Consider the following 48704-nt stretch of genomic DNA (forward strand, 5'->3'; position numbering starts at 1 on the left):
CCAGCCAAATTTGGAGAGATTGAGCTGCAATTGGAATTGGCAAGAACCCCTCAAGAACAGCAGACAGGTCTGATGAATCGCAAATCCTTGCCTGAAAACCAGGGCATGCTGTTTATTTTTGAACAGGAAAAAACCCTGGGATTTTGGATGAAAAACACCCTGATTCCCTTGAGTATCGCCTTTCTCAACTCAAAACTTGAGATTGTCGATATTCAGGAAATGCAAGCATTGGACGAAACAACCCATATTTCCTTAAAACCAGCGCTTTATGCCCTCGAAATGAATCAAGCTTGGTTTAAAAAACACTCTATTCAAGTGGGAACAAAACTGACAGTTTCATTGCCAGAAGCCGCTTCCCAGCCTTGAGGGTGCAGCCCTCACAGATCAGAAATGAAATGCAAGGCTAAAATGACCAGAGGATATAGACAGGTCTGTCAATTATGAAAAATAACCGGGACAATTTAACTTCCCGATCTGCCAGGAAAAAACATACCCTTTTCCGGCAGACGTTGGTCATGCTGTGTGCATCGGGGTTTCTCAGTTTTCATCTTCCAGCTTTTGCACAACCCGCTGCTTCTGTCATTCAAAACCTGCAATACAATAACCGTGAACAAATTTTGGGATTTACCTCCACCAACCGGCCCTTGCCACAAATTCAATATTTGCCACGAGAATCGGGACGACGTGTCGTTATCGATTTGCCCGATGCGATTTTTCCCCAGGTGCGCGATGAAATCTCGCCCAAAATTCCTGGCGTAGAAAAAGTAAGGATCAGCCAATTCACGAATGATCCACCTGCAGTGCGCATGGTGCTGGATGTTGAAAAAGAAGTCGATGTTGCCATCCGAACTGAACCTTTGGGTCAGGGTTTCCAAACCTGGATACAACCCCATCAACAGGCTGGAACAGCTCAAAAAACTTTTCGAGTCAGCCCTCCCACGATTCAACTCGCTGCGATTCAATCCGTTGAATTGAAAAAACTCGAATTACGCAATAACAACCTCTATATGGAAGGAACTGGCCCCCTTTACCCTGAAATCCGCAAATTAGATGCAGAAGAAAAGCGATATGGCATCACCCTTTACAATGTACGCAGTCCGCTCAATGGCAAGCGTCCCGAACTCAACTCAGCACTGTTTAAGGATGTTCAAATTGCAAACAGCTCTGATCGCGTAGAAATTCAGTTTAAACTGACCCGCGACGATGTGGAAATCGTGCCATTCAGTGAAGACAATAACTGCACGATTCAATTTCTAGTACTCGCCTCCTCTAAAAACTTAGCCAAACTCGATGAAATCGAAATCATGGAAATGGATTCGACAGTGACGCGAATTCGCATTCACACGGATCGCCCCTTTGATTATCAGATTTATCCCCTTGAAAAGCCGCATCGCCTGGTGATTGATACGCTGGGAACCGTTTTAACCCAGCGGGAGGATACACGCCTGATTCGCTCCAGCGGGAATTTAGAACGAATCCGCATGGCACCCTTAAACCGTCAACAAAACTCAGATATTCGCTTTGTTTTTGATTTAAAAGGTGAAGTGGCCTATCAATACAGCACCCACGATCGCTATGTCGAAATCATTTTACAAGCCCGAGACCGGGATCGCCCCCCCCCGATAGATGAAGCCAGCCGACGTGCTTTTATTGTGATTGACGCTGGACACGGGGGCAATGATCCCGGTGCGATTGGCAAAGGGGGCATTCGAGAAAAAGAAGTGACCCTGGCTGTTTCAGATTATTTGAAACGCTACCTTGAAAACGATCAATTCAAGGTGATCTTAACCCGCGCCGAAGATTTAGAGATTCTTTTACAGCCCCGCGTCGATGTCGCAAACCTACGCAATTCCGATCTATTTATCAGCATTCATTGCAATTCAATGCCCCCCAACAATGAGCATATCAAAGGAATCGAAACCTATTACACCACCCCCCAAAGCAAAGAATTGGCAGATGTTTTGCATCAATATCTTGTCAAAGAATTGGGCGCTCCTGATCGCAGGGTACGCAAACGGGGACTTTTTGTCACCCGCAAAACCAAAATGCCCTCTGTCTTACTCGAAATTGGCTTTGTTTCAAACCCTGAAGAAGAAGCCCTCTTAAGCAGCAGTGCTTACCAACGCAGAGTCGCCAAGGCGATTCGAGATGGAATCTATGATTATTTAAGCAAACACAAGCCACAAAGAGCGGGCAACTTATAAGGGCTGCAGACTGCTTCAGTAAAGTAATCTTAAATCGTTTTAAGGGTCTCAAAATGCCTCAAAACAAAAGCCCGGCTCTGGCCGGGCTTTCAAATTTTGATTGTTTATTGATTCAGCAAAGGTTGCATTTTTTCTTCATGGCTGCCTTTCAAGGCACTCAGGGTCCCTCCGCCAACGAAGGTAATCGCTGAACCTGCAGCAAAGATAGGTGCAAAACTCATTCCGACCATTGCCCAACCCATTGCGTCTTCACCGTGGGTTACAGAAGCACCCACTACCGCAGCCCCTACAGCCAAACCCGCCAAAGCAAGAGTGCCTTTGGTTCCCCAGTTCCAGGCGCCTTCCATAAAGGTATTTTTTTCATTATCAACAGCTTTCACATCAGCCAGAACCGATCCTGACTCCGTATGCAATTGAACAAAAGGCATATCGCCTTTTTTCTGCAAAGCTTTCAAATCCAAACCATCACCTTGCAGGACATAATTTTTTCCATTGGCCTGAAAATAGACCTGATCCAGACCATCTTTTTTTCCAGCTTGATAGGCCTGTTCCAAAGCCACGCCCGGTTTTAATTCACGCAAGCTTCCGCCCAGGGACTTTCCATTGACTGTAACAACATTTAAATTCATGGTTCTCTACACCTTCTCTGATTTGATAAATTTTATATCGCCCAATATTTAGATTTCTGAATTATTTTAAGTATTTTTTGAATTAAAATTAACAATTACTTAAGCTTATTTCCCCCCTGCCCGCATAAACCCTTTTGCTGATGAAAGGGGATAAATCAAGCTATACTCAAAACAATTTGCGTTTCTGATCCTTCTTTCCGACACGCTCTTCTCTAGGGTCTTAGACAAAGAATGAGCAGGGATCTGGACATTTTTCAAAGATTAAGCTACTATTCCCATAAGACTTTCTAAAAGGTTCTGATCGATTCAAATTGTGAGATTCATCGATTCTGCTTCGACCGTTCATCCCGGCAAAACCCGCTTAAGTTTTTCTGGCCTGTATGTGTTCGTAAAACAGGCAATGAAGACCCTTCCATTTTGATCCCAGTCCCGCTAAAGTCCTTGAATTCATTGATGAAGGTATTTTAAGTTCATGAATATTTATGTTGGTAATCTGTCATTCCAGGCTGATGAAGAAAGCCTCTACCAGCTCTTCGCTGAATACGGCGAAGTCAAGAGCGCTCGCATCATCACCGATCGTGAAACGGGTCGTTCTAAAGGTTTTGCATTTGTAGAAATGCCCTCCGATGATGACGCCCGGAATGCCATCAGCGCCCTCAATGGAGCTGACTATCTGCGTCGTCCCCTGACCGTCAACGAAGCGCGTCCCCGTGAAGAGCGCGGCGGCGGCGGATTTGGTGGCGGCCATCGCCGTGGTGGCGATGGAGGTGGCTACCGTCGTTAAGCTTTAACGCTGAAGAAGCAGATATTCCCCGTTTTGGGTATGTTACCCAAAACGGGGCGTTCTTTTTGGAAGCGTTTGCTTCAAGCGTAACTTTCCGGTCGTAGCAGGCAACTCCTCCCGTCTGAGCTCAGAGATTCGTTATACTGATGACATGACTAGCCAAGAATTACTGAATACCCATCAAAAAGCCTTGCGAATCAACCTCGAACCTATTCGCTATGGTTCATTTGCTGAAATCGGAGCAGGCCAGGAAGTCGTTCGTTGGTTTTTTACGGTTGGCGGCGCGGCGGGGACAATTGCCAAAAGTATTTCTGCCTACGATATGAAAGTCAGTGATGCCATTTACGGACGCACCAAACGCTATGTCTGCCGCGAACGTCTTGAAAGCATGCTGGACTATGAACACAAACTCAATCTTGAGCGCTTACGGGACGAGCGCGGTGACAATACCGCTTTTTTCACCTTTGCAGATACCGTAGCTGCCCGCAGTTTTAAAGGCACAAACGAATGCCATGGCTGGATGGGGGTGCGTTACCAAGCCCATCCCCGTGATGAAGACAGCCAGATTATTCTGCATGTCCGCATGTTGGATAAGGAAAACACCCTGCAACAAGAAGCATTGGGAATCGTGGGCGTCAATTTACTCTATGGTGCATTTTTTTTGCATCACCGCCCAGATGACTTGATTCGTTCGCTGAAAGACAATCTCTCCCCTGGCCGAATCGTGATTGATATGATTGAATTTTCAGGGATAGAGTTCCGCAATGTAGACAATCGCTTGATGAGCTTACGACTTGTTCAGGAAGGCTTGGCCAATGCCGCCGTATTTGCAGCCGATGGTCAAGTCTTGCAACCCTCAGAATTCTTTTACAAAAAGCCCATTTTGATGGAGCGCGGAAGTTTTCGACCCGTACGCAAAGTTCATCTGGATCTCATGGAAGCAGCCTGGGATAAATTCAAACAAGAGCCGGGCGTAGAAACCGACAAGGTGATTCGGGTCATGGAAGTCACCATGCACCATTTAACAGCCTCAGGCGGCCTTGAACCCCGAGAATTCTTGGCCCGTGCCGATGCCCTCAATGCCTGCGGCTTTCATGTGCTGATATCCAATTATTTTGAATACTACCGTCTGGCGGCCTATCTTGCCCGTTTCAGCAAAAAGAGCATTGCCCTGGCCATGGGGATCCGCAGCTTACAAACCCTCTTCGACGAACAGTATTATACCCATCTCGAAGGGGGAATTCTGGAGTCTTTGGGCCGCCTGTTTAAAAATGATCTCAAACTGTATATTTATCCGGCCAAAGATCCTGATTCAGGTGCCGTGCTCACCTTGGATTCCCTTGAAATTGCTCCCGGTTTGGATAAATTATTTGGTTATTTGGTGGATAAGGGTTTGATTGTTTATCTGGATAATTATAACCCCGATTGTTTGACCGATTATTCGCGCAATTTATTGCACCAGATTGAAACCCATCAAAGCGGTTGGGAAGAAAAAGTGCCTGAGCAGGTCGTGAAATTGATCAAAGAGCGTCATTATTTTGGCTACCACCCACATGAGGACGAGGAAGATTAATGCTTGAAATCAATGACCTGACTGTAGAATTTGGCGATCGGGCCCTCTTTCAAAATGTCAGTTTGGTTTTTTACGATAAAAAGCGCTACGGTTTGGTGGGCGCCAATGGGGCAGGCAAGTCCACTTTTCTGCGTATTTTAACAGGACAAGAACACCATTACAGCGGTGAAATCACCTGGCCCAAAGATATTCGCGTCGGGGTTTTAAACCAGGACCATTTTGCCTTTGAAGATCAGACGATTCAAAATGTCGTGATTCAAGGTAAAAAAAATCTATGGGAAGCCCTGCAAACTCAGGATCAATTGTCGCAAAAATCTGATATGAGTTTGGAAGAAAGTGCTCTCTACGCAGAAGCTGAAGCTGTGATTCTGCGCGAAGGGGGCTATACCGCAGAGAGCGAAGCCGCCAAACTGCTGCTCGGTCTGGGTATTCCAGACAGCCACCATCGCCAACTTTTAAAAACGCTCTCGGGCGGCTATAAATTAAGGGTTCTGCTCGCACAATTGCTCTTCAGCCAACCTGAAATTCTTTTGCTGGACGAACCCACCAACCATCTGGACATCGATTCGATCAAATGGCTTGAAAGCTATTTAAATCAGTATCCTGGCCTCCTGATTGTGGTTTCACATGACAGAGGTTTCCTCAACGGTGTATCGACACAGATTGTTGATATCGATTATGGCACCCTGAGAATCTATACAGGCAATTATGATGCCTTTGAAGCCGCCAAAGCCCTCGAAAAAGAGCAAAAAGAAAAAGCCTTGGAATCTCAGGAAAAACGCAAAGAAGAATTGCAGGCCTTTGTCGATCGTTTCCGGGCCAAAGCAACCAAAGCTTCAGCGGCCCAATCTCGGGTGAAAATGATTGAAAAAATGGAAGCGATCGAGATTCAGCCCTCTTCCAGACGCTACCCAGCTTTTCGTTTTAGCCCCCATACGACCTCTGGCATTATTCCGCTCCAGGTCAAAGATTTAGGTAAATCCTATGCGGATAAGCAGGTCTTAAAAGATCTCTCCTTTGAAGTTGAAAGAGGGGATCGAATCGCCCTGATCGGCCCCAATGGAGTCGGCAAATCAACGCTTCTGAAAATTCTAATGCAGGAACTGGAAGCGGATCAAGGAAGTTTTCAATGGGGTCATGAGGTCTTGCCTGGCTATTTCCCCCAGGATTACCGCAGCCAACTTGAAAAGCAGATGAACGTCTTTGACTGGCTCTATCAGTATGATGCAACGGCAACCGTCAGTCAGATTCGCGGGCTCTTGGGACAGGCGCTCTTTTCAGGTGACAGTGTCAAGAACAAGCTTTCCACCTTAAGTGGAGGGGAAGCCACGCGCCTGATTTTTGCCCGCATGATGCTTTTGCCCTCAAATTTTCTGCTTCTGGATGAACCGACCAACCACTTGGATATGGAATCGATTGAATCTCTGACAGAAGCCTTGCGTGAATACAAAGGAACATTGCTGGTTGTAAGCCACAATCGTTATTTTGTCTCTGAAGTGGCTACCCGAATTTTGGAACTCAGACCCGAAGGGTTTACAGACTTTAAAGGCAGTTATTCAGAGTATCTGGAAAAAGCGGGTACGGATCATCTCAACCGCGACCTCTCCCTACAACAGCGCACGGTTCTCTCACAACAAACTCAAAAAGTGGAAATTCGCAATGACAATGCTCAGAATTATGAAGCCCGAAAGCAACAACAGCGCAGAATAAAACAGCTTGAAAAGCGCATTCCTGAACTTGAAGAACTCTGCCTATCATTAGAAAATAAAATTCAAGCCAGTGATTTGGCGCTGGCAGAGGCCTATGGTTCTGGGTCAGAAGCAGAGCAAGCACTTTGTCTGCAAGAGAAACAGAAACTCGAAGAAAAAATGACAGCCACAATGCAAGAGTGGGAAGAAGCTGAAGAAGAACTGGTAAACCTTCAGTCTTCAGAGTGAAGATTGGAAACATTAAAAAGAGAGTATAATGAGTGGCATGTCTGAGAACAAAATCCTTTCAGCGTTTATTCAGAAGCTTCAGGAAAAAACGGCCCGAATCGGCATCATCGGTCTGGGGTATGTAGGATTGCCCCTTTTAGAAGCCTTTTCACGCAAAGGCTTTGCTGTGACTGGGGTAGATATCAACCCCGAACGCATTCAGCAACTACAACGAGCAGAATCGTATATTCAGGATATTCCCAACCCAATGCTCGCACAGGTCTGTGCCCAAGCAAGTACGCTTTTCACCACTGATTTCTCAAGTTTAAGTGCTTGCGATGCGATTATTATTTGTGTTCCCACCCCCTTGCGCAAGAGCAAAGAACCCGATATCTCCTATATCCTCTCAGCAGCTGAAAAAATCGCAGAATTCCTCCACCCTGGCCATTTGGTCATTCTCGAAAGCACCACCTATCCAGGGACCACAGATGAAATTCTCTTGCCCCTGTTTCAAGCCAAAGGCCTCGATATTGGCAAGGATTTTATGCTGGCTTTTTCCCCCGAAAGAATTGATCCTGGCAATCAAAGTTTTCAGGTATCAGATATACCCAAAGTTGTGGGCGGGGTTACGCAAGCCTGCACGACTGCAGCTGAAAAACTTTACCATCAGGTGATGGAGAAAGTACATATTGTCTCCTCGGCGCGTGTCGCTGAGACGTCTAAAATTCTTGAAAATACATTTCGCAGCGTTAATATTGCCTTGGTCAATGAGTTTGCAGGCATTTGCCGAACCTTGGGCGTCGATATCTGGGAAGTCATCGATGCCGCCGCCACCAAACCTTTTGGCTTTATGAAATTTTTGCCCGGCCCAGGCATCGGGGGGCACTGTATTCCACTGGATCCCCACTATCTGATTTGGAAATCACGGTTACACGGCTATGAACCCCGCTTTATGGCCCTGGCTGAGCAAATCAATTCAGGCATGCCCCGAGAGGTTTTGCAATTGATTGTGGAAGCGCTGAATGGGATCAAGAAATCCCTGAACGGCAGTAAAATTTTAATTTTAGGGGTCGCCTATAAACCTGATATCGACGATGTCAGAGAATCTCCTGCCCTAGAACTGATTCAATTGCTTTGGAGCAAAGGTGCCCAGGTCGCGTATTACGACCCCTTTGTATCTGAGCTTCAAATTGAAAAGCAAAGATTAAATTCAATCGAGATTTCAGAGGGTTTGTTAAAGACTTTTGATTGTGGCGTGGTCATCACACATCACAGCAAAGGAGTTGATTATTCACAGTTTTGCAAAGAAATTCCACTTTGGGTAGATACCCGCAATGCCCTGCGTGAATGTCAAACTGAAAACACTCACATTCTCTGGCTTTAAGGCATGAAAATTCTCTGGGGCCCCGATTTCAGAGAGCCTTTGGATTTAAGCTTTTCTGAAGTACTCAAAGCCCAGGGTTCAAAATTTGACTACGATCCTGAGCATATACCACCAGGAGAGTTCCTACCGGCTTGGGAACGTCTGATTCATCGAGACCACTCTCCTCCCGACTGGTTTTTTGTTTTGAATCCTTTAAAGCGTTTGGCTCCGCCTCAAATCGGCAAGATCTCGCTGCCGGTTTTGGCAGTCTGTGATTTTTCAGGCCAGATGCATCCCCCATTTTTAGCAAAATGCCTCGCAGATTACGATGCCTTGCTTGCTGTAAACCCTCAGACCCAGGCCCAACTCAAAGCAGCGGGATTGAAGCCCTTAGATACGCTTTGGATGGGAATTTTACCCAGAATGCATAAGCCCCTGACCTCTCCTCAAGTCTTGTTTCCCTTGCTCTATTACGCTCAAAATGGGCATTCACCCCTGCTCTCTGAATTAGAAGCCTTGGATCTGCCCATAAAACCCCACTATTTTATCGCAACACACCCCGCAATCCTGCCCTTTTACTTCAAACACAGTCGCTATGTCATCTTGGATGACCCCTTTTTGAATACGCGCCATCTTGAAGCGCTGGCCAGTGGTGCCATTCTGCTCTGCCCTGAAACAAATACTGAAATTCAAAATTTTCTGGTTCCAGACCAGGACTTTATCTGTTTTAATCCTCAAAATCTGAGCCAAAAGCTATTAAGGCTTGAAGAGAACCCAGAACTTCGCCTTCAATTGCAGACTCAGGCCCGTGAACGCCTAAAAGAATATGATTATTTTCTAATTTGGAATAAACTCAAAACTGAGCTCCATTCAATCCAACCTCAAAACAAGGTAGCTGAACGCTTCAATGCACTCGCTCAAAATTCGAATCAAGCGCTCATTTCAGAAATTTACTGCACCAGTCTGGCTGAGAACCCAATTGGACTCAATCTTATGCCTGAGCTCGTCAAAAAAGCCCCCACCCCAGTGCAAGAAGCTCTTTGCCATATTCTGATCAACACCTATATTCAAGTTGCGCTTCATCCCCTCAGCAGTGGAAATTCCAAAGTTTATTTTGAATTGGCTCAGAATTACCTTGCCAGCCTGCCTGAGAGCCCGCAAAAAAACAGGCAATTGCTTTATTTAGCTTGGAAACAGAACAATCCGGCTCAAACTTTAGAATGGCTCAAGAAATCAAGAGAACTGCCGCTTGAAGATGCTGAAGTATTGTCCCTGCCTTTGGCCCTTTTCAACGATTCTCTTTACAAGGAACTTCAAAACTGGTGGAGCCCCCAGCATGCTTTAGAACTTGTTTGCGCCCAGATAGAGCTCAGTTGTTTGGAAAGTCTGCAGGCTTGGGAAAGTTTACTTGAACGATCCGAATTTTGGATAGTGCGCGCTCCTTTGGCGCTTTTTCACCGGGCCAAAATGAATGCTCTCAGTGCCTTGAATCAAAACAATAAAGTTTTGGAAGCCTTTGAACAGGCACTTCAGGACTGCCCGCTCGAAGTGGGTCTTTGGGTTCAATACGCTGCCTTTTTGGGCGCAAGCCACCCAGAACAGGCCTTCAAAATACTTTCACAGGGGCGTGAAATCAACCTCAGAATGCCCCTCTTTCTTGAAAATATTGAGGTATTTCATGCCCTCGAAAGAATGATCTGGAAAGCCCATCCGGCCCTCAAGCAGGAATCTTCACGTTCTTATTACATCCTCTGGGAAGGGGCCGTTCAAGCCCATCACAGCCTGGCACGCATCAATCGCTATCTCATTTCTGAACTTGAAAAAAAGCCAGAATTATACTTGACCCTTTTGCCGATTCATCCGCCTGAATTTTTTGAAGCCCATCCGCCTGGCGACCGCTCAAACCATCTCCAGGAACCGGATCTCGTCATCAGTCACCGCTGGCCCCCCCGTCTTCAAGCCCCGCAACAGGGCAAGTGGATCAATATTCTGCCTTGGGAGCACGGTGTTTTGCCCAGCGAATGGATTCACACCCTCAATACCCAAATGGATCAGGTATGGGTTCCCTCTCAATTCGTCGCCACAAGCTTTGTGCATTCTGGCGTCAATGCTGAACGTATCCGGGTGATACCCAATGGCACCCAACCCGAAATCTATTGCCCCGAAGGCCCGATTTGGAAACTTGAAACAGAAAAAACACTGAAATTTTTATTCATCGGCGGCATGATCCCCCGCAAAGGAGTAGATATCCTGCTAAAAGCTTATGCCAAGGCCTTTTCACGCAAAGATGATGTGGCCTTGGTGATCAAAAGTTTTGGCGACCAGGGTGTTTACTCCTCAGGCTCAATGGCTGAAGAGCTGCGCTATTTTCAAGAAAACCCTGAAGCCCCCGAACTGATCTTCATCAATCGCTCTGATCTCAGCGAGGCTGAGCTGGCCTCGCTTTATCGTGCCTGCCAGGTCTATGTGCACCCCTATCGAGGCGAAGGTTTTGGCTTGCCCATTCTTGAAGCCATGGCCTGTGGCTTGCCTGTAGTGGTTCCAGAAAGTGGCCCAGCACCTGAATTCAGCACTTCAGACTCGGCCTGGTATCTGCCCACCTGGGTGAGTTTTGAACAGGCCAAAAATATTGGCAATCTGGGTGCAACTCCCTTTTTGCCCTATTATCAGGAGGTCGATGGGGATGCGCTTGCCGACTGTCTGCGCAGTATTGCCCAATCCCCAGAACTGATTCCCAGCAAAGCAAAAGCCGCAGAGCGGGAAGCGAAAAACTTCTCATGGCAGACCATGGCAAGCAATACTTGGCAAGCAATTCAAGCTTGCTCAGACAAAAAGACTCCCTTGAGATTTCAAGTGCCACAGGCCTTAAATCAATGGCACCAGGCCCTGCAAAGCAATGATTGGCCCGAACCTGAAAGTTTAGCTCTGCCTTCGCCGCTTGAAAATTTTCTGCCCTATCTTCAGCACTTCTTGCGAAAGGCTCTGAATAGCCAGAACACAAACTATTTTAAACGCAGTCTTCGTCAGGCCCTGAAAGCGGGCCTGGGATTAAATGACTATCTTCGGCTTGAACTACCTACCCTGAAGGATTTGAGCCCCTTGCGCATTCACTGGCCCGAAAGCATCTTTGAACCCGCACTCTGCTTTCAGCAGCACCCCCTTTTTCAACCAGTTCAAACACCGGGAAAGGCAAATCTGATCATCACCCAAAATCCCAGTATATTTAGTCAAGAGACGATTTTTTGGGCTGAGCAGGGCACTGAAGCATTGCCCTCCCCCGATCAAGTGGCAGCCGTCTGGTACGGGCACCCGCTCCAAAAATCCGAACTTAAAAGTCTGGGTTGGTCTGAAGAAAATATCCACTTTTTGCCTCCAGGCCTGGATTTTGAGTTTTTTCATCCCCAGAACAGTCCACATCAACTTGAAGAATCTTTGGGAAGGTTTTGCTTTATGGCCTTCCCTGATTTCCAGAAAGATCAGAGCTGGAAACAACTCATAAAAGCCTATTGTGAAGCCTTTCAAGAAGATTCCCCAGTCAATCTCGTGATGAAGCCCTTGGGCATCAGTTTTGACGCTGCGATTGAAGAAGTGACCGATTGGTTGCAGACAGAAAACCTGGATCCAGAAACCATTCCCTCTTTGACCTTTATTCAAGAAGACCTCACCCGCCAAAATCTTCAAGGCCTGTTTACCGCCAGCCAGGTGTTTATTGAACTACAGGCAGGAAACAGCTTGTGGGCCCTGGCGGCTCAAGCCAGCGGTTGCAGAGTCTTTTCAAAGGGGCAGGCCCCCCATTTGGAAGCGCCCTTTGCAGAAGTCCTGGCAGAGCACAGCGTTTCTGGCCTGGCCTGGAGAATGAAAAAAGCTGTAGAGGTCCACAAAGATTTCAATGGTTTTGCGATTCGAGAATATTTGGAGCAGAGCTACAGTCACACCCTCTGGAAAAGAAAGCTGGATCAGCTTTTGGGCCAAATCCTGTTGAAAAGGCAGTGGGGTCTTTAGCAAAAGGGACGTTAAATATAGACCTGCCAGTGCAAGCCCATCATCCCTTCAGAATCACAGATCGCCTCAAACTTAATCGCTTCATGGGCAAAACGCAAAACCAAAGATTGGTTCTTTAAAAGATAAACACTGTTGAGTGGTTGACGCAATAAATCTTCAAGTTCAGATTCTTCGAGTGCATCAAAGCCCAAAATACTCTCGCGTGGATCAGCTGATTCTGAAATCAACAGATTCACACCAATATTCAGAGCGGCTTCAATCGCACCCGACTTTTTAATGGGTTTAGAATGAATCCCCAATAAAAGTTGGCTGTCGGTACGATCCAGCATACGCATGCGTACTGTAAATTTGTCTGAAAAGAAACGGGGGTCTGGGGTTTGCTCAAATTTAAAGCCCGTCGCAATTTTGCCTACCAGGGGAGAGAGCAGTTCATGATGCAGCGGCGTTAAAAAATTAGGATGGGCCATTGCGCTGAGTATTGGATTCCTTTCAGTTCCTGAATACTGTCATTGTAGTACATCTGAATTCTTTGAGCCAAGCTCAAGGCTTGAGGAGATCCTGTTTTTCAGTTACTATAGGGGTTATGCGCTGGTTCAACCCCTTTCCCCCTCCCCTGCTTTTTGCCTGTAATCAATGTGGAGACTGTTGTCGTGAAATGGAAGTTCCGCTCAACCACAGAGATATCGCGCGTTTAATCGCCCATTTTCCCGAAGCCGAGCTCACTGAACTGGTCAGAATGGTACCAGCTGACAGCTCAGATCCAGACGCCTTAAAACTTGAAAACAGTTGGCGGGTACTCAGCTTGCCAAATCAGGGGCCTGAAAAAGGCTGTAAATTTTTAAACGAAAATCAGTGCAGTATTTATCGTTCAAGACCCACAGCCTGTCAAAACTTTCCTTTAAAATTCAACAAAAAAAAGCAACTCGAAATAGCCCCTGAACACTTCCTGCTCTATGAATTGGCCTGTGATAAAGCGCCGATGCCGCGAAGCTCAAGAGCAATTCAAGCCTTGGAACAAAATGAACGCGAATTCAAGGAATACCGCCGCCTGGTTAAAGCTTGGAATCTCCGGGTAGGGGATCAAGTTGAAAAACAAACCCTAACAGAACTTTGGCAGTATTTAAAAAATTATTCTTGAGGGCTCGACGGGGCTTTGCTGATCACCACCAGAAAACTTCGCCGGGTTGAAGATTCAGGGCTGACACCATTGCGGGGGGCCAATTTGAAAACCAATTCAGCCTGGCCAATTTTAAGCGCTTTAAACACAAAGATTTGATCGGGTTCATAACCAGGCGGGGGATTCTTGGGATAAATCGATTGCCCAGACGTTTCTTTGACAAAACTGAAAAACGCATTGTCTGGGGTTTCCCGTTCCCAACGGTACAAACTGTTCGCCCCAGAGGCTGGCATGACCAATTGGAACTCCTGCTCCAGCTCGGCATAAATTTGACTTTTATCGGGGGTCACAGGCTCTGCCAGCAGTAAAGTTGGATTGGGTTGGCGACAGGCTGGAAGGCTGAAAGCCAAGACCAGCAGAAATAAAAATCGTTTCATGCCCGGTCAGGTCGGGGATAGGCAAAGGTTTCAGAAGTCCGGCACCAATCCTCGCCGCCCATACGACCCACCGCTTTCAACAAAGCCGGGTCGATCGCACCGGCCTGGTTGAGAACCCTTTCATCAATCTCGATGCAGAGAATTTTACCCACCACCAGATTGCCAGCCCCTCCTTCTTCCCCATAGGAGCGAATCTCAACCAATTCACACTCCATATTCACAGGAGATTCTTTGACTCTGTTGCCTTTGATCAGCTGCGCCGGCACGGGGGTTAAACCTGCATATTGAAATTCACTTTCACCATAGGGCAAGGGTGCAGAAGCCTGATTGACCCGCTCAGCAATGGCTTCTGTCACGGTTGCGACCACAAACTGGGGGTGAATTTCAAGATTGCGCAAGGTATCTTTTTTTTGACCTGTGCGCCCGGCCAATTGAGGTGAAAAGGCCAAATAGGGAGGGTTACATGAAATCAGAGTATAAAATGAAAAGGGGGCGAGATTGGACTCTCCTTCGCTGTTAAGCGTGGAAACCAAGGCGATCGGTCGCGGCTGAATGATTTCTGTCAGGCGACGATAAATTTCCTGCCAGGTTTTTTCAGAAGTCAATAAGGTCAAACTCATGCTTTACTCCAACTGTACTGATCATCATCTTCAATGTTTGTAGCCAGGGAAGGGGGTGACAGAGGCTTGAAGACGGTGAACCATTGCGTTTCCCTTTTCAATCCTCAAGGGAATTTTAGCACAGAGCAGGGACTGGGATTTGCAAGCCCCAGCCCCAGAAGGCCCTTAAAACTCAGCTGCTGATTTGGGAATAAATAGCCTCAAGCCCTGGTTGAAATTGGGCTTTCCAGACCTCAATTTTCTGAGCATAGTCAGCCAGTTCGTTGGCATAGGCATCTCTGTATCTTTGATGCAGCATAAAATCAGCACCCGGTCGCTCAGGTTTTTCTGGCAAGGGATGCTCCTTCAAATAGTTCAAGCCTGTTTCCAAGAGCGGAGAGGACAATCTTGGATCCTGAAATAGACTACTTTGCAGCGCTGCTTCAAAGCTGATCCGATCTTCTGCCTTGGGAGCCATCAGACTGTTGGCCAGACGGGTAAAAGGGTCTTCGCCCTGTTGAGAGGCTCCAGCATCTAAAAATTGTTGCTCAGAGTCGCCAAACGCTTTGATATTTCTCTCAATTTTAGACATAAATTTCTCATCATACATCGCATGGGTGTCTGGAGAGCCAATCAGAAGTTCATAGGCCAAAACACCAACTCCCCATTGATCGCCTCGGGTAGTCATGCTTTGCTCGCCCAAACCTTCGAGAGCATACTTCTGAAACAATTGCTGATACGCATCTGGATCTATTCGGTATTTGGCCTTTTCAGCCAGGTTCATATCTGCAGGAAAGTCATCGCTTTCAAGCAAACCATGTTCTTCGCGAATATAATCTTGGATCTCTTTTTTTGCAAGAGTAACCAGGCGTTTTTCATCGTGTAAACGTTCTGGCGATTTGTAAATCGGGTTATCAGCTGTTTCAGAAAGCGCTGAGAGCGTTTTTTCTGTTCCCATACCCGCCAGGCCGAAATCTGTCATTTTCACCTTCAAATCGCTGCCCATTAAAAAGTTATCCACTTTGATATCAAAATGGTACCCCCCTTGCTGTTCCATATGTTGGGCCCCCTCCAGAACACCTTTTAAGGTTGAAATCGCAATTAACTGCTTGAATTCATAGGGAATCACCCCTGCCTCCAATGCCTCGGTTAATTTTTGATTCAAATTCCGAAGGCTTCCCCCAGAAGCAAACTCCTGAACGGTGAGCAGCCGATCATCGGAGGTCTTGAGCATCCCTTTCAGACCAATGATATTATCGTGTCCGGTTTGGCCTGAAATTTCAAGATGGGCCTTATTTTCAGCCAGCTCACTCTGACGTAAGAACTTGGGATCTTGCCCCTCAACAGCTTTCGAAATTTTGACGGCCACAAAACCTGTGCCTCCTTCTTCCTGGTAGCGGAAAACGTCAGCAAACCCACCTTCAGCTAAAAATTTTGGCTGAACATATTTTCTGCCATTGAGTTCAAAGCTCACGGGCACCCTGTTTTCATTCAAAACAAGGGTTTCCTCGCTGGTAAACCCTTCCATACTCTTCTGCACACCTGCATAGAGCGTATCTAAAACCAAAGCATTTGAAACCCCAATTTGATCCCCTACCAATTGATGAAACTGAGTGCGATTCAAAACTGAGAAGTTCAAGCGCATGTCTGGATCTGAAAGCAATTTTTGGGACAGTTCCTGCTGCATGGCGCGCAAAGGTTCTCCCACTTGCCCCACAACCGCTGATGGGGAAGCAGACGCAAACCCTTCTTGCAGACCGGCCACGATGGCAGCAATAAATTGTTCTTTCTTTTCAGAAAGCTGAGAGAGCTTGGTGGAGTCATAATCCTTGAGAGCGCCCACCATTTCACGCACTGCATGTTTCAATTCGTCCTGGGAGAGGTTTTTTAAGCAGAGGGTGAGATCATGGTTCGCCCCTAAGCCTTCAATCCAATCTTTTGCCTGATTTTGAGTTTGTTTTACTACCTTTTGAATCTGGGTTTTGCGTTCATGCGCTAAAATTGAGCGATCTGCTTTGTCTAAATTCTTCAAGGCCTGTTTGAACTCGGTTTGCAAGGCCTGATCCACCTGTCCTTCGCGGTTTGCCCCCTGGAGTTGAGCAGAGAATATTTTCAACTGGCTCACCATAGACTCGGTTTTAAAGAGTCCAAAATCCAGCCGTTCTTGAAATTGCTGAACCTGGGGTACGGGATCTGTTTCGCGATGGGTCAGGTGAGTCGCGTCATGTTGGTGGGCCAGATACTCGGCCTGCGCAGATTCCAAGCCTGTTTTTTCAAGGGTCGTTACATGTTTGAGAGCAGATTTTGCCTGTTCCAGAATTTGATTGGGAACAGGCAAATCTTCACTGGCTTCCTGCAAGGCTTCGGAACTGGTATCCAAAATAAGCCGTGATAAACTTTCCTGATCTTCGCTGGAGGGTATCCGATCAGTGCTTGAAACTGATTTTTTAAAGGCCTCTGGATTTGAAATGGGTTTTGTTGAATCAGGTGGGGGGGGGCTTTGTAATTTTTCAGTCTTTTGCGTATCGAGCGCAGGAAGCGGATTTTTTGAAGGATTGATTTGCATAAAATATAAACAGCCTTATCAATTTTGTATTTAACTCATATGAAAAATAATAACATTTTCTGTCAATAAGTCAAGTGAGTACAAGATTCCTATAATTTTTTTCTCAAATTGAGAGATATGTACTGAGGCTGATATTGAAAAAAAGAAAGCATTTCCCTCCAAAATATGTTTTTATTTTCATTCAATTCAATTTCGCTCACACCCTCTGAACTTTTTTCCAACATGCCTTTGAGTAAATTTAAATCGTGCAACATATGTTGGCGGGTATTCTGTTCAGCAAGATTGTGCATCAAGCCATAAATAAAAACAGAAACAGGAGTCACTGTAAAAAACAACTGAGGCTGCAAACTGCGCAGCTTCATTCAGGCCCAGGCCCCAAGAAAAAACCTCGTCCGCGAATGGTTTGCAATAAAGGAGTGGAAAATGGACTGTCTAATTTCTGCCTGAGATTGCGGATATGCACATCGATCAAATTACTATCCATTGAAAAATCAGGTAAATATTCAGAAATTTCCAAACGGCTGACGACCCGGATTCTAGATCGGTTCCTGGGCCATCACCAGTCCCTATTCACCCTGGTTTGCGATATCCAGGCTGAACCCCGCTTCCTCAAGTCCCCAGGCCAAGTTTTCTGCCAGCTCCTGCTGGTCTTCAACCAGCAGCAAATGCATTTAAATCACGCAAATAAAATTGATTTGGACGATGGGTCTGGTGCTCAGTATTCCCCATAGATAAAAAAGGAACCCAGTGTATCCTGATCTTCACGGGTATAGGCAGGTGGCGTCAGCGGATCAGGGGTTTTGGGGTTAAAACCCACCAAGGTATAACTCGCCAGAATTTCGCGTTCTGTACTGACATAGACCACTGATTGAAGATCTGCATATTTACGCTCGCCCAATATGAGGCGGTTGCGCTGGTTCAGGAAGACAAAGCCCTGAAGCTGCCCTGCATAATGCACGGCATAAATCAGCGGGCCATCATCAAATTCAAAGGGGCGGGCTTGAAAACGTGATTTGAGAAAACGGGTCTGTGCCTCAAGAAAATCGCCATAGGCCTCAGTCACCCCATTGCCTGGCAAGCCTGAAATCAATTCAAACCTGAAAGTGTCTGAGCTTTGAAGCGCTTGCGTTTTTTTCTCAAGGGTCTGGGCCAGTGAAGCCAAGCGTCCCAATGTGACGGGGCCTGAATAATTCAAATTGAGTTCAGTCTGCGAACCACTGACCAGCGCTCTCAATTCAAGGTTTAAATCATTCTGAACCCGTGAAGTGCCCGGAAAACTCATCAACCAGGCTTTTGCATTGCCTTTCTCAAATTGAAGCCCCACGGGTGCCGGATGTAGATAGAATAAATCAATCCCCCGGCGCTTGCTGACTTCGTCAGCGTAGACCTGGGCCTGGGCTTGGGTACGGGTCGCGATTTCCGCAGGAAAATCCTGCGGCCCCCATACACGTGTTTGTGAACGTTGAAGAACCTTAGCACGCACCCCAGATTGTCTGATCACGGGTGATGAAATCTGCAGGGGTTGACACGCCCACAAAAGAACGCTTCCCAAACATATCCCAGCCAAGGCCAGATTCAAAGTCCTAATTTTCATGGGTGCAGGAATCAAGCGTTGGCTGTTTCGTCATTCGCGGCAGTTTGAGATTGTCCAGCTAATTTTTCAAGACTGGCAGAAATGCTTGCCAAATGTTCGTTTTGCTTGTCCATGGCTTCTTTTAAGCCATAAAGTACTTCAGCTATTACAAAAAGATGGGGCGTCTGACGATCAGAAAGGTAACCATACAGCTCGTTGAATTTGGACATGATTTTATCCTTCGCTTTTCTGCTTTCATATTAGCATGAAGCTCAATCTTCACCAAGCCTTGAAGGAGTTGAACCTCAGTGCGAAGGGGCCGTGTCTAAAAATCGTCTGAATTTTTCAAAGGCTTTGCGTCGCATGCTCAGAGAAGCCTTGGTTTCTGGCGACATCTCAGCAAATCGAAGCGTACTGCCTTCGGGCATAAAAATCGCATCCCAACCGAAACCCGCTTGGCCTTGGGGTGAAACAATCCGGCCACGGGTTCGGCCCTCAAAATAGTGCACTCTTTGAGATGCCTGTGTTTTTTCAAGGTAGCCGATCACCGTAACGGCCTCAGCTGAATCATCATGAAGCGCCTGCGTTAGCTGATACAAGCCCTCAAGCCCCAGTTTATCCTTTTGAATAAACCATTTAATCAAGGGGCCAGGTAAGCCTTTCAAGGCCCCCAGATAAAGTCCTGTATCCTCCACCAAGAGGCGGGGATGATCTGGCCCCAAAGCAAGGGCTGCAAGCAGTTTGGCTTCAATCACAGGTTGCGGTTCGGAATCCTGAATTTCTGGCAAATCTAAATCCCAGGCTTCAATTTCAGGCACAAAAGCACGGGCTTCACGCAGTTTGTTCTGGTTGCCCGTAATAAAGTAGATTGCAGACATTTTAGCTTGCCCCAAACAAGAAAAAAGCCCACGAGGGGCCCGATTATCAGAATCAGCCAACTGAAATTCTGTTGAAAAAGCAACCCGCGAGATTTCTCAGAGTATCAGATTCGCTCCATTCAGAATGAAGCGAATCTGACCTCAAAGATCTTGTCCTGCTGTGATGTAAACTGCAATCGCTGGTGTGTTGCGGAGCTTTAACTTCGGAATCTTGTGACCTTATCTATTACCATAAACAGGAAATGACAAAAAAAACGTGATCAATCACCCAAAACAGATTAATTTTTCTGACAGCTTGGCTCTTTTACCAATAATTCCTGAGAACGACTCAAACAGATTTTTGTGAACTGCGGATCTGCGGTTTGAATCAATTGATTGATGACTTCCTGACTCTCTTTACGCAAAGCATTGTCTTTCGTGGTATCGACAATGCATTGCAACGCAACAAAACAGGGCGGGTCACCTGCGTCAGGGGAAGCAGAAGCAGCCGGTGAAGTCGGAGATTGGGGCACCTGACAGGCAGAAATCCCCCCCAAAACCAAAACCCAAATCCAAAATTGCTTCATCGTCGTTTCCCTTAAATCCTTCAATTTGCACCATTATAACACTCCAGATCCAGGCAGAAGAGATATGCAATTCTTGATGTGCTGACTTTCTTCTCAGGACTGAGAGAGTTAAAATACCCAGCAGTGATCAAACCCCTACCTAAAGAAACAGAGCGTAACATGAAGAATCCCCTAGAAACCCTTGAAGGCTGGCGTGAACATTACCGTTTACAAGGGCTTGCCGAATCTGATCTGCCCTTTTTGTATTACCAGCCCGATCTTGCTACTGGCCTTTTACTTTTGCATGGCTCGGCAGCAACCCCTTGCAACCACAGGGCCTTGGGACAATTACTCTTCGGTCAGGGGTTCAGTGTTTTGGCCCCCGTCTTGGCGGGTCACGAAAATCCAGCACAACTTCAGTCAGGTGCAATCTCCTGGCAGGATTGTTACCACTCGGCAGAAGAAGCTTTGGATTGGCTCAGCCAATATGTGCAACGCATCTTTGTTGTGGGGTCTTCTTTTGGCGGCTCACTGGCCTATCTCTTGGGCATTCATCGCTCAGACCGCGTTTCGGGCGTGATCGCACTCAGTGCTCCCAGCCTCAATTCTGGTCGTTATCGCCCGCCCACTCCCTGGATGCACCAAGTCACAGCCTGTACATCCGAGGTAGAGCATACCTTGCATCGCCTGGAAGTTCCCACCTTGGTCATGCACGGAGCCGATGACCCCGCAGTCAAAGTCAAAAATGCACTCTATGCCTTTGAACAGATTGCCGCCCCTTGTAAAAAATTACTGCTCTATCAGGGCATGGGGCATTCACTCGGTTTTGGTTTTAATACCCCCGAAGTCGCAGGAGATATCGCAGGCTTCATTCGGCGCAGTTGGGAACCAATCCCTTCGCGCTTTTCACTGGCAGATGCCGATTTTGAGAGCGTGTATCTGGCGGGCGAATTCAATCGCTGGGAAGCACACAGCCTGCCACTCAAAAAAGAGAAAGGCGTTTGGACCCGCTTACTGGAATTGCCCCCAGGCGTGCATCAATACAAATTTGTCATCGATGGCAAGAACTGGGTACTGGATCCTGAAGCAGATTCCGTTTTAACTCCTTATGCTGAACGAAATTCGGTCATCCGAGTAGGTTAACCCCCCATCGGCAAAGAAAAGGTATAAGCATAGGCCAGAAAACCGATTCCGGCCACAATGCGATACCAGCCAAACCAACGGAAACCGAAGCGCACCACCGATTCAATAAACAGTTTGATCGCCAGCAAGGCAGAGACAAAAGCGACCAAGCCGCCTAAAATCAGCACGCCAAAATCCTGCCCGGAAAAACTTTGATAGGACTTGAGCAAATCATAGCCTGTGGCAGCCAACATGGTGGGAACAGCCAAAAGAAAAGAGAATTCAGTGGCCTGTTTCTTATCCAAGCCATGAAATAGCCCCCCCAAGATTGTGGCGCCAGCTCTGGAAACGCCAGGAACCATGGCCAGGCACTGAATCAGGCCAACCCAGGCGACTTGCTTCAAAGGCATCTCTTCTGGTGAATATAGAGAAGGACGGCTTTCAATCCAACGGTCAAAAAGAATCAGAACCCCCCCCCCCACAATCAGCGAAAGGCTGACCACCAAAGGATTGAATAAATACCCTTTGATCAGTTTATAGAGCACAAAACCAATCGTTGCTGTGGGTAAAAAGGCCACAAAGAGTCTTAAATACAAAGCTGGCCCCTGTAAAAAACGTTTGAAATAGAGCAAAACGACCGATAAAATGGCGCCCAACTGAATCGCAACCTCAAAGCTTTTAAGGAAATCTGTATTCTGTAGTTTTAAAAGGGCGGCAGCGAGAATCATATGACCTGTGGAGGAAACAGGCAGGAACTCGGTTAAGCCTTCAACGGTTCCTAAAATCAAGGCATCAATGGGTGTCATGGAAAAGTCCGTTTCGTGCGAGATTGTATGGGTTCATCGTGATATAATTTTACCGTGAATTCAGAACAATTACCCAACTCCAATGATTCAGCCGAAGATTATGAGCGGCTTAAATCTTCATTGGTTTCTTTGATCAGTCATGAACTGCGAACCCCCTTAACCTATGTCTCTGCCTCACTGGAAATGATTGAGATTGCCTTGGAAGTACCTGAAATGCAGGCAGAGGTCAAACGGTTCCTCAATATTATCGGTGAGGGGGTGAAACAGCTTCACCACACCATTGATGAACTTCTGCTCTTCAGCAATCTTGAAAAAGAAAGCCCGGATAAACTCAAGATTCAAATTCGGGAAAATATTGATGTCCAGGAACTGGTCTGTGAAGTCGTAAACGTCCTTAAACCCACTTTTCAGGCCAAAAAACAGGTTTTAGAGATTTCGATCCAAGAACATCTTCCCCCTTTAATCACCGACTCCGGCAAGCTGTTTGAGGTCATGGTGCAATTGCTGAGCAATGCGATCAAATTCACGCCCCAAGGCGGCCATATCCGCATTATGGTGATTGGCTCTGAGCAAATGCTGACCTTTATTGTTTCAGACAATGGGCCAGGTATCCCCGCCAGTCTGCGGGAAAAAATATTCAATCCCTTTTTTCAGCAGGAAGATCATCTGATTCGGGAACACGGAGGCTTGGGATTGGGCCTCACCCTGGTTCAACGTTTGTGTAATATTCTCGGGGGCCAACTTCGTCTCGATGTGGAAGAAGGAAAATATACAGGTTCCACCTTTATTCTTGAGATTCCCAGAATCAATCCTGTGGTTCAGAAAAATCAGGAAATGCAGCAGATGTTGGCCGACCTCAAAAATTTGACGCGCTCCAATGCTGAAAAAGAAGAACAATTGATGGGCATGAAAAAACAATTGTTGGAATACACTTCAGCACTCAATCTGGCTTCCCAATCCAATCTGCAACAAAAGCAAGAAATGGAAAAAATGTATGTTGAGATGATCCAGGGGCTGGCCTTTGCCTTGGAGACACGAGATGCCTATACCCGGGGTCGTTCACATCGCATTGCGGGGTATGCAGAATTGATCGCAACAGAACTCAATCTGCCCCAAAAAGAGCGAGATACCCTGCTCAAAGCCTGCTTACTCTGTGATATTGGCTATATTGGCATCCCCGATACTGTGCTGCAGAAAGATCAACTTCAGGGTCTTTCGGAAGCAGATATCGAACAGATCAAAACCCATACCCGCATGGGAGCCCAAATGCTCAACCATATCCAAGCTTTCGAAGAAATTGTTCCACTGGTGAGATCTCACCATGAGAACTGGGATGGAAGTGGCTATCCCGAGGGTTTAAAAGGTGAAGCCATTCCCAAACTTGCACGGATTATTCACCTGGCAGACGCGTTTGACGCCATGCTCAGTGACCGAGCTTACCGGCAGCGCTATCAGCCAGAATATGTTGTCGATGAAATCAAGAAACATTCTGGCACACAATTTGACCCGGATCTTGCTAAACTGTTAAATAGGCTGTGGCAAACCGGTAAATTGCAACCTGTCATTTCCGCCCTGGTTCCGAACTTATCAGTGAAAGGCGATTCACAATGAATGACGAGATTCTGAAGCACATCATTGATGCCCGCAAACGCAAAGGACTCAGTCTTGAAGATCTTTCTGCAAAGGCCCAATTAACCTTAAGCGAACTTCAAGACCTTGAAAACGGGCATACCAGCCAATTATTTGAATGGCCGGTTATCAAAGTGAAGCATCTGGCCGAGGCTTTGGACCTCAATCTATCCAACCTTTTGGGGGAAACCATTCTCAGCTATGATGAATGGGCCTTGATTTGGTCTGCCTTGATTGAATACTCAGCCAACCGTCCTGGTTTGAACATGAAAATGGATATGAAGGAACTGATTGAGAAGGTACGCTCTTTTATCCCTGAACATCAGATGAACGAAGCAGATGGTTAATCTTCAACCTTTTCGGGCCACTTACTACAATCCAGAACGCATTCCTTCCCTGAACCAGGTTTTGACGCCTCCCTATGATGTCATTTCAGCAGCCCAGCAAGATGGCTATTATGCCCAGGATCCCCACAGCTTTATCCGGATTGATTATGGCAAGCGCCAGGAAACGGATCACGAACAAGACAACGTCTATACCCGCGCAGCAGCAACCCTCAAAACCTGGCTGGCAGAGGGGGTTTTCACAAGCAGTGCGGAGCCCGGCCTTTACCTGCACACCCTGCATTATCAACATGGTCAGCACGAACTGAGTCGTACCGATTTGTTTGTTCTCTGTGAAACCACCCCCTTTGAAGCGCAAAATGTTTTACCGCATGAAAAAACGATTGAGGGCCCCAAAGCAGATCGTCTGAGTCTTTTGGAAGCCACCCAAACCCATCTTAGCCCTGTTTTTGCACTTTATTCAGACCATGAAGGATTCCTCAATGGTTATTTTGAACAGGTTCAAAGCCAGGCCCCGCTTTTTCAATTCAAAGACCATGAAGGCATTCAGCACAGTGTTTGGTATAACGCGGATCCAGAAGCGATCGGCAAGGTGCAACACTGGTTTCGCGAAAGACAACTTTTCATTGCCGATGGTCACCACCGCTATGAAACGGCACTGAACTATAAACGGCGTCATGCCCAGGAGACCCCCCATTATCCAGCCCAGGATCATGTCTGCATGTACCTGAGCAATATCTACGATCCTGGACTCTTGGTTCTGCCTACCCACCGTCTTTTAAAGCCTTCAGTGCCCCTGCCTTCACTGGATGTGATCAAGGAGCGCCTAAGCAAATATTTTAGAATCGAGAGCGCAGATCCCGCCGCCTTACCGGCCCTATTGGCCCAGGCTTCAGAAGATGAAACCGCGATCGGGATTGAAATGCAGGGCCAAGGGCTCTTGCTTAAACGGGCCAAGGGTCTGCCCGATGGTTTGCTGAAAGAAAGATCCGCAAGTTACAGAGGCATGGATGTCTCTGTTCTGCATGATTTGATTCTCTATCAGGAACTTGAATTCCCCAAAGAATGGGCAAAAAATCCTGACTATATTCTTTTTTCACCTGATTGGGCTCAGATCAGAACCTGGCTGGCAGATCAAACCGGTACGGTGGGTTTTTGCCTGAATGCCACAGCCGTTCAAGAGCTCTGTGGTGTGGCCCTGGCTGGTGAAACCATGCCCCCCAAATCCACCTATTTCTATCCCAAAATGCCCAGTGGCATTTTACTTGCAAGGTTTGAAGATGCCCTCTGAAAACACGGTTGAAATAGAAGCGCGTATTGAATCAAGCTGGAAGCCCTGGTTTGAAGCCTTTTATCAGGAAATGATCCAGGCCAACCAGACCATGAATCTGACCCGCGTCACCGATCACGATGAGTTCGAAAGCAAACATTTACAAGACTCAATGGCCTTGCTCAATGTTTTGCCCGATCAGGCTGGCATGAAACTTTTGGATGTCGGCACAGGTGGCGGCGTACCGGGCCTGCCTCTCTGGTTGGTCAGGCCCCATTGGGAGTTCACCCTTTTGGATTCGGTTGGAAAAAAAATCCGTGCGGTTGAGCAAATGGCTCAGCACCTGAAGAATCAGTTCCCTGAACAGCTCAGCACACTGCCGCATTGCCTGCAGGGCCGCGCCGAGGTCTTGGGCCGCGATAAAGCCCACCGGGAACAGTATGATGCAGTCGTTTGCAGAGCCGTTGCCACCTTGCCGGTGCTGCTGGAATATTGTCTGCCGCTGTTGAAACGGGGAGGGGTCTTTGTCGCCATGAAAGGCCCTTCCTATGCTGAGGAACTTGAAGAAATCAATGTCGTAGCCGGCATCTTGGGCGGACGTTTGGCAAAGGTTTGCCACTATACCCTGCCCCCCGATCTGGAGCGGGTGCTCTTGGTTTTTGAAAAACGCAGCCTGACGCCTCATGCCTTCCCCCGCAAGGACAGCAACCTGCGCAAAAAGCCCTTAAATCTTGCAGGCAAAAGCTACTCAAACGCTTAAACGCATCATGCCATATCGCTCCCGTGTTTCACTGGGAAGGGCTTCTGCCGCTAAACTGCGCAGCTCAATACTGTAGCGGGGCAGGCTCATTTCCGGTCTGGCATAGGTACGATGGAGTACATAGGGATCCATGATCAGCACATCACCGGGCCAAAACGGAGGATGCCAGAGTTCAGACGCTTTCACCTTTGCCAAGACCCGCTCTGTTTTTAAAGCATACTGTGCATAAAGTGGATTTTCTGCCTGGGCTTCTTCAGAATTGATCGGCCAGATAGATTTCAAGCCGATTGGCGCCACTTCCAACGAAGGCGCATTTTCTCCACAGGGCACCAAAGGCACCCAACAGTTGAGCTGCGGAAAATCTGGGTTCCCCTGAAAGGGACAATCCTGATGAAAGGGAATCAACAAATGCGGCTTTGCACAATTTTGGCGTCGCAGGTTGCTTTCCAGTTGATTGAGCCAGACGGGCCCCTGATAATAGGCCTGCAAAAGTGGAATCAGCAAAGATTTTTTCATGAGCTGTACGATCTGGTAGGGCACTTCCCCCGGTAAATCCAGCTCACGCAAGCTAATATAGGTCATTTCACCATATTGATAATTTTTGGCATACCCCGCAGGCAGAGTGCCCGCTTCCAATTCTCTCTGGCGCAGATCAAAAACCCGCAAGGCACGTTTCAGAAAGGCCTTTAAAATCTGGTGAGAAAAAACAGCGCGAATCAGAATCACCCCTGTCGTCTGCAATTGCAGCAGTGCCCTTTCAGGCTCAAAGCGATGGGCCTGAAAAATCAAAGTATCGTGCTGAAGGCTCATTTTCCCTGCCAGAAAAAGCCTTTCTTTTCAGGTTTATCTGGACTGGGGCTGAGAAAAGAAGCTTCATAGGGGCTGATTTCTTCGGGTTCTGCATGAACATAACCCGCATCAAAGCAGGCTGGAATGGGAATCCCGGCCATCACAAAACGATCCAAGACGGAAGGTCGGATATCTGCCTGCTTAAATCGCCCCACCACCTGACCATTGGCATCCACCGTCATTTGTTCGTATTTAAAAATTTCCTGGGTGGAGATAATATCCCCCTCCATGCCGCAGATTTCAACAATATGTGTCACTTTGCGGGTACCATCGCGCATGCGCGATTGATGCACAATCAAATCAACAGCAGAGGCAATCTGATCGCGAATCGCGCGAATCGGCAGGTCAACACCCGCCATCAAGACCATGGTTTCCAGACGGGAGAGGGCTTCACGGGGCGCATTGGCGTGGCAGGTCGTCAGCGAGCCATCGTGGCCTGTATTCATGGCCTGCAACATATCCAAAGCTTCGCCGCCACGCACTTCCCCCACCACTATTCGATCCGGGCGCATACGCAGTGAGTTTCTGACCAAATCGCGAATCGCAATTTGCCCCTTGCCCTCTAAATTAGCCGGCCTGGATTCCAGGCGAATCACGTGTTCTTGATGCAACTGAAGTTCAGCTGCATCTTCGATCGTGACGATGCGTGCGCCATGGGGAATAAAAGAAGACATGATATTCAGAAGTGTGGTTTTACCTGAACCCGTTCCGCCACAAATCAAGACATTCAAGCGGGCCTCAACGGCAGAGCGTAAAAAATCTGCCATTTCACGCGTCAAGGAACCAATCCCAATCAGGTTGTCAATTTTCAGGCGTTCAGAAGGAAACTTACGGATACTGATGGCTGCGCCATCTAAAGCCAAAGGGGGAATCACGATATTGACACGGGAGCCATCTGATAAACGGGCATCCACCATCGGCGAGCTTTCATCAATGCGGCGACCAATCGGCGCGACAATCCTGTCTATCACCACCCGCAGCTGTTTTTCATCCAAAAACTGACGGTTGGAAAGTTCTAATTTGCCGCGTTTTTCAATAAAAATCCGATCGGGCCCATTGACCATGACTTCGGTAATCTGTTCATCTTTCAGCAAGGCTTCCAGGGGCCCCAATCCCAGCGCTTCATCCAGGATTTCTTCAATCAGCATCAACTGTTCTTTACGCGAGGGAATATCAATTTTATCGGCCAGCATGATTTCAGCCAGTTTATCGCGCAATTGTTTACGTACTTCCACCTGTTTTTCGGGATTGTCAAACTCCATTTCACGCAGCTTGACTTCCTGCAAAAGACGTTTATGCAACTGCTGTTTGACCTGACGGGTATGGTCAGGGCTCCAACCCGCAATCGCCCGCTGAACGGTGGTAAGCGCTTTGGTTTGAGGAGCTTCAGGGACACTGGTTTGTGGCGTGGCCTCTTCTACCAGTACGGCATCGGCCTGAAACGAAATATGAATTTGGGTCACATCCACAGGATTCACCCGCATCAAGGATTTCACAATCTGTACAAAGGCTTGAACCAGATCTTCATTTTTAGATTTCTGCATCACAGGCACGCCACGGTTGATCGATTTGATCACGGTCACAGGGTCAAAGGGCAGGGTCAGTTCCAAGGGACGTTTCAAAAGCTCCTGAAAATAACTGCCTATCTCCTCAGCATTCAGATCTGGCGAAAGATTCGCCATATTGACCAATAACTGAAATTTATTCAGTGGAAAATGCCGTGACTCTGCCTCATGCAATAATTGCGAAGTGGCCTGAAGCGAAAGAATATCAGGAATGACCACGGGCAAAACCGTACTCGAGCAATCCAAACACACCCCCAGAATACTGTTCATCGAAGGTTGAGCGGCATCAATCACAATATTCGGATAGAGGGCATTGGCCATGACCAATAATTGATAGAGCTGCTGCCCGCTTAAGGGCTGTTTCAATTTGCCAGAAGGAGCCGCCAAAACGTGTACGGGCAATTTGGGATGCGGAACGCGGTAACTTTCAAGCAAGGTAATATCGGGCTGTTCAGCAGCAAAATAATTTCCCAGATGTTTATTATCTACTTCGCGTTCCAAGGAAAGCAAACTGGCCTGACTGCCTCCCTGCAATAAATCCAAATCGATCAAAAGCGTGGGCGTATTGCTTGCCAGCCCCAAGCCAATAGCCAGATTATTGGCGATAAAACTTGAGCCGGCTCCCCCTTTGGCGGCACATACCGTAACAATTCGCGAGGCTTGAACCATATTTTAGATTTCCTGATGATAGACTTCTTTTAGTTTTTGAAAGGCTGAATTGAGTTCCTGATCAGAGAGTTGCGCCAATGCCATCAGTGGGTCATGGGCTTCACCTTCCTCCTGCAAAGCCTGCCATTGGAGTGAGAACTCCCGTTCATTGAGCGCCAATTGGTGATGTACAGGATCTAAACGCGCCATCTGATTTCCAGCCTCGGTATAAATCAGAATATCGCCCTGGGCTGCAGCAATTGCTTGAAGAATCACCCACCCCCCCAAATCATCGGGTGCGAGACGGGTCAATAAATCAGCAAAGAAACGCGCTTTTTCGATATTCTGTAAATGCAAATGAATTTCTGCCAGACAAAGCAGCATCTCTGGGTTTTCAGGCTGATAATCATAGGCCCGCTCTAAAAGGGGCAAGGCCCGCAAAGGCGCTTGCTCTTGCTGATAAATTCTGGCCAAGAGAATCAAGGCCGGCACATGGTGCGAATCGACCTTGAGGGCATATTCCAAATGCTGAATCGCCTCTTTGAGACGGTTTTTCTTCCAACTCAATAGCCCCAACCCCATCAAGACCCGTAAATGGGTGGGATCTTCTTTGCTCGCCTTGCGAAAATATTTCTCAGCAGGCTTGAACTGATCCAGCAAAAGATGAGACTCGGCTAATTGGAGCCAATGTTGAAGTTGTTGGTTAATTGGGAGTTGCGCCACGAATCTGCCCCTGTTGTACTTATCTTCAGTATAACGCGAGTCATTAAATTCAAGCATGAATTAAGCCCCTCAGCTTGAAACGGAATTGAATTGTCGGAGAGTTGCTCAAATCAAGTGAAACTGCAAAACGCGAAGATAGCAGCACTGAAAAAATTTCAGGCCCATTGTCATAATTTCTTAACCTTAATAATTGACAAAGCGACAAATTTCAGGAATCATGCGAGTATCCACTTTTTGGGGCAGGTAAAAGATGAGTGATATAAAAAAAGAATTAAAACTGGGTGAGTTATTGGTCAGAGAGGGATATATCCCGATCGATGCCATTCAAAAAGTACTTGAAATTCAGAGAGAGTACGATTTTATTTCAAACCGGGAATACAAACCCTTTGGCCAAATTTGCGTTGAACTCAAGCTTTTAAGCAGTGACGAACTTCAAGCCTTTTTGAAAAAGCACCGCAAAAGCATTTTATTGGGTGAGCTTTTGATGAAAATGCGCGCCCTCAAAGCTCCCCACCTTGAAAAAGCGCTTGAATTACAGGAAAAAGAGCCTGAGCGCAGACTGGGTGAAATCCTGCTCAGCATGAATCTGATCAGTGAAAATCAATTGATCGATGCAATCAGTATTCAGTTGGATATCCCGAAAATGCTGCCCGCACTTGAACTCATGGATGTTTCACTGCTAAGGGGCCTGGATCCTCAATTTGTCGTTAAAAATGCGTTTTTGCCGATTGCCAAGGATGAAAGCCATGTCACCGTAGTGATGGAAGACCCCCAGGACGAAAAACTCAAAAAATATTTGCGCAATCATTTTCAGTGTCAGCTCATACCAGCGATTGCGCCTTCAGCCGAGATCAGGACAACTCTCAAAGCCTACTATACCCGGGAAATTGAAAGGGCCAAACAGGCCCACGCCGCCCAGCAACAGGCAGCACTCGCCCCAAAACCCAAAGAAGAGGAAGAGGATGAATGGGCCGGTTCCCGCACAGCGGGAAGCTCTCCCTTCAGCAGTCTCAGCCTGTATGAGGAAGAGAAAAAACCCGAACCCAAACCCGACCCCAAACTCCTCGAAGAAACCTTGATTGTGGGCGAAGTCAGCCTCTCCTCTTCTGACGGGAAATACAAACAGGAAGAGGGCATGCTCAATTATCTGATCAAAAATGCCCTCTTGGATCAGGCCTCTGCCATTCATATTGAACCCCAGGACAAATACCTGCGGGTCAGATACAGAATCAATGGCGTACTCAATCAAAAAACTGCCTTGCCTCAAAACTTGGGCATGCCCATGCTGGCCCGCTTGAAGCAGGTTTGCGCACTCAATGCTGAAAGTATTCTCATTCCCCAGCGCAACCGGGTACAAGCCAAATTCAATGAGCGCGAATTTGAATTGGGCATTGCCACCTACCCCTCCACCTGGGGCGAAAACATGGTGCTGAATATTCGCCAGAAACAAGGGGCAAATACCAATGAACTCTTGCATTTGGAGCGCATCGGTCTGACCAAGCTCAATCTGCGTCGCCTGCAAAAACATTTGGGGCAAGCCGGAGGGCTGATTATCGTCACAGGCCCACCGCGTTCTGGCAAATCAACCACCGAATATGCAGCATTGAATTATCTCAACCTCTTGACCCGCTCCATTGTCACGGCAGAAAATCCAGTCGAACTGGTTTTGACTGGTGTAGCCCAAGGCAACTGGACCCCGGAACGGGGCATCACCTTCCCTGAATTGATTCAATCGATGGGCTATATGGATCCAGATATCCTGATGGTGAGTGAAATTGATTCGCCAGAAACCCTCGAGGCTACCGTCGATATCGCACTTTCCGGCGCAAAAGTCATTACGGCCTACCCCAGCTTCGATACCATGGGTGCCTTGTTAAGACTGGCTTCACAGGGCCTTGAATCCTATTTGATTGCTTCCAGCAATATCATGGTCGTCTCTCAGCGCTTGGTGCGCAAACTGTGCCCAAGCTGCAAAGTTCAAGACCATGCCTCGCGCGAGTATTTGGATATTATGGGACTAACGGCGATCAACCCAGAAGACAATCTTTTGCATTGGCCCAAGGGTTGCCCAGAATGTAATCAAATCGGCTATGTCGGGCAAACAGCCCTGCACGAAATTCTGGTATGCAATGAAACCCTGCGGGAAGCCATTTTAGAGCATAAGCCCGCTGCAACCATACGTGAAATTGCGCGCATGGAGGGCAAATTGGTCACCATGGCCGAAGATGGCTATTACAAAGCTGTTCAGGGGGTGACGTCACTGGCAGAAATTCAGCGCGTGGCCTTTATCAACGAGTTTGATACCAAACATCCCTGGGAAGCAGAAAAAATTATGCAAATCTGCAACGGAGAAGAAAAAAGCTATCTCTAGAACCCAAGCCGCTTTAGTCCTCGTCTCCCCCGCCAAACATTGAAGAAATCGCCTTGACGGCGTCTTCAATTAACTGGCGGGTGAGTGGGGGGCCTTCGGTCACAGCTTCAATCTCTTTTTCATGGGCTTTTGCGCCCCGAATAGCAGCGGCGGTTCCTTTTACAGCAGCAGCTCCCAGTACAAGGGGCCCCCCCGCCACGCTGTGCTCAAGCCCTGCCATTTTGGTTTTAAAACCTGCTTTAAGGCCTTCAGCAAAGGTATTGTTTTCTTCTTCAACAAACTCAACCCGGCCCATGGCCTGGCCTTCAATCTCAACAGAATCTCCGGCATTGGCTTTGAGCCCCTTGCCCACAATCAGATAATCCTGTCCATCGATCTTTACTCCCATGGAGTCATAGCCATCGGGATTTTCTTTGAGATGCTGTTCAACCTGCATCATGGTTTTATCATTTTTTATCTGGCGGATTTGATAATTTTCGAGGGGGTTTCCGCCTACCGAAATTTTAAAATCACTCACGCGGGATACATCCTTTGAGCTTGTTCTGTTCTTATTATAGCGTTCGGAATCAAATTCTGAACTTGATTTTTAAGTCGAGGTGACTTACTTCACCAGTAAACAGGCGGGTTTCAAAGCTTTTTCGGCACGTTCCAGCAATTGCTGGGGAAGCGCCAAATAAGGCGGAGCACAGGCAGCGCTCCCCATCAGCAGCTCAAGCTCAAAAAGATCTGCTGCCGGTTGAAGGGACTGATACAGGTTTTCAGCCACAGCCTCAACCCCTGCTTCGAGGGTTTGAGGCAATAAAATCCCCAAGGTGTCAGGCCCCAACCGGGCCAAGAAATCTGAACAGCGCATCGAATTGAGGTTGCGAACCAAGTCTGGGAAAGCCGCCGAGATCTGATCCTCAGAAGCGTTTCCCTGCCAACGGATCAAGAGCAAGGCCACCATCTGGACATGACGATGCGAACGCTTTAATTCCTCTTCTAAGCGTTGAAAAAAACTGCGTCGGTTATACAAACCGGTTTCAGAATCATAGGGATTAATCGCATCGAGTTTTGATTTGAGGGCTCTGACCTCGTTTAAATACACCAGACGCTCATGGCGTTCATTGCGCCATTTGAGAATCTGCTTCAATCTCTGACGAATTTTGGCTTGCGCCCAAGGGGCTTCAATAAAGTCTGAATAGCCCAGATCAGCATCGCTGGGCAGTTCTTGGCTTTCATTCAGAAAAACCAAAATTGGAATTTCCCGTTTCAAAACAGCAAGATAAGCCGAAAGCACCTCAGCAGGCTGAGCAAGTTCGCACGAAACCAAGACCAAATCTACATTTTCGGTGATCTGACCTGCTTCAAACTCAGCTTGAAGGGTGATCGTTTCGGAGGAAAAAACTTCATGCAGAAGGGGATAGACACGTTCTGCCAAAGGACCTGTTAACCGGGAGAGAATTTTCATAAACAGCCCAAACTCTAGATTGATTACGTTTATTTTACGCAAGAATCAAGATTTCTGTAAAGTCTTGAAAACATATTCAAGTTTTACAATAAGGGCTCAAGACGCTGATCTATTCCTTTTAAAGCATCCTGGGCTGAAGCTCGCCCGTCCCAGACGGGTTCCAGTGAACGGTTCAAAACCTCAAGCAATTCATTCCAATAGGGAATCGCAGGCGTGGGTTTCCCTGTTTCAAGCGCTTTTAAAAAATAGTGCGCTGAAGCTGGCGATTTTCCAGGGGCCAGAAAAACAGCTGATTGCGCCACATCTTTGCGGGCGGGAATAATCAAACCCGGTTGGGTAAAGGCTTCGGAGGCTTTTCTTGCCGCCAAAAACTCGATCAGTTTCCAGGCCTGCTCAGGATGTTTCGATTTTCTGGAAATGACCCAACCCGAGGCATCGGCATCCACAATCGAGCCCGCTTTTCCCTGGGGGAAGGGGGCAATATCCCATTTGAATTTTAAATTCTGGCGATAAAGCGGAACGGCCCAACGACCATTGACCACCATCGCCAACTTGCCTTGAACAAAAAGCTGAGACATGGTACTGCTTCCCGCTTCAGCAGAAGTGGGAGCCACATGGTATTTGTGGCGTAAATCAGCATGAAACTGAATGCCTGAAATGGCCTCTGGCGTTTCCAGTTTTGCCTTTTTCTGATCGGGGCTGAAAAAATCTCCGCCTGCACTCCAAAGATAAGGTGTCCAAAACAAAAAATGATTTTGAAAGGAAATGCCAAACTGTTCAGGATGCCCATCGCGATTCTGATCCAGAGTCAGTTTTTGAGCGGTTTTCAGCATCTCTTCAAGGGTCCAGTCTGAACGGGGATAGGCCAGGCCAGCTTTGTCAAAGAGTTCTTGATTGTAAAAAATCACCATATTGGAGGCATCTCTGGGAATTCCCTGCAAAGAACCCTGCCAACGGAAGCCCGCCAAGGTTTGGGGATAAAAATCCTCGGCATGCAAAACCGTGCTGTGACTTAAAAAGGGTTCAAGCGGTAAAAAGGCCTGGTTCGAAGCATAGACTGGAAATTGAATATTATTGACAAAGATCACATCCGGCGAGAGATTGGCGGCAATCAGCGTATGCAGTTTCTGAAAATATTTGTCGGGAATATGCATCACTTCCAATTTTATTTCAGGGTGAAGTGCTTGAAACTCTTTCAGCAAAGGGTTTAAAATCGCCATTTCTTCAGGGCTACCCCAGGTTGAAAAACGCAAGGATTCTTCAGAGGTTTGATGCTGACAGGCACTGAATAAACCCAAGGCGAGGAGAAGGAGAGATGTAAATTTTCGCATGCCCCCAGTATAGCGGTTTCCCAGCCTATCGCCAATCAAGCTGCAGATCTGAGCGAACTTCAGGTATGCTGTGGGTATGCAAAGATTTGAAGTCAATCGCGATGGCGAAGCCTAAACAAACCTTGAGCAGATGGCTCGGCGCTCTGTGGGGAGTTGCTGCCCTGGCGGGCATTATCCTGCAAGCGCTGCTAAAGCTCTGGCCGATTGTAGGCGGCAGCTTTTACAATCCGCCCACCCCTGCACAGATGATCTTTTGTATTGGCTGGATTCTGTTTATGGCGTATTTTGAAGGTTACCGAGGCTTTCAAAAATCCTTTGCCCCCCGCTACGCAGCACGGGCCCTGCATTTAAAACAGTCCGGAAATTTTCAGGATCTGCTTGCTGCGCCCTTCTTCTGCATGGGATTTTACGCTGCCAGTAAAAGAACACGGATTGTGGCCTGGGCACTAACAGGGGGCATCAGCCTGCTGGTGCTTTTGGTAAGGGAATTGCCCCTTCCCTGGCGGGGGCTGGTCGATTTAGGCGTGATTGTCGGGCTGACTTGGGGGCTTGTGAGTGTCTTTTACAATGTTTGGATCGCCCTGATCCTGAATCGTTATCCAGCGGACCCCGACCTCAAAAAGGAAACAAACCCCGCGTCGGCTTAGGCGAGGTGGTGGGAGCAGGCACAGGCCGTGAAGGTGCCGCACTTGCTTTCGAACCGGGCCCAGTATCAATCGCGACATAGGTTTCAGTGACATGTTTTCCGGCATCTGAAAAATAGGCAAGTTCCATTTCCCGATCATTCAGAACATTGACTTTGAGCTCATAGGGCAATTCCTGGTTGAGACTGATATAAACATTCAGCGCTGTTGTAATCTGCCAGCCACCTTGGCGATCTGCTGTCGCCGCCTTTTCTGTCCGGCAGAGGCTGGAACCTGTCAAAAGCTCAATTTTATGGTTGCCGCGTGTAAAGCGAATCTGATCATCCAAATAACATTCCTGGCTCATATCCACCGTTCCTTCCAAGCGTTTGACCACCTGCCAGGTTTTGGATTCATTGCCCATCAGTGAATTCATAAAGCTGTCGAGATCGGTCGGTTTGCGCACAGCACTCAAAACCGCAGTCGCAGAAGGCTGTGCCGAAGGGCTGACTTCAGGCGTGCTGGGGTCATCACAGGCCGTCAAAGTACAAAGGGTAATCAGAAGCAGGGTTCGTTTCAACATGATCCTTTTCCTTTTAGAGCAAACGCGCATATTCTGTGGGCTCTTTTTTCCAGACGGGTACACCACAAAAACGCTGTCCTTCGGGGCAAAATGGTGTTCTGCCTCCCATTTGACGTAGCCCACAGGGAGGGCGAAGGTACTTCCCAATTTCGGGGTGAATCGCTGAAATCTGCTCCAATTCATCCAAGGAGGCCTGCCAGATTTCTTCCTGGGCGTTATAACAAAGCCTTGCTTTGAGCTTATGGTGAAGATTGAGCAAATCACCCGACTCCGTAAAACGAATGCTGACAGCATTGGGAAGCAAATAGGACGCTTTTTCAACAGAAACCCCTGCAGAAATGAGCTGATTGACGCGTTGCCAGATCCGCTCCATGGCAGCCTCATAAAGTGCCAAACTGGGGGCATCGGCCTTTAAAAGCCGGGGGGTAATATAATCTGGCTGCGTATTCAAATGCAGCCCCAATACCGGCCGTGAACCTGGAACCATGCGGTGACGCTGGTCCTGAGAATCTGCAGCATGGCTTATTTTTTTGCGAAACGTATAGTGCGGATGGTGAAGCACCCGCGTCAATTTGGAGTGTACGGTGGTATTGAGGGTTGTGGATAAAATCCTGTTTTGGGCAGGATTCAAAACCAGTTCAAGTGCTTCACAATCGGTGAGTTCACTGGTTGCCAATCCCAAAACTTCACGTACCGCTGCCGCCATACTCTCCTGAGCCGCTTGCTTCCAATCCACCAGCTTGGAAACCTTGCCCGCCAGTGAACTGTCAAACTCATCCAGAAACGCCTGGTTGGCTTTTCCGGCACGCTGCAGGAAAGCACTCTCCGGCATATCTTCAAAAAGCAGCGGGGATTCCAAAAGTTTCTGTACCTGGGGATCCGCATCGCAGACCAGTCTGACCATTTCTGCGATGATCAGGCGGGTTTCCTCGGGCACATCCATTTGGTTGGCCATATGGTGGTATCTCAGCAAAGTGACCAGTGAAACCGTATGGTAAAGGGTGGCAAAGGTTCCAATCGGCAGCACATAGCGCGCTACTTCCTGGGTGCGTTTGCGGATGTCTTTTTCATATTTGGCTCGATCCTTGCGACGCCCCGGAAAAATTCTGAAATACTCTTCAGCGGCTGTCTCAAACAGAGACTGCGTCAAAGTCTCATAAACGGCGGTCTGATCTTCGATACATTCCTGGTAAACAGCCTGCAATTCAGGGTGCCCCAGATCGGGCTCAATCACTTTGCCGGGTCTGACATGTACATAGCGTTGGCTCTGCTGTTCACTGTTGTAATAGGGGAAAGCGTGCAAAAAAGACCAGAGAAAATGACGGGAAACCCCACTTAAGGCAAACTGTGCATGGGCATGCTGCAGAATGGTATGGTGACCCGCTTCATAGGTGCTGGCAGCGATCCGATCGCGTTGCAATTGTTTTTGCAGACTTTGCTCTGTGCTCAAACCCTTTCCACTGACGGCAGAAACGCCTACCAACTCAGCTGAATAACAGGTGCGGGCTGTTGCAACGGCATTGTTATAGGGTTCTGAAAAGAGGTTGGTCAGACTGATTTGGGGAGAGGCAGATAAAAACGCGGACATAGACGGAATCTTTCTTTCTTTAACTCTGGGATTCTCATTATACCAGTCTCGACCCTGATATTTTCGAAGTGCCAAAACCCAGACAAAAAAGCGGGTGTTTCAGGCTCCCCCCCCCTGAAATATGATCACAATGGCGAAGAACTTTACAAAAAGTCTTAAATGATTTTAAACAATCCCCAATAAAAAAGCCGCGTCCGTGGACGCGGCTTAAAACATGACAAAATTTAACGGATTGTATTGAGCATATTGCGCTCAGAATCCTTAAAGCCACGAATCAAAGTAGCCAAGGACTGAATCACGTTGGAAAGCTCACTGGCAGCCTGCTGAGCGGTACTCAAAGCAGCCCCTTCAAGTGCTTTAAACTCTACGATGGCCAAAACATTGCCGACACCTGCGGCACCCGTGGTAATTTCAGCGCCCGCATTGGCATCTAAGTTGACCCCCACCACCCCAGCGGCATTGTTGAGATAGATCTGGCCGGTCATGCGGTCAACCAAATAACGGGGATTCTGAGCGGGGTCAAAAGGATCGCCAGCCTGACCCGGCGTATACCCAGGACCGACTTGGCCGGGAACAGAACCATCGGCGTTAAACACCCCATAGTTCAAAACTTCACCGGTGAATTGATCGCGTTTTACTTTCACAATCAAAGGCTTGGCTGTGACCAAATTGGCCCCAGTTGTCGCCTGGCCAGGAACATTGAGAATATTGGAAGGAGTTGCCAGAATTGCAGTTGAAGATTTCAGAGTAGAAGCGGGCGTGGAGTTAAAAGAACCATCGGTGGCAGTTACGGCGGTATCTCCAGCGAAAGAGGCAATCGGCACAAACAGTTTGGCCACTTGTGTCGCCCGGGACTCGTAAGCTGCGGCTAACATCGTAACAGGATCCGCTACACGTACGGAGTTGGATATCTGAACCCAGGTATTGGCCATGATTGGAATGCTCCTTTGAAAATTGACAGAATATCAGATGTCAATTTTATCAGAAAAACCCTGTCGTGTCTTTCGCTGTAAAACACAATAAAAACATTTATTTAACATAATCTTATTACTTCAGACAAAAACAGGACTGACATCCTCGGGCAGGCCCTGGGCCAAAAACCGTTCAGAACGCTCAAGATAATAGCGGGCAGCCGTATCGCGGGGATTCTGCGCGATGGTCGCATGAAAGCCATCGCGGGCTTTCTCCATATCGCGTTCAAGATAGGCAGCCACAGCGGCTTCAAAAATCTCGAGGGTTTTGAAACGGGCTGGGAAATCTTCAACCAGGCCGTCTTCAAAGACTTCATAGATCGAAATCGATTCAACTTTGCCTTTGACCCGCACCCGACCCAAATAGCGGTGGGTATATTTTTCAGGTTGGCTGAGTTTTTGACGGGTTTGCTCACTGATAATCAAGGGCGTGCCATAGAGTTTGGTCAAACCCTCCAGGCGAGCGGCGGTATTGACAGCATCAGAAATCACAGTCCCCTCCATGCGTTGATCTTCACCGATCGTGCCCAACATCAAAAGCCCCGTATGCAAACCAATGCCGATCTGAATGGCAGGCTGGTTTTCCTGCTTGCGTTCCAAATTAAAGAGCGTCACCTCATGCAACATCTCTACCGCCGCATCCAGTGCCTGCTGCGGGTCTTGGGGAAAGAGGGCCATAATGCCATCGCCAATGTATTTGTCGATAAAGCCTTCATTGACGCGAATAATCGGGCTGATTCGGCTCAAATAATCGTTGAGGAAATCAAAATTGGCCTTGGGGCTGAGCTGTTCTGAAAGCGTGGTAAACGAGCGAATATCTGAAAACATGACCGTCATTTCCTGCTGGCTTTGATCGCCCAGACGCACATCCAGAATGCTCTCATGCCCCAAAAACTTCAAAAATTCATCGGGCACGAAACGGGCATAGGACAGGTTGATTTTAGACAGATGAATATGGGTCTTGATACGTGCCAATAATTCATTCTTGGAAACGGGTTTGGTCAGATAGTCATTGGCGCCGGTATCAAAGCCCTGTACCACATCTGCCACCTGGTTCTTAGCGGTTAAAAAGACAATCGGCAAGGCATTGGCAGGATACTGACGGCGAATCGCCTCACAGACCTCATAGCCCGACATTTTGGGCATCATGACATCGAGCAGAATCAGGTCATAGGTTTGCTTCTGCAGGGCATCCAAGGCTTCCTGGCCATTGTTGGCTTTGGTCACCGAATAGCGTTGCAGGGCCAGCATATTGACCAAGACCTGCAAATTCACGGGTTCATCATCGACGATCAAGATACGAAAAGGCGCTTCTTCTTCAGGGGGAAGTTCTGCCAAAGGACGGGTCTGGCGGGCAATCTCCCGCGATTCTTCCAACTCACCCGTACTGGGAAACAAGCGCACCTGAGGGGCTTTGCGTTCTGCCGGTTTAATTTCCAGGGCCAAGGGCAAAAGAAAGCGAAAATGCGCTCCCTTCCCAGGACTGGATTCAACCCGGATTCTCCCCCCATGCAGCTCCACCAGTTGACGGGTAATAGCCAGGCCCAGGCCACTTCCGCTAAACTCTCTGACCGCAGAACCATCGGCTTGCTCAAAGGATTCAAAGATCCGCTCATGCCAGACTTCAGGAATGCCAGGCCCCGTATCTGAAACCGTAATCTCAAGAAAATCACGCGTGGTATGCGCTGAAACTTCCACCTGGCCTGAGGACGTAAATTTAATCGCATTGCCAATCAAGTTGTGTAAAATCTGCTGCAGGCGGTCTTCATCGGCCATGACAGGGGGAACGTTTTCTGGAATGGCGTTGATCAAAACCAGATCTTTTTGCCCGATCAAAGGCTTTGAAAGTTTGAGTACCACCTCGACCACCTCACGTAACCAAACCGGGCGCAGATGCAGTTGAATTTCTTTGTGTTTGAGCTGAGAAAAGTCAATCAAATCATTGACGAGATGAAACAAGCGCCGCCCACTTGAAATGACCAGGGAAAGATTGTATTTCTGTTCCTGGCTCATCGCACCCGTAGCGCCATCGAGCATCGATTCGGAAATGCCAATAATCCCATTCAAGGGGGTGCGCAGCTCATGTGAAATATTGGCGATAAATTCGTCTTTGATGCGATCGAGTTTTTTCAAACGCTCAACCATGCGCTCTTGCGCCTGTTTCGCCATTTGTTCCTGTTGCAGACGCGAAGTTTGGGCCTCGAGAATTTTTCGTTGATCGACCCGCAGGCGATCTCCCAAGGCCATGGAGAGCAACACCACTTCAATCCCCGTGCCGATCTGCAGGGCATAGGTAGTCCAAAAAGAGGTGGGTAACAAACCATAGGCGGTAAAGGCTGTGACCAGGGCTCCCAAAACCAGAGAACTCCAGGCAATCATAAAATAACGGGCTGTCGGGTTGCCGCGCAGCCAGGCAAAAGCCCCCGAGAACCAGATTCCCAGCGTGGCCACAATGGCGATTTTACTGCCCCAGAAAACCGAAAGCCAACTGAGAAAGGTATGATCTGGAGCCAGATTCAAGACCGCCAACAGCAAGGCCAACCCTTTCAAGAGATTGAGCAGGCGGTTCAAAATCGGCACATGATCGCGAATTTGCAAAAAACTTTGGCTGAAGGTCAACGTAAAAAAGATCGAAAGCGCTAAAAATGTGCCCAGACAATGGTTGCTCCACCAAACCCAGTTAGGCCAAAGATACTCATAGGCCAAGCCATTATTGGTGGCCTGAAAAAGCAAATGCAGGAAAAAGAGCGTCAGCACATAATAGAGATAGTTGCGATCCCGCACAGAAAGCCAGAGCACCAGATTGTAAAAAATCATCACAAAGATCAGACCATAATAAAAGCCAAATCCCAATTGGGCTTCATGATCCTTCTGAGCAAAGGCCCGTTCTGAGAGCAGGTAAAGCGGGACATAATAGGCTGCTGAGCTTTCTACCCGCAGATAATAATCGCGCGTGACACCGGGCTGCAAATGCAAAGCAAAAACAAAATTGCGGTGTTTGTATTCCCGCGCAGAAAAAGGCAGACGACGCCCTGCGGGAACCTCCTTCCACCCCCCATCCAGGCGTGGCTGGTAAAAGCGAATTGAGTCAATATTGGGATGGCCCACTTCAAGCAGCATCAACTGTTCCTGAATCATGGGGTTGCGCAGTTTAAAGTGCAGCCAAAATGCAGAGGAAGAAAAAGAAAAATTGGGAATATCTACCTTGCTCTTGCGAAAGGCCCCCCAGCTTTGTCTGACCTGTTCAAAACTCAGGGTTCCGCCTGGGTCTTCAAGAATCTCAATCTCTTTTCCCAGGGTATATTTTTCTTGCCCAGGCCGCAGGGTGGTGGTATTGAGTGCGTTATTCCGGAGAGTTTGCTGAACAGGTTTTCGCAGGGTCTCAGCCTGCGCAGGGCTGCCCAGGGCTTGCCCCATGCTCAGAAAAAACAGTGCACAAAAAACAAACCCCATCCATTTTGGCAAAGCAGGAAAGACAAAACCCAAGACAAACAGACGATTATTTTTCATCGTCTGTTTCGCAAAAAGCATGCATGAAGAAGAGTAAAACACATATTCAAAACATCGGGCACAGCGTTCAAGACTTGCCTGGAAAATACGAGAAACCCAGTTTTAGCAACCAATCCTGAACCAATGCGGGGGAGGTTGCGCTCTTCAGTTCTGCTGGCAAAGCTGAACCCGCCAGTGGCAGACCCGCCTTGAGAGCCAGCTCATTGGTTTGAAACGCTGTTTCAGACCAAAAATAGACCTGAACGACCGAAAGCAGCGCCTGCAATTCGAGCAAGTCTTCCATGGGCTCCAGCAAAAGCAGTTCGGGCCCTGATTCAGCATCCAAACCCTCGCTTTCGAGCCAATCCAGCAGCAAATCCTGAGCGGCTTGACTGCTTAAATTCTGTGGCAAAAGAACCAATTCAAGGGGATCATGGGCCTGAAAACTTGCAAGAAAGCTTTTCAAAACAGGCTGCCAGGCCTCTGAGGCATCCAATACCAGCAAAATCTTAAAATGCGATTCAGAATCAGGTTCTGAGCCCGTGTTCAGACCGGGTTCAGCAGCCAAGCGGTTGTGAAGATCCTGGCTTTTGTGGTTCAAAACCGTTTCGTGGTATCGGCTTTCCATGGCTTGAATATACTGTTCAAACGAAACAGGCGCCTGAATTTGGGCTTGCCAAATACAAATCTGTTCAGGCTGATCAATCAGGGCCTGCATCACTTCCGCCAAACGCTGGGGCTGATCCGCCTCAAAGATCGCCCCGGTGCCGGGCTGCAAATAATACGAAAGCCCGCCGCGATCTGAAACGATCACAGGCACCCCTCCAGAAAGGAATTCTTCAACCGCCATCCCCGCCTGTTCATGGCAACTGGAAGGCACAATGCCCACATCGATTTTTTCAAGCACCGCGAGTTGTTCTTCAGCTTTGAAAGAACCTTCCAAACGAATCCGGTTGAGGGGGTCCATGCTTTTGAGATAATCCAGTTGCTCTGGATAAGCTTCGCCATAGACATGCACGCTGAAATCCCCCTTCAGAAGCTGAACCGCCTGAAAGAGTATATGAATTCCTTTGACAGGCAAAAGCGAGCCCATAAACCCAAAGCGAATCGTCGGGCCTTGAAAAGGCGCACGTTTCTGCCCCAAACCCTCCCAAATTCTGACTGCCCGCAGATTCCCCAATTTGAGCACTTCGATTTTTTCAGGCCAGTAGCCCTGGGCTTCCAGCATCTCTTTGATTTTGGGAGCACTCACAAACAGGCGGGTGAGATCGGTATGGGCTTTTTCGCGCAGGCGATCGCGTCTTTCGGTAAAAAGCGAGCCCCTAAAAAAAGACTGGGTACACTGTGAGCAATTGCTGCCCGTTTCATTGACCCCTGCACAGACCTCTTGGTTTTGATAGTAGAGATACAAGGTGGGACAGAGCAGCCAGAAATTGTGAAGCGTAAAAAATGTCGGCAGGTTTTGTGCTCTGGGCAAATCGGTGAAGCCCATCGAAAGGGCATAGAAATTGTGGTAGTGCACAATATCCGGTTGAAACTTATTCAAGTACACCCTGAAAATATCCCAGACCGCAGGGTTTTCAATTTCGTGTTCTGGATTTGTGCCGCCCAAATAGGCGGTCACCCAGTTTTTAATCATCAGGCCCCAGTTGTGAATGCCAATCAACTGCACGCCTTCTTCACTGCGTTCAGACAGGGTATAGGCCGGGGCATTGGGAATATGTTCAGTCGAAGCATAAATCACCATGACCTGGTGACCGCGTCTTTGCAGACCCAGGGCGATTTGTCGCGGCAGAATGGTTCCCCCCCCACTTTCCTGCCAGCCAAACATCGTCATTAAAATGCGCATGTTTTCGTGTTCTGTTTCCCGCGTTTTTGCTCGGAGTGTATTATACCTTTGAATGCGCCTATTCAAGCATTCCGTTTCGCAAGACATAGTGCAGATGGTCTTCCCAAACCCCGTTGATTTTCAGGTATTTGGGCGAAAGCCCCTCGCACTCAAAGCCAAGTTTTTCAACCACCCGAATCGAAGCCTGGTTCCGGGGCATGATATTGGCTTCCAAGCGATGCAGTTTGAAATGCGCAAAGGCCAGTTCCACAGTCGCCCCCAGAGCCTCTGTCATATAGCCCTTGCCCTGCACCTGCTGATCGATCGCATAGCCTAAAAAGCAGGAGCGAAAGGCCCCCCAGACAATATTGGAAAGCGAAAGATGCCCTATCACCCGTTCAAAGTTTTGATCCTGCGCTTCAAAAATACTCAAACGCAAAAGCCTGCCCGCCTGGCTCTCCTGCAATTCATTTTCAAGGCGCTGGCGATGAAATTCCTGGGTAAAAAATTTCGTTCCCACGCGGGGATTCCAAGGTTTGAAGCAGGCGCGGTTGCGGTGATGGTAATCCAAAACCTGAGGCGCAAACTCAGGCCCCAAGGGACGCAAGATCAGGCGGGGGGTCTGAATTCTGAGCGCGCGGATTTTAGAGGGCAAAGACATAACTCAGGCTTCCTATACAAAGAGTTCAAGCGGAAAAATCAGTATACCCCTGAGAGAAGACAAACTCCAGTCTCAGACTCAGGGGTGATTGGCTCGCAAAGGCCTCCAGCGAAACCCCACCTCTGCTCCCATCCAAAGATAGCCGAGTGAAACCCAAGCCAGATATCCCTGGCGCACCCAAACCTGAGCCAGTCCTGCCCAGGTCACAGCAGCACTGCCCAAAACCAGCCATACCAAAGCCACAATGAAAACCCGCTTGGCCCATGGGCTGGTGGCATCAATATGGTAAAAACCCGCACTGTATACGCCCCCTCCCAGTAAAAAAGCCAGCGCAAAGGGCCAGAGCAAAAGGGGCTGCCTGAATTCAAGCCAACTCAGCAGGGCTGGAGAAGTGTGAGCCTCAGGCAAACAGGCCAGTAAAAACAGGGAAAAGGCCCGCAGGGCCAGGCCCGCCGCTGCCACCAGAATCAAAATGGCCCCCACACGTGTAGTTTTGGAACGCCCTGTACGGGGATCGGTTTGAATCCCAATCACGGCCACGATCAGCAGCAGAACCAAGAGCAGATGTCCAAGCGCCGCAAACCCCTGGTAAAAAGGGGAAGCACCTTTAAACAGCAAGGTCTCTTCACTGCCATAAAAGCTCAATCCCACCCAGATCAGGAGCAAGCCAGACATATTTAAAAACCGAAGGGGCATTTCATTCTCATTTCAGCAGACTGAATTCAGTTTAACTATTACTTAAAACAAAAGGGACCTGTCGATCTTCGAGTATATACCCCTCGGCGTCTGTGCCATAGATAAAATATTGCAAACATGAATTCCCAGCACAATTGGAGGCACTCAACAAAACACTTCCAGGCTGATAGCGCGGGGCATTCAGTGCAGGATAGAAATAGGCAACGCCCAGAAAACTAATCGGTTTGGGCTTTCGGGGCAGTCCGATTTCAGCATCAAAATCCTGATAGGCCCTTGTGAACCCCTGCATATTAAAGGGATTAACAAACGCCTTCCAATAGGGGTTTCGCACGGTTTGAGCCTCTTGTTTGAGCAGAGAGAAATGCAGCGGATAAGTGCCTCCCCAATCCACGCCATAGGTTTCAAGCATGGTCTGAACGGTATGCATATTCGCTTTCACAGTACTGATGGGTGATCGACAATCAGCGCCGATTAAATTTGGGAGAGAGAACCACAAAATCAAGACATAGCCAAGAAAAACCCACAGCCAATTCCAAGGAAATGAAAACGGTAAAAATCCCTTGGGCAGGTCATTTTGTTGAGAATAACTATTAAGCCAATGCTCTGAGTATAAATATTTGAATAAAAGAACTGCAAACATAGTCATCAAATAAAGCAAAATGAATGGACTCTCTAAAAAATTAGCTGCGATAGCAAGAAAGCCAGCCAGATTTCCTCCAAAAGTTAAATATAACAATACATATCTATGCTTGATTTCTTTCAGCTTTAGTGTGCGAGAGAGTGCGTAATATTCCAAAAGACTGAAAACCAGAAAAAGTCCTAAATTCGCAAGGGGAAAGAGTCTATAATAGTTATCTGGCATTTTGCAGAGGAGTTCAAAAGTCGCCTTAAGCCACCACAGATAAGGCAAAAAGAAAATTATCACAACAAAATTATAGCCACCCCATCTCAAACTCAGGCGCAGCCAAGAATCCAAGAATGTTTTCATATTCTAGTATTCCCCGATAAGTCCAGGTTTAACCCCCAAAACTAATCCAGACTTAAACCACCCCACAAGCCAAAGCAGAAGCAGTCTTGCAACCGACAATCGCAGGGGCTTCATGAATCAAGGCATCGTTTGTTAAGGCTTCCACCATAAACAGCGCAAAATCAATCCGGCGGGTGCGATTGCTCTTCAGAATCGGGTCGCCTACATGCTGACTCCAGACAGGCAGCCCCTCACTTGCTCCTTCTTCGAGATCACTGCCGCGCACCACCGTCCAGCGGGTCGGGCTGGCAAAGATGCGACGTGTGGCTTCCACCTGATCATCGAGTTCAGCAAATCGGGCCAAACGGGCCAACCAGCCAAAGAACTTGACCATGCTTGTAAAGAGCGGTGAATAGACATCTTTCCCATCGCGTGTGATATGCCAACCACAGGAGAAAATCAAGCGGGCCTTTTCAGGGGCAAAATCAAGCACTGCCTGGGCGGTCCCCGAGGCATATTGTTGAATGCCCCAGGGCACCAAGACCGTCAGCACACCATCACAGCCTTGCACTGCTTGCTGAATCACAGCCCGATCATGGGTTGCCCCGGCAAACAGTGTCACCCGCCCACGATAGGCCTCCAGCTTAGGCAGACTGCTTTCACGGCAAACCCCCACCACTTCATAGCCCCTTTCAAGTGCCTGCTGCAACATATACTGCCCCAGCTTACCCGAAATACCAACAATACAAATTTTCATAGCCGGCTCCTTGTTTCAGTTCAGTTTCACCGTCAAACACACGCTTTTGATTCAGGTTTTAGACAAAACCAAGAAACTTACAGTGTAAGTTTGACTGATTTTAGAATAATACTTACACTGTAAGTATGTCAAGTTCAAAATCCGAAAAAAAGAAATCCGGCAAACCCCGACTCACACGCGAAAGGGTACTGCAAGCCGCTGTTCAATTGGCTGACAGCCAAGGCATCGCTGCACTCTCAATGCGCAAACTGGCTGAAACATTAGAGGTAGAAGCCATGTCGCTTTATAACCATGTCGCCAATAAGGAAGAGGTTTTGCATGGCATGGTCGAGCTGATCATGGCTGAAATTGAAAGGCCTGAACCCGGCAAAGACTGGCAGGCTGAAATTCGCAAACGGGCGCACTCTGCACATATCGCGCTCATGCGTCACCCCTGGGCCTCCCATTTGCTGGTTTCCGGCATGAATATCGGTCCGCAGATGTTGGCCTATGTCAATGCCACGCTGGGGTGTTTGCGAGAAGCGGGGTTCAGCTATGCTTTGGCCGATCGGGCCTGGAATGCAATCGACAGCCATATCTATGGTTTTACCCTACAGAAACTGAATTTTCCCCTGGAACCTTCTGAGTATGCTCAGGCCGCGTCAGGCTTTCTGCCTCTGCTCGCCGAGGCTGATTTACCCTATCTCAAGGCATTAACCGAAATGGTCAGTACGGGTCAGCACAAGGGGCTGCACGATTTTTCGTTTGGTTTGGAATTGCTGCTGGAAGGCCTTGAAAAACTACGCTTAGCCCAAACAGAGACAGAAGATTCAGCCCTTTGACAATGCTTTCTCAAAACGCAAGTCAGTTCATGCTCTTTTTCAGGTGCGTTCAAACTCTTTGCATCCTAGACTAGGAATGAGCAGTCTTCTCCTAAGGGTCATTTAAAGTTTACAAAGTCAGACTCAAAAAATAAAATGTTCTCAAACTCTAAACCTACATTGAGCAGCCCTCAAGGGAGTTAAGTTGGTAATAAAGTTCAACTTGTGTCCCAAAGAGTCTAAGAATCTTAGTTTTAAGCTCATTAATCCCCTCAATTAAACATTGTTTTGGCTGTCCAGGAATCTCCAATAATACTCGGTTGGTGTCTTTGAGTAGATAGAAAATCCACCGCAAGGTCGGCGTAGCCGTTTCTTGCTTTATCTGGTTTGGCAAAGTCTCATTCTTTTCTGTCAATGCCATGCGTAATCTGCGCTCGGCCAAAGAATAAACCAGCAAAGCCAAGGTCATTACGGTCAGTAAACCTTGCACCCGTTCTGGTTTTTTCAAAAACAGGGCAGAGGTGAAAAATTGAGGGCCTTTTAAAAAGCGAAACCCTCTCTCAACCTTGCTTTGCCGTTTGTAAAGAGCAATAGCTTCTGGTGCGGATAGCTCTTTGGCAGGCAAGTTGGTGACCACTATATAACAAGCCCCCTCAGCATCAAGACCTACAGTTCTGTCTTCGTCCA

General features: G+C 47.9%; 43 protein-coding genes and 1 pseudogene (2 of these 44 cut by a window edge). 16 read left to right on the forward strand and 28 right to left on the reverse strand.

Features of this window, described 5'->3' with window-relative positions; genetic code table 11:
• Together COW20_20250 and COW20_20255 are read left to right on the forward strand one after the other, a co-directional pair.
• Positions 1–366, forward strand: the 3' portion of a protein-coding gene (locus COW20_20250; GenBank protein PIW45463.1) for a hypothetical protein. It extends 138 nt beyond the left edge of the window; the window shows 366 of its 504 coding nt (coding positions 139–504); the start codon falls outside the window, past its left edge; it ends in the stop codon at positions 364–366.
• A gap of 74 nt (positions 367–440) precedes the next feature.
• On the forward strand, positions 441–2204 hold the full coding sequence (locus tag COW20_20255) for a hypothetical protein (protein ID PIW45464.1): 1764 nt from the start codon (positions 441–443) through the stop codon (positions 2202–2204).
• 104 nt (positions 2205–2308) lie between these two features.
• Here COW20_20255 and COW20_20260 read toward each other — a convergent pair whose 3' ends face one another.
• Complete coding sequence (locus COW20_20260; protein PIW45465.1) at positions 2309–2833, reverse strand: hypothetical protein; 525 nt, start codon at positions 2831–2833, stop codon at positions 2309–2311.
• A gap of 472 nt (positions 2834–3305) precedes the next feature.
• Here COW20_20260 and COW20_20265 point away from each other — a divergent pair, with 472 nt between their 5' ends.
• From COW20_20265 to COW20_20285, 5 genes are all read left to right on the forward strand, one after another.
• Positions 3306–3617 (forward strand): RNA-binding protein, encoded by a 312-nt coding sequence (locus COW20_20265; GenBank protein PIW45466.1) that lies wholly within the window; start codon positions 3306–3308, stop codon positions 3615–3617.
• A 151-nt stretch (positions 3618–3768) separates the two neighbouring features.
• Positions 3769–5190: a nicotinate-nucleotide adenylyltransferase gene (locus COW20_20270; GenBank protein ID PIW45467.1), complete on the forward strand. Its 1422-nt coding sequence runs from the start codon at positions 3769–3771 to the stop codon at positions 5188–5190.
• Positions 5190–7127, forward strand: a complete 1938-nt coding sequence (locus COW20_20275; protein ID PIW45468.1) for a hypothetical protein — start codon at positions 5190–5192, stop codon at positions 7125–7127. The genes COW20_20270 and COW20_20275 overlap by 1 nt, the downstream gene beginning before the upstream one ends.
• Before the next feature lie 37 nt (positions 7128–7164).
• The gene (locus COW20_20280; protein ID PIW45504.1) at positions 7165–8490 is read left to right on the forward strand and encodes a UDP-N-acetyl-D-glucosamine dehydrogenase; all 1326 of its coding nucleotides are present in this window, start codon (positions 7165–7167) and stop codon (positions 8488–8490) included.
• Positions 8491–8493: 3 nt separating this feature from the next.
• The gene (locus COW20_20285) at positions 8494–12471 is read left to right on the forward strand and encodes a hypothetical protein (GenBank protein ID PIW45469.1); all 3978 of its coding nucleotides are present in this window, start codon (positions 8494–8496) and stop codon (positions 12469–12471) included.
• Between the two features lie 11 nt (positions 12472–12482).
• Here the strand turns inward: COW20_20285 and COW20_20290 are convergent, their stop codons facing one another.
• The gene (locus tag COW20_20290) at positions 12483–12938 is read right to left on the reverse strand and encodes a hypothetical protein (GenBank protein PIW45470.1); all 456 of its coding nucleotides are present in this window, start codon (positions 12936–12938) and stop codon (positions 12483–12485) included.
• A gap of 116 nt (positions 12939–13054) precedes the next feature.
• Here COW20_20290 and COW20_20295 point away from each other — a divergent pair, with 116 nt between their 5' ends.
• The gene (locus COW20_20295; protein ID PIW45471.1) at positions 13055–13609 is read left to right on the forward strand and encodes a hypothetical protein; all 555 of its coding nucleotides are present in this window, start codon (positions 13055–13057) and stop codon (positions 13607–13609) included.
• Here the strand turns inward: COW20_20295 and COW20_20300 are convergent.
• From COW20_20300 to COW20_20340, 9 genes are all read right to left on the reverse strand, one after another.
• Entirely contained in the window at positions 13600–14025 is a 426-nt protein-coding gene (locus COW20_20300; GenBank protein ID PIW45472.1) for a hypothetical protein, read from the reverse strand. The two genes, COW20_20295 and COW20_20300, sit on opposite strands and share 10 nt — an antisense overlap.
• On the reverse strand, positions 14022–14645 hold the full coding sequence (locus tag COW20_20305) for a flavin reductase family protein (GenBank protein PIW45473.1): 624 nt from the start codon (positions 14643–14645) through the stop codon (positions 14022–14024). Before COW20_20305 ends, COW20_20300 begins: the two co-directional genes overlap by 4 nt.
• A gap of 172 nt (positions 14646–14817) precedes the next feature.
• Entirely contained in the window at positions 14818–17190 is a 2373-nt protein-coding gene (locus tag COW20_20310) for a hypothetical protein (protein ID PIW45474.1), read from the reverse strand.
• A gap of 89 nt (positions 17191–17279) precedes the next feature.
• On the reverse strand, positions 17280–17552 hold the full coding sequence (locus COW20_20315) for a hypothetical protein (protein PIW45475.1): 273 nt from the start codon (positions 17550–17552) through the stop codon (positions 17280–17282).
• Complete coding sequence (locus COW20_20320; protein ID PIW45476.1) at positions 17549–17725, reverse strand: hypothetical protein; 177 nt, start codon at positions 17723–17725, stop codon at positions 17549–17551. The genes COW20_20315 and COW20_20320 overlap by 4 nt, the downstream gene beginning before the upstream one ends.
• 180 nt (positions 17726–17905) lie before the next feature.
• On the reverse strand, positions 17906–18769 hold the full coding sequence (locus COW20_20325) for a hypothetical protein (protein ID PIW45477.1): 864 nt from the start codon (positions 18767–18769) through the stop codon (positions 17906–17908).
• A 26-nt stretch (positions 18770–18795) separates the two neighbouring features.
• On the reverse strand, positions 18796–18993 hold the full coding sequence (locus COW20_20330) for a hypothetical protein (GenBank protein PIW45478.1): 198 nt from the start codon (positions 18991–18993) through the stop codon (positions 18796–18798).
• Between the two features lie 75 nt (positions 18994–19068).
• A complete protein-coding gene (locus tag COW20_20335; GenBank protein PIW45479.1) occupies positions 19069–19701 on the reverse strand; it encodes a non-canonical purine NTP pyrophosphatase in 633 nt (210 codons plus the stop codon).
• Between the two features lie 218 nt (positions 19702–19919).
• Entirely contained in the window at positions 19920–20207 is a 288-nt protein-coding gene (locus COW20_20340; protein ID PIW45480.1) for a hypothetical protein, read from the reverse strand.
• 159 nt (positions 20208–20366) lie between these two features.
• On the opposite strand from COW20_20340, the gene COW20_20345 reads away from it, so the two are divergent.
• Positions 20367–21329, forward strand: a complete 963-nt coding sequence (locus tag COW20_20345) for a hypothetical protein (GenBank protein ID PIW45481.1) — start codon at positions 20367–20369, stop codon at positions 21327–21329.
• Here the strand turns inward: COW20_20345 and COW20_20350 are convergent.
• Complete coding sequence (locus COW20_20350) at positions 21326–22114, reverse strand: UDP-diphosphatase (protein ID PIW45482.1); 789 nt, start codon at positions 22112–22114, stop codon at positions 21326–21328. The genes COW20_20345 and COW20_20350 overlap by 4 nt on opposite strands.
• Before the next feature lie 54 nt (positions 22115–22168).
• Between COW20_20350 and COW20_20355 the strand changes: the two genes are divergently transcribed.
• The 4 genes from COW20_20355 to rsmG are packed head-to-tail and all read left to right on the forward strand — an operon-like array spanning position 22169 to position 26117.
• Positions 22169–23725, forward strand: coding sequence for a hypothetical protein (locus COW20_20355; protein ID PIW45483.1), 1557 nt, complete (start codon positions 22169–22171; stop codon positions 23723–23725).
• Complete coding sequence (locus COW20_20360; GenBank protein ID PIW45484.1) at positions 23722–24090, forward strand: hypothetical protein; 369 nt, start codon at positions 23722–23724, stop codon at positions 24088–24090. Before COW20_20355 ends, COW20_20360 begins: the two co-directional genes overlap by 4 nt.
• The gene (locus tag COW20_20365; GenBank protein ID PIW45485.1) at positions 24083–25378 is read left to right on the forward strand and encodes a hypothetical protein; all 1296 of its coding nucleotides are present in this window, start codon (positions 24083–24085) and stop codon (positions 25376–25378) included. Before COW20_20360 ends, COW20_20365 begins: the two co-directional genes overlap by 8 nt.
• Positions 25251–26117 carry a 16S rRNA (guanine(527)-N(7))-methyltransferase RsmG gene (gene rsmG / locus COW20_20370; protein ID PIW45505.1) on the forward strand — a complete coding sequence of 289 codons (867 nt, stop codon included), beginning with the start codon at positions 25251–25253 and terminating at the stop codon, positions 26115–26117. The genes COW20_20365 and rsmG overlap by 128 nt, the downstream gene beginning before the upstream one ends.
• Here rsmG and COW20_20375 read toward each other — a convergent pair.
• The 3 genes from COW20_20375 to COW20_20385 form a co-directional block, all read right to left on the reverse strand.
• Positions 26106–26927: a hypothetical protein gene (locus COW20_20375; protein ID PIW45486.1), complete on the reverse strand. Its 822-nt coding sequence runs from the start codon at positions 26925–26927 to the stop codon at positions 26106–26108. The genes rsmG and COW20_20375 overlap by 12 nt on opposite strands.
• The gene (locus tag COW20_20380) at positions 26924–28450 is read right to left on the reverse strand and encodes a type II secretion system protein E (protein PIW45506.1); all 1527 of its coding nucleotides are present in this window, start codon (positions 28448–28450) and stop codon (positions 26924–26926) included. The genes COW20_20375 and COW20_20380 overlap by 4 nt, the downstream gene beginning before the upstream one ends.
• Positions 28451–29203: 753 nt before the next feature.
• A complete protein-coding gene (locus COW20_20385) occupies positions 29204–29959 on the reverse strand; it encodes a hypothetical protein (protein ID PIW45487.1) in 756 nt (251 codons plus the stop codon).
• A gap of 193 nt (positions 29960–30152) precedes the next feature.
• Between COW20_20385 and COW20_20390 the strand changes: the two genes are divergently transcribed.
• Entirely contained in the window at positions 30153–32273 is a 2121-nt protein-coding gene (locus COW20_20390) for a hypothetical protein (GenBank protein ID PIW45488.1), read from the forward strand.
• Between the two features lie 13 nt (positions 32274–32286).
• On the opposite strand, the gene COW20_20395 is transcribed toward COW20_20390, so the two are convergent.
• The 3 genes from COW20_20395 to COW20_20405 all read right to left on the reverse strand — a co-directional run bounded on the left by COW20_20395 (position 32287) and on the right by COW20_20405 (position 35054).
• Positions 32287–32790: a hypothetical protein gene (locus COW20_20395; GenBank protein PIW45489.1), complete on the reverse strand. Its 504-nt coding sequence runs from the start codon at positions 32788–32790 to the stop codon at positions 32287–32289.
• Between the two features lie 84 nt (positions 32791–32874).
• Positions 32875–33723, reverse strand: coding sequence for a hypothetical protein (locus COW20_20400; protein ID PIW45490.1), 849 nt, complete (start codon positions 33721–33723; stop codon positions 32875–32877).
• Between the two features lie 83 nt (positions 33724–33806).
• On the reverse strand, positions 33807–35054 hold the full coding sequence (locus tag COW20_20405; GenBank protein PIW45491.1) for a sugar ABC transporter substrate-binding protein: 1248 nt from the start codon (positions 35052–35054) through the stop codon (positions 33807–33809).
• A 101-nt stretch (positions 35055–35155) separates the two neighbouring features.
• Between COW20_20405 and COW20_20410 the strand changes: the two genes are divergently transcribed.
• Positions 35156–35701 (forward strand): hypothetical protein, encoded by a 546-nt coding sequence (locus COW20_20410; protein PIW45492.1) that lies wholly within the window; start codon positions 35156–35158, stop codon positions 35699–35701.
• Here COW20_20410 and COW20_20415 read toward each other — a convergent pair.
• From COW20_20415 to COW20_20455, 9 genes are all read right to left on the reverse strand, one after another.
• On the reverse strand, positions 35670–36260 hold the full coding sequence (locus COW20_20415) for a hypothetical protein (protein ID PIW45493.1): 591 nt from the start codon (positions 36258–36260) through the stop codon (positions 35670–35672). The two genes, COW20_20410 and COW20_20415, sit on opposite strands and share 32 nt — an antisense overlap.
• A gap of 13 nt (positions 36261–36273) precedes the next feature.
• Complete coding sequence (locus COW20_20420; protein ID PIW45494.1) at positions 36274–37848, reverse strand: thymidylate synthase; 1575 nt, start codon at positions 37846–37848, stop codon at positions 36274–36276.
• A 224-nt stretch (positions 37849–38072) separates the two neighbouring features.
• Positions 38073–38780, reverse strand: a complete 708-nt coding sequence (locus COW20_20425) for a hypothetical protein (GenBank protein ID PIW45495.1) — start codon at positions 38778–38780, stop codon at positions 38073–38075.
• A 120-nt stretch (positions 38781–38900) separates the two neighbouring features.
• Entirely contained in the window at positions 38901–42350 is a 3450-nt protein-coding gene (locus tag COW20_20430) for a hypothetical protein (protein ID PIW45496.1), read from the reverse strand.
• Positions 42351–42396: 46 nt separating this feature from the next.
• Positions 42397–44244, reverse strand: coding sequence for a hypothetical protein (locus tag COW20_20435; GenBank protein PIW45497.1), 1848 nt, complete (start codon positions 44242–44244; stop codon positions 42397–42399).
• Positions 44216–44797: a 30S ribosomal protein S5 alanine N-acetyltransferase gene (locus COW20_20440; GenBank protein ID PIW45498.1), complete on the reverse strand. Its 582-nt coding sequence runs from the start codon at positions 44795–44797 to the stop codon at positions 44216–44218. Before COW20_20440 ends, COW20_20435 begins: the two co-directional genes overlap by 29 nt.
• 78 nt (positions 44798–44875) lie before the next feature.
• Positions 44876–45493: a hypothetical protein gene (locus tag COW20_20445; GenBank protein PIW45499.1), complete on the reverse strand. Its 618-nt coding sequence runs from the start codon at positions 45491–45493 to the stop codon at positions 44876–44878.
• Positions 45494–45524: 31 nt separating this feature from the next.
• Positions 45525–46481, reverse strand: coding sequence for a hypothetical protein (locus COW20_20450; GenBank protein PIW45500.1), 957 nt, complete (start codon positions 46479–46481; stop codon positions 45525–45527).
• 52 nt (positions 46482–46533) lie between these two features.
• Positions 46534–47217: a short-chain dehydrogenase gene (locus tag COW20_20455; GenBank protein PIW45501.1), complete on the reverse strand. Its 684-nt coding sequence runs from the start codon at positions 47215–47217 to the stop codon at positions 46534–46536.
• Positions 47218–47342: 125 nt separating this feature from the next.
• On the opposite strand from COW20_20455, the gene COW20_20460 reads away from it, so the two are divergent.
• Complete coding sequence (locus COW20_20460) at positions 47343–48038, forward strand: TetR family transcriptional regulator (protein ID PIW45502.1); 696 nt, start codon at positions 47343–47345, stop codon at positions 48036–48038.
• A 154-nt stretch (positions 48039–48192) separates the two neighbouring features.
• On the opposite strand, the pseudogene COW20_20465 reads toward COW20_20460, so the two are convergent.
• A pseudogene (locus COW20_20465) lies at positions 48193–48704 on the reverse strand (transposase) (it continues 1183 nt past the right edge of the window).

It is taken from the genome of bacterium (Candidatus Blackallbacteria) CG13_big_fil_rev_8_21_14_2_50_49_14, from assembly GCA_002783405.1.
In the GTDB taxonomy this organism is placed as follows: domain Bacteria; phylum Cyanobacteriota; class Sericytochromatia; order UBA7694; family UBA7694.

Excerpts from the sequence above, each read along its gene's own strand:
- COW20_20310 (PIW45474.1), bottom strand. The coding sequence starts at position 17,190 with ATGCAAATCAATCCTTCAAAAAATCCGCTTCCTGCGCTCGATACGCAA.
- COW20_20290 (PIW45470.1), bottom strand. The coding sequence starts at position 12,938 with ATGGCCCATCCTAATTTTTTAACGCCGCTGCATCATGAACTGCTCTCT.
- COW20_20405 (PIW45491.1), bottom strand. The coding sequence starts at position 35,054 with ATGCGAAAATTTACATCTCTCCTTCTCCTCGCCTTGGGTTTATTCAGT.
- COW20_20270 (PIW45467.1), top strand. The coding sequence starts at position 3,769 with ATGACTAGCCAAGAATTACTGAATACCCATCAAAAAGCCTTGCGAATC.
- COW20_20440 (PIW45498.1), bottom strand. The coding sequence starts at position 44,797 with ATGTCTTTGCCCTCTAAAATCCGCGCGCTCAGAATTCAGACCCCCCGC.
- COW20_20365 (PIW45485.1), top strand. The coding sequence starts at position 24,083 with ATGGTTAATCTTCAACCTTTTCGGGCCACTTACTACAATCCAGAACGC.
- COW20_20400 (PIW45490.1), bottom strand. The coding sequence starts at position 33,723 with ATGAAAATTCTCTCCCGGTTAACAGGTCCTTTGGCAGAACGTGTCTAT.
- COW20_20415 (PIW45493.1), bottom strand. The coding sequence starts at position 36,260 with ATGTTGAAACGAACCCTGCTTCTGATTACCCTTTGTACTTTGACGGCC.
- COW20_20385 (PIW45487.1), bottom strand. The coding sequence starts at position 29,959 with ATGCTTGAATTTAATGACTCGCGTTATACTGAAGATAAGTACAACAGG.
- COW20_20350 (PIW45482.1), bottom strand. The coding sequence starts at position 22,114 with ATGACACCCATTGATGCCTTGATTTTAGGAACCGTTGAAGGCTTAACC.
- COW20_20360 (PIW45484.1), top strand. The coding sequence starts at position 23,722 with ATGAATGACGAGATTCTGAAGCACATCATTGATGCCCGCAAACGCAAA.
- COW20_20260 (PIW45465.1), bottom strand. The coding sequence starts at position 2,833 with ATGAATTTAAATGTTGTTACAGTCAATGGAAAGTCCCTGGGCGGAAGC.
- COW20_20345 (PIW45481.1), top strand. The coding sequence starts at position 20,367 with ATGAAGAATCCCCTAGAAACCCTTGAAGGCTGGCGTGAACATTACCGT.
- COW20_20460 (PIW45502.1), top strand. The coding sequence starts at position 47,343 with ATGTCAAGTTCAAAATCCGAAAAAAAGAAATCCGGCAAACCCCGACTC.
- COW20_20315 (PIW45475.1), bottom strand. The coding sequence starts at position 17,552 with ATGAAGCTGCGCAGTTTGCAGCCTCAGTTGTTTTTTACAGTGACTCCT.
- COW20_20445 (PIW45499.1), bottom strand. The coding sequence starts at position 45,493 with ATGCCCCTTCGGTTTTTAAATATGTCTGGCTTGCTCCTGATCTGGGTG.
- COW20_20300 (PIW45472.1), bottom strand. The coding sequence starts at position 14,025 with ATGAAACGATTTTTATTTCTGCTGGTCTTGGCTTTCAGCCTTCCAGCC.
- COW20_20450 (PIW45500.1), bottom strand. The coding sequence starts at position 46,481 with ATGAAAACATTCTTGGATTCTTGGCTGCGCCTGAGTTTGAGATGGGGT.
- COW20_20275 (PIW45468.1), top strand. The coding sequence starts at position 5,190 with ATGCTTGAAATCAATGACCTGACTGTAGAATTTGGCGATCGGGCCCTC.
- COW20_20435 (PIW45497.1), bottom strand. The coding sequence starts at position 44,244 with ATGTCTTGCGAAACGGAATGCTTGAATAGGCGCATTCAAAGGTATAAT.
- COW20_20380 (PIW45506.1), bottom strand. The coding sequence starts at position 28,450 with ATGCGGGTGAATCCTGTGGATGTGACCCAAATTCATATTTCGTTTCAG.
- COW20_20410 (PIW45492.1), top strand. The coding sequence starts at position 35,156 with ATGGCGAAGCCTAAACAAACCTTGAGCAGATGGCTCGGCGCTCTGTGG.
- COW20_20455 (PIW45501.1), bottom strand. The coding sequence starts at position 47,217 with ATGAAAATTTGTATTGTTGGTATTTCGGGTAAGCTGGGGCAGTATATG.
- COW20_20255 (PIW45464.1), top strand. The coding sequence starts at position 441 with ATGAAAAATAACCGGGACAATTTAACTTCCCGATCTGCCAGGAAAAAA.
- COW20_20280 (PIW45504.1), top strand. The coding sequence starts at position 7,165 with ATGTCTGAGAACAAAATCCTTTCAGCGTTTATTCAGAAGCTTCAGGAA.
- COW20_20425 (PIW45495.1), bottom strand. The coding sequence starts at position 38,780 with ATGGCCAATACCTGGGTTCAGATATCCAACTCCGTACGTGTAGCGGAT.
- rsmG (PIW45505.1), top strand. The coding sequence starts at position 25,251 with ATGCCACAGCCGTTCAAGAGCTCTGTGGTGTGGCCCTGGCTGGTGAAA.
- COW20_20390 (PIW45488.1), top strand. The coding sequence starts at position 30,153 with ATGAGTGATATAAAAAAAGAATTAAAACTGGGTGAGTTATTGGTCAGA.
- COW20_20420 (PIW45494.1), bottom strand. The coding sequence starts at position 37,848 with ATGTCCGCGTTTTTATCTGCCTCTCCCCAAATCAGTCTGACCAACCTC.
- COW20_20265 (PIW45466.1), top strand. The coding sequence starts at position 3,306 with ATGAATATTTATGTTGGTAATCTGTCATTCCAGGCTGATGAAGAAAGC.
- COW20_20285 (PIW45469.1), top strand. The coding sequence starts at position 8,494 with ATGAAAATTCTCTGGGGCCCCGATTTCAGAGAGCCTTTGGATTTAAGC.
- COW20_20305 (PIW45473.1), bottom strand. The coding sequence starts at position 14,645 with ATGAGTTTGACCTTATTGACTTCTGAAAAAACCTGGCAGGAAATTTAT.
- COW20_20340 (PIW45480.1), bottom strand. The coding sequence starts at position 20,207 with ATGAAGCAATTTTGGATTTGGGTTTTGGTTTTGGGGGGGATTTCTGCC.
- COW20_20375 (PIW45486.1), bottom strand. The coding sequence starts at position 26,927 with ATGAGCCTTCAGCACGATACTTTGATTTTTCAGGCCCATCGCTTTGAG.
- COW20_20330 (PIW45478.1), bottom strand. The coding sequence starts at position 18,993 with ATGTCCAAATTCAACGAGCTGTATGGTTACCTTTCTGATCGTCAGACG.
- COW20_20430 (PIW45496.1), bottom strand. The coding sequence starts at position 42,350 with ATGCTTTTTGCGAAACAGACGATGAAAAATAATCGTCTGTTTGTCTTG.
- COW20_20295 (PIW45471.1), top strand. The coding sequence starts at position 13,055 with ATGCGCTGGTTCAACCCCTTTCCCCCTCCCCTGCTTTTTGCCTGTAAT.